Origin of the sequence: Rhodococcus sp. 852002-51564_SCH6189132-a (assembly GCF_001665495.1) — a bacterium.
GTDB classification, from domain to species: Bacteria; Actinomycetota; Actinomycetes; order Mycobacteriales; family Mycobacteriaceae; genus Rhodococcus; species Rhodococcus pyridinivorans.
In genome coordinates, this window is sequence record NZ_LZMJ01000059.1 from 1 (window position 1) to 57,671 (window position 57,671).

Annotated in this window: 50 protein-coding genes and 1 pseudogene; 13 read left to right on the top strand and 38 right to left on the bottom strand. The window is 69.2% G+C overall.

What is annotated here, in order from left to right; all coding sequences use genetic code 11:
* Nucleotides 1–262: pseudogene (locus A5767_RS14035) on the top strand (SRPBCC family protein); the annotation flags it as partial.
* Between the two features lie 2 nt (nucleotides 263–264).
* Here the strand turns inward: A5767_RS14035 and A5767_RS14040 are convergent.
* From A5767_RS14040 to A5767_RS14055, 4 genes are all read right to left on the bottom strand, one after another.
* Complete coding sequence (locus A5767_RS14040; RefSeq protein ID WP_006551251.1) at nucleotides 265–768, bottom strand: flavodoxin family protein; 504 nt, start codon at nucleotides 766–768, stop codon at nucleotides 265–267.
* Nucleotides 769–832: 64 nt separating this feature from the next.
* Nucleotides 833–1,312 carry a hypothetical protein gene (locus tag A5767_RS14045; protein ID WP_064852531.1) on the bottom strand — a complete coding sequence of 160 codons (480 nt, stop codon included), beginning with the start codon at nucleotides 1,310–1,312 and terminating at the stop codon, nucleotides 833–835.
* Nucleotides 1,309–2,064: a 4-hydroxy-tetrahydrodipicolinate reductase gene (dapB, locus tag A5767_RS14050; protein WP_170318494.1), complete on the bottom strand. Its 756-nt coding sequence runs from the start codon at nucleotides 2,062–2,064 to the stop codon at nucleotides 1,309–1,311. Before dapB ends, A5767_RS14045 begins: the two co-directional genes overlap by 4 nt.
* 85 nt (nucleotides 2,065–2,149) lie before the next feature.
* Nucleotides 2,150–2,752, bottom strand: coding sequence for a TetR/AcrR family transcriptional regulator (locus A5767_RS14055; protein ID WP_019289157.1), 603 nt, complete (start codon nucleotides 2,750–2,752; stop codon nucleotides 2,150–2,152).
* Nucleotides 2,753–2,775: 23 nt separating this feature from the next.
* On the opposite strand from A5767_RS14055, the gene zapE reads away from it, so the two are divergent.
* A complete protein-coding gene (zapE, locus tag A5767_RS14060; protein ID WP_024100669.1) occupies nucleotides 2,776–3,855 on the top strand; it encodes a cell division protein ZapE in 1,080 nt (359 codons plus the stop codon).
* On the opposite strand, the gene A5767_RS14065 is transcribed toward zapE, so the two are convergent.
* The 9 genes from A5767_RS14065 to A5767_RS14105 all read right to left on the bottom strand — a co-directional run bounded on the left by A5767_RS14065 (nucleotide 3,804) and on the right by A5767_RS14105 (nucleotide 17,938).
* Nucleotides 3,804–5,141 carry a M16 family metallopeptidase gene (locus tag A5767_RS14065; RefSeq protein ID WP_064852532.1) on the bottom strand — a complete coding sequence of 446 codons (1,338 nt, stop codon included), beginning with the start codon at nucleotides 5,139–5,141 and terminating at the stop codon, nucleotides 3,804–3,806. The genes zapE and A5767_RS14065 overlap by 52 nt on opposite strands.
* A gap of 84 nt (nucleotides 5,142–5,225) precedes the next feature.
* Nucleotides 5,226–5,957 (bottom strand): respiratory nitrate reductase subunit gamma, encoded by a 732-nt coding sequence (gene narI, locus A5767_RS14070; RefSeq protein WP_064060418.1) that lies wholly within the window; start codon nucleotides 5,955–5,957, stop codon nucleotides 5,226–5,228.
* The gene (gene narJ, locus A5767_RS14075; protein ID WP_064852533.1) at nucleotides 5,954–6,619 is read right to left on the bottom strand and encodes a nitrate reductase molybdenum cofactor assembly chaperone; all 666 of its coding nucleotides are present in this window, start codon (nucleotides 6,617–6,619) and stop codon (nucleotides 5,954–5,956) included. Before narJ ends, narI begins: the two co-directional genes overlap by 4 nt.
* The gene (gene narH / locus A5767_RS14080; protein ID WP_064060416.1) at nucleotides 6,616–8,286 is read right to left on the bottom strand and encodes a nitrate reductase subunit beta; all 1,671 of its coding nucleotides are present in this window, start codon (nucleotides 8,284–8,286) and stop codon (nucleotides 6,616–6,618) included. Before narH ends, narJ begins: the two co-directional genes overlap by 4 nt.
* A 25-nt stretch (nucleotides 8,287–8,311) precedes the next feature.
* The gene (locus tag A5767_RS14085; protein ID WP_064852534.1) at nucleotides 8,312–12,007 is read right to left on the bottom strand and encodes a nitrate reductase subunit alpha; all 3,696 of its coding nucleotides are present in this window, start codon (nucleotides 12,005–12,007) and stop codon (nucleotides 8,312–8,314) included.
* The gene (locus A5767_RS14090) at nucleotides 12,004–13,239 is read right to left on the bottom strand and encodes a nitrate/nitrite transporter (RefSeq protein ID WP_064852535.1); all 1,236 of its coding nucleotides are present in this window, start codon (nucleotides 13,237–13,239) and stop codon (nucleotides 12,004–12,006) included. Before A5767_RS14090 ends, A5767_RS14085 begins: the two co-directional genes overlap by 4 nt.
* Before the next feature lie 204 nt (nucleotides 13,240–13,443).
* Complete coding sequence (locus tag A5767_RS14095; RefSeq protein ID WP_006551262.1) at nucleotides 13,444–15,729, bottom strand: polyribonucleotide nucleotidyltransferase; 2,286 nt, start codon at nucleotides 15,727–15,729, stop codon at nucleotides 13,444–13,446.
* A 324-nt stretch (nucleotides 15,730–16,053) separates the two neighbouring features.
* Nucleotides 16,054–16,323, bottom strand: a complete 270-nt coding sequence (gene rpsO / locus A5767_RS14100; protein WP_006551263.1) for a 30S ribosomal protein S15 — start codon at nucleotides 16,321–16,323, stop codon at nucleotides 16,054–16,056.
* Between the two features lie 646 nt (nucleotides 16,324–16,969).
* Complete coding sequence (locus A5767_RS14105; RefSeq protein ID WP_006551264.1) at nucleotides 16,970–17,938, bottom strand: bifunctional riboflavin kinase/FAD synthetase; 969 nt, start codon at nucleotides 17,936–17,938, stop codon at nucleotides 16,970–16,972.
* A gap of 158 nt (nucleotides 17,939–18,096) precedes the next feature.
* On the opposite strand from A5767_RS14105, the gene A5767_RS14110 reads away from it, so the two are divergent.
* Genes A5767_RS14110 through A5767_RS14125 form a run of 4 tightly spaced genes read left to right on the top strand, consistent with a single transcriptional unit; the run spans nucleotide 18,097 to nucleotide 21,381 of the window.
* Nucleotides 18,097–18,984, top strand: coding sequence for a metal ABC transporter substrate-binding protein (locus A5767_RS14110; protein WP_006551265.1), 888 nt, complete (start codon nucleotides 18,097–18,099; stop codon nucleotides 18,982–18,984).
* Nucleotides 18,981–19,778, top strand: coding sequence for a metal ABC transporter ATP-binding protein (locus A5767_RS14115; RefSeq protein ID WP_006551266.1), 798 nt, complete (start codon nucleotides 18,981–18,983; stop codon nucleotides 19,776–19,778). Before A5767_RS14110 ends, A5767_RS14115 begins: the two co-directional genes overlap by 4 nt.
* Nucleotides 19,775–20,668 (top strand): metal ABC transporter permease, encoded by an 894-nt coding sequence (locus A5767_RS14120; protein ID WP_064852536.1) that lies wholly within the window; start codon nucleotides 19,775–19,777, stop codon nucleotides 20,666–20,668. Before A5767_RS14115 ends, A5767_RS14120 begins: the two co-directional genes overlap by 4 nt.
* 20 nt (nucleotides 20,669–20,688) lie before the next feature.
* A complete protein-coding gene (locus tag A5767_RS14125; RefSeq protein WP_006551268.1) occupies nucleotides 20,689–21,381 on the top strand; it encodes a metal-dependent transcriptional regulator in 693 nt (230 codons plus the stop codon).
* A 31-nt stretch (nucleotides 21,382–21,412) separates the two neighbouring features.
* On the opposite strand, the gene truB is transcribed toward A5767_RS14125, so the two are convergent.
* The 11 genes from truB to rimP all read right to left on the bottom strand — a co-directional run bounded on the left by truB (nucleotide 21,413) and on the right by rimP (nucleotide 32,448).
* On the bottom strand, nucleotides 21,413–22,336 hold the full coding sequence (truB, locus tag A5767_RS14130) for a tRNA pseudouridine(55) synthase TruB (protein WP_064852537.1): 924 nt from the start codon (nucleotides 22,334–22,336) through the stop codon (nucleotides 21,413–21,415).
* Nucleotides 22,336–22,998, bottom strand: a complete 663-nt coding sequence (npt, locus tag A5767_RS14135) for a 4'-phosphopantetheinyl transferase Npt (RefSeq protein ID WP_024100661.1) — start codon at nucleotides 22,996–22,998, stop codon at nucleotides 22,336–22,338. The genes truB and npt overlap by 1 nt, the downstream gene beginning before the upstream one ends.
* 41 nt (nucleotides 22,999–23,039) lie before the next feature.
* On the bottom strand, nucleotides 23,040–23,978 hold the full coding sequence (locus tag A5767_RS14140) for a metallophosphoesterase family protein (RefSeq protein WP_064852538.1): 939 nt from the start codon (nucleotides 23,976–23,978) through the stop codon (nucleotides 23,040–23,042).
* A 3-nt stretch (nucleotides 23,979–23,981) separates the two neighbouring features.
* Nucleotides 23,982–25,298, bottom strand: coding sequence for an MATE family efflux transporter (locus A5767_RS14145; protein WP_064852547.1), 1,317 nt, complete (start codon nucleotides 25,296–25,298; stop codon nucleotides 23,982–23,984).
* A 125-nt stretch (nucleotides 25,299–25,423) separates the two neighbouring features.
* Nucleotides 25,424–26,431 carry a DHH family phosphoesterase gene (locus A5767_RS14150; protein WP_052227384.1) on the bottom strand — a complete coding sequence of 336 codons (1,008 nt, stop codon included), beginning with the start codon at nucleotides 26,429–26,431 and terminating at the stop codon, nucleotides 25,424–25,426.
* 28 nt (nucleotides 26,432–26,459) lie between these two features.
* A complete protein-coding gene (rbfA, locus tag A5767_RS14155) occupies nucleotides 26,460–26,918 on the bottom strand; it encodes a 30S ribosome-binding factor RbfA (RefSeq protein WP_006551274.1) in 459 nt (152 codons plus the stop codon).
* A gap of 53 nt (nucleotides 26,919–26,971) precedes the next feature.
* Nucleotides 26,972–27,262: a DUF503 domain-containing protein gene (locus A5767_RS14160; protein WP_006551275.1), complete on the bottom strand. Its 291-nt coding sequence runs from the start codon at nucleotides 27,260–27,262 to the stop codon at nucleotides 26,972–26,974.
* A 124-nt stretch (nucleotides 27,263–27,386) separates the two neighbouring features.
* Nucleotides 27,387–30,278, bottom strand: coding sequence for a translation initiation factor IF-2 (gene infB, locus A5767_RS14165; protein ID WP_442978762.1), 2,892 nt, complete (start codon nucleotides 30,276–30,278; stop codon nucleotides 27,387–27,389).
* A gap of 192 nt (nucleotides 30,279–30,470) precedes the next feature.
* Nucleotides 30,471–30,779, bottom strand: a complete 309-nt coding sequence (locus A5767_RS22670; RefSeq protein WP_082937703.1) for a YlxR family protein — start codon at nucleotides 30,777–30,779, stop codon at nucleotides 30,471–30,473.
* A 44-nt stretch (nucleotides 30,780–30,823) separates the two neighbouring features.
* Nucleotides 30,824–31,852, bottom strand: a complete 1,029-nt coding sequence (gene nusA, locus A5767_RS14170) for a transcription termination factor NusA (RefSeq protein WP_006554228.1) — start codon at nucleotides 31,850–31,852, stop codon at nucleotides 30,824–30,826.
* Complete coding sequence (rimP, locus tag A5767_RS14175; protein ID WP_033096519.1) at nucleotides 31,849–32,448, bottom strand: ribosome maturation factor RimP; 600 nt, start codon at nucleotides 32,446–32,448, stop codon at nucleotides 31,849–31,851. Before rimP ends, nusA begins: the two co-directional genes overlap by 4 nt.
* Nucleotides 32,449–32,598: 150 nt before the next feature.
* On the opposite strand from rimP, the gene A5767_RS14180 reads away from it, so the two are divergent.
* Nucleotides 32,599–33,096 carry a hypothetical protein gene (locus tag A5767_RS14180; RefSeq protein ID WP_006554230.1) on the top strand — a complete coding sequence of 166 codons (498 nt, stop codon included), beginning with the start codon at nucleotides 32,599–32,601 and terminating at the stop codon, nucleotides 33,094–33,096.
* Complete coding sequence (locus A5767_RS14185) at nucleotides 33,093–33,536, top strand: ferritin-like domain-containing protein (protein WP_006554231.1); 444 nt, start codon at nucleotides 33,093–33,095, stop codon at nucleotides 33,534–33,536. Before A5767_RS14180 ends, A5767_RS14185 begins: the two co-directional genes overlap by 4 nt.
* Before the next feature lie 38 nt (nucleotides 33,537–33,574).
* Here A5767_RS14185 and A5767_RS14190 read toward each other — a convergent pair whose 3' ends face one another.
* Together A5767_RS14190 and A5767_RS14195 are read right to left on the bottom strand one after the other, a co-directional pair.
* Entirely contained in the window at nucleotides 33,575–34,234 is a 660-nt protein-coding gene (locus A5767_RS14190) for an O-methyltransferase (RefSeq protein WP_064852540.1), read from the bottom strand.
* A 119-nt stretch (nucleotides 34,235–34,353) separates the two neighbouring features.
* Entirely contained in the window at nucleotides 34,354–36,087 is a 1,734-nt protein-coding gene (locus tag A5767_RS14195) for a proline--tRNA ligase (RefSeq protein ID WP_024100656.1), read from the bottom strand.
* Nucleotides 36,088–36,140: 53 nt separating this feature from the next.
* Between A5767_RS14195 and yaaA the strand changes: the two genes are divergently transcribed.
* The gene (yaaA, locus tag A5767_RS14200; RefSeq protein WP_064852541.1) at nucleotides 36,141–36,884 is read left to right on the top strand and encodes a peroxide stress protein YaaA; all 744 of its coding nucleotides are present in this window, start codon (nucleotides 36,141–36,143) and stop codon (nucleotides 36,882–36,884) included.
* Here yaaA and A5767_RS14205 read toward each other — a convergent pair.
* The 4 genes from A5767_RS14205 to mqo form a co-directional block, all read right to left on the bottom strand.
* Nucleotides 36,877–37,959, bottom strand: a complete 1,083-nt coding sequence (locus A5767_RS14205; RefSeq protein WP_064852548.1) for an FUSC family protein — start codon at nucleotides 37,957–37,959, stop codon at nucleotides 36,877–36,879. The two genes, yaaA and A5767_RS14205, sit on opposite strands and share 8 nt — an antisense overlap.
* Before the next feature lie 91 nt (nucleotides 37,960–38,050).
* Nucleotides 38,051–39,472: an MFS transporter gene (locus A5767_RS14210; RefSeq protein WP_228045118.1), complete on the bottom strand. Its 1,422-nt coding sequence runs from the start codon at nucleotides 39,470–39,472 to the stop codon at nucleotides 38,051–38,053.
* Nucleotides 39,473–39,531: 59 nt separating this feature from the next.
* On the bottom strand, nucleotides 39,532–40,794 hold the full coding sequence (gene cobA / locus A5767_RS14215) for a uroporphyrinogen-III C-methyltransferase (RefSeq protein WP_006554239.1): 1,263 nt from the start codon (nucleotides 40,792–40,794) through the stop codon (nucleotides 39,532–39,534).
* 96 nt (nucleotides 40,795–40,890) lie between these two features.
* Nucleotides 40,891–42,417: a malate dehydrogenase (quinone) gene (mqo, locus tag A5767_RS14220; RefSeq protein ID WP_024100652.1), complete on the bottom strand. Its 1,527-nt coding sequence runs from the start codon at nucleotides 42,415–42,417 to the stop codon at nucleotides 40,891–40,893.
* Nucleotides 42,418–42,604: 187 nt separating this feature from the next.
* Here mqo and A5767_RS14225 point away from each other — a divergent pair, with 187 nt between their 5' ends.
* On the top strand, nucleotides 42,605–43,675 hold the full coding sequence (locus tag A5767_RS14225) for an alpha/beta hydrolase (protein ID WP_064061050.1): 1,071 nt from the start codon (nucleotides 42,605–42,607) through the stop codon (nucleotides 43,673–43,675).
* The gene (mtr, locus tag A5767_RS14230) at nucleotides 43,672–45,045 is read left to right on the top strand and encodes a mycothione reductase (RefSeq protein WP_064852542.1); all 1,374 of its coding nucleotides are present in this window, start codon (nucleotides 43,672–43,674) and stop codon (nucleotides 45,043–45,045) included. Before A5767_RS14225 ends, mtr begins: the two co-directional genes overlap by 4 nt.
* Nucleotides 45,046–45,120: 75 nt before the next feature.
* On the opposite strand, the gene A5767_RS14235 is transcribed toward mtr, so the two are convergent.
* From A5767_RS14235 to A5767_RS14245, 3 genes are all read right to left on the bottom strand, one after another.
* Entirely contained in the window at nucleotides 45,121–45,687 is a 567-nt protein-coding gene (locus tag A5767_RS14235) for an alpha/beta fold hydrolase (protein ID WP_064852543.1), read from the bottom strand.
* 489 nt (nucleotides 45,688–46,176) lie between these two features.
* Entirely contained in the window at nucleotides 46,177–47,034 is an 858-nt protein-coding gene (gene map, locus A5767_RS14240) for a type I methionyl aminopeptidase (RefSeq protein WP_006554247.1), read from the bottom strand.
* A gap of 65 nt (nucleotides 47,035–47,099) precedes the next feature.
* Entirely contained in the window at nucleotides 47,100–48,743 is a 1,644-nt protein-coding gene (locus A5767_RS14245) for an AMP-binding protein (protein WP_006554248.1), read from the bottom strand.
* A 108-nt stretch (nucleotides 48,744–48,851) separates the two neighbouring features.
* On the opposite strand from A5767_RS14245, the gene A5767_RS14250 reads away from it, so the two are divergent.
* Nucleotides 48,852–49,715, top strand: a complete 864-nt coding sequence (locus A5767_RS14250; protein ID WP_006554249.1) for a LuxR C-terminal-related transcriptional regulator — start codon at nucleotides 48,852–48,854, stop codon at nucleotides 49,713–49,715.
* 49 nt (nucleotides 49,716–49,764) lie between these two features.
* On the top strand, nucleotides 49,765–51,120 hold the full coding sequence (locus A5767_RS14255; RefSeq protein WP_019289129.1) for an APC family permease: 1,356 nt from the start codon (nucleotides 49,765–49,767) through the stop codon (nucleotides 51,118–51,120).
* A 2-nt stretch (nucleotides 51,121–51,122) separates the two neighbouring features.
* Here the strand turns inward: A5767_RS14255 and A5767_RS14260 are convergent, their stop codons facing one another.
* The 5 genes from A5767_RS14260 to dxr form a co-directional block, all read right to left on the bottom strand.
* Complete coding sequence (locus tag A5767_RS14260) at nucleotides 51,123–52,964, bottom strand: penicillin-binding transpeptidase domain-containing protein (RefSeq protein WP_197483248.1); 1,842 nt, start codon at nucleotides 52,962–52,964, stop codon at nucleotides 51,123–51,125.
* Between the two features lie 32 nt (nucleotides 52,965–52,996).
* The gene (locus A5767_RS14265) at nucleotides 52,997–53,833 is read right to left on the bottom strand and encodes a GNAT family N-acetyltransferase (protein WP_064852544.1); all 837 of its coding nucleotides are present in this window, start codon (nucleotides 53,831–53,833) and stop codon (nucleotides 52,997–52,999) included.
* Between the two features lie 114 nt (nucleotides 53,834–53,947).
* On the bottom strand, nucleotides 53,948–55,102 hold the full coding sequence (gene ispG / locus A5767_RS14270; RefSeq protein ID WP_006554253.1) for a flavodoxin-dependent (E)-4-hydroxy-3-methylbut-2-enyl-diphosphate synthase: 1,155 nt from the start codon (nucleotides 55,100–55,102) through the stop codon (nucleotides 53,948–53,950).
* 45 nt (nucleotides 55,103–55,147) lie between these two features.
* Nucleotides 55,148–56,365, bottom strand: coding sequence for a M50 family metallopeptidase (locus A5767_RS14275; protein ID WP_024100644.1), 1,218 nt, complete (start codon nucleotides 56,363–56,365; stop codon nucleotides 55,148–55,150).
* 15 nt (nucleotides 56,366–56,380) lie between these two features.
* Complete coding sequence (dxr, locus tag A5767_RS14280) at nucleotides 56,381–57,532, bottom strand: 1-deoxy-D-xylulose-5-phosphate reductoisomerase (protein WP_064852545.1); 1,152 nt, start codon at nucleotides 57,530–57,532, stop codon at nucleotides 56,381–56,383.
* Nucleotides 57,533–57,671: the final 139 nt, after the last annotated feature.

Consider the following 57,671-nt stretch of genomic DNA (forward strand, 5'->3'; position numbering starts at 1 on the left):
CATCACCGACGAGCAGGTCGTCGAGTACTCCTGGAACGGCGACGGGTCGATGTCGTGGACCCTGGTGGAGAGCAGCCAGCAGCGCCAGCAGGACGGCGCCTACACCCTCACCGCCAAGGGATCCGGCACGACGGCCGAGTTCTCACTGACCATCGATCCGAAGGTCCCCATCCCCGGATTCCTCGTGCGGCGCGCCGAGAAGATGGCCCTCGAAACCGCCGGAAAGGGCCTCAAGTCGTTCACGGAGAAGAACTTCCGCTGACGTCAGATGTCACCGGCCGCGGTCGCCGCGACGATGGCGCCGAGCTCGTAGCACTGCTCGCGTACCTTCGCGTCGACCGGTCCGGTGATCTCGAGATCGGCAGCAGCCTGCACGAGACCCAACCCGGTGGTCAAGCGCCGAACCGACGCCACAGCGCCGGCGGTGTCGTTGTTCCCGTGCACCCACAGACCGTAGGGACGGCCGGCCACGGCATCGAGACACGGGTAGTAGACCGTGTCGAAGAAGTGCTTGAGCGCACCCGACATGTAACCGAAATTGGCTGTCGTGCCGAACAGGAAGCCGTCGGCGGCCAGCACATCGGGCACCGTGGCGCCCAGCGCGGGGACCACCCGGACGGTGACACCCGTGATCTCCGGGTCCCGCGCTCCCTCCAGGACGGCTTCGAGGATCTCGCGAGTCGGCGGCGAGGGGGTGTGATGCACCACCAGCACTGTGCGGGATCCGTCCTCGCGCCCTGCCTCGCCCGACCCTGCCCGGTCTTCCACAGCCTCGTCCGTCACATCAGCAGGCTGCTGCACCATCTCGAGGTTGTCAAAGCCGCTCGCCGGTTCAGGAACCGGCGTGGCCGTCCCGTTCGAGCTTCTCGAGCGCAACGGCTCGGCGCATCGTCTCCCGCGCACGACTGCGGTCGCCCGCATAGTCGTAGGCGCGTGCGAGCCGGTAGGAGTTGCGCCAGTTGTCGGGGTCGGCTTCCCATTCCTGCTTCACGGTCGCGAACAGTTCGTCGGCGGCGTCCCGCTCGATCCGGCCCGACGGCATGCGAGGCAGATCGTCGATGTCGAGTTCGAGGCCTTCGTCGTGGATCCGCCGCGCGAGGTGCTGATGCTGCAGCCCTGCGCGGAGGGTCGCGTAGACGATCCAGGCTCCCACGATCGGGAGAATGAGGATGCCGATCCCGAGACCGATCGCCGCGACCTCACCGGACCGGGCCAGTTCCAGGCCGGTGGAGCCGAGCAGAACGAAGTAGAACCCCAGCGCCACCACGATGAACGCAATGGGGACGAGGACCTTGAGCGAGCCGGTTCTCACAGGTCGAGGAGGGGATCGATTCCGACGGTCAGACCCGGTCGCTTACCGATCTCCCGCACACCGAGCAGCACGCCGGGAGCGAAGGAGGAACGGTCGATCGAGTCGTGCCGAATGGTGAGGGTCTCGCCCTGGGTGCCGAGCAGCACCTCCTGGTGAGCGACGAGGCCGGCGAGACGCACGGAGTGCACGCGGACACCGTCGACGTCACCGCCGCGCGCACCGTCGAGTTCGGTGGTGGTGGCGTCCGGGCTCGGAGCCACACCGGCCTCGGCGCGGGCCTGCGCGATCAGACGGGCGGTGCGGTAGGCGGTGCCGGACGGGGCGTCGGCCTTGTTCGGATGGTGCAGCTCGATCACCTCGACGGAATCGAAGAACCGGGCGGCGGCCTGAGCGAAGCGCATCGACAGCACGGCACCGATCGCGAAGTTCGGCGCGATGAGCACGCCCACCTCGGGGCGGTCGGCGAGCCAGCTCCGCACCCGGTCGAGGCGCTCGTCGTCGAAGCCGGTGGTTCCGACCACGGCGTGGATGCCGTTCTCGACGAGGAAGTGCAGGTTGTCCATGACGACGTCGGGGTGGGTGAAGTCGACGACCACCTGGGTCTGCGAGTTCACGAAGGCGTCGAGGCTGTCGCCCTTGTCGACGGTGGCGACGAGCTCGAGATCGGACGCGGCGTCGACGGCGGCGCAGATCGCCTGGCCGACCTTGCCGGCAGCACCGAGTACACCCACCCGAACCTTTGTTGCATCCACTTGCGTCGTCACGCCCTTTCGTTGCCGTCTCCCCCGGAAATCCTACGCAACCACCCGTAGACGTCCCGAGCGGGTCGAACGCCACCTACTGCTGCGCGCAGAGCGCGTCGAGCCACAGAGCGACCGCCGAACGGATCTCGTCGACGCACGCCGTGTCCGAATCCGAGGATGTATGGGCACGAGCGCCGTGGGTGCGGTCGAACAGAACTCCTTCGAGCACGGTCACCAGATCGCGCCCCGCGGTCTCGGGGTCCGGCGCACCGAGCTCCCGCACGAGATCGGTGGCCGCGGAGATCGAGAACATGCAGGCCGCGAGCGCCTCGGCAGCCTCCGGTTCGAGGCGCGCGTCGGGCGCGAGCGCGTAGCGAGCCAGCACATCGGTGCGACGCACAGTGAGCAGGCGTTCGAGATAGCGCGCGATCAGGTCGGCAGGAGGGCTCGGGTCGCCGGTCGTGTCGTCGAACAGCGCGGCGAAATCCGCGCGCGACCGTTCGGCGAGGCGGGTGATCGCAGCCGAGACGAGCGCGTGGCGGGTGCGGAAGTAGTAGGAGGTCGATCCCTTCGGCAGGCCGAGGTGCACGTCGACGCCCGTGTGCGTCACCGCGTGGTTGCCACCGCGCGCGGCGAGTTCGAGGGCGGCATCGCTGATGGCCGTGCGCCGGGAGGGACGTTCGGGTGAAGTCGTCACTCTACGATGATAGAGTAACGGCCGTGAGGTTGCGCCGACGCAGAAACCGCATGTCGCCGAACACCGCCTCGTCGAACCCCGTCCCCCGCACGGTCTTCGAGGACGCCTCGCGCAGCCGGGGGTTCGTGCTCGATCCCGCGCAACACGACGCTGTCGAACAGCTGTGTCATCCCGAGCGCCCGAACGTCTACCTGTGGGGCCCACCCGGACGCGGCAAGAGCTGGCTCGCCGACGTGTACTTCTCGGCCTATCCCGGACGGAACAAGCTGCGCGTCCACTTCCACGAGTTCTTCCGCGACCTGCACGTCGAGCTGCGACGGCACCGCTTCGATCTCGACGCCGCACTCGATCACCTGATCGGCCGCGCCGAACTCGTGTGCTTCGACGAATTCCACGTCCACGATCCGGCGGACGGCACGTTCGTCGCCCGGCTGTTCCCCGCACTGCTCGCTCGCCGCACGCGTCTCGTCCTGACCTCGAACTATCCTCCACGCGACCTGCTCCCCAACCCGCTCTTCCACGACGGCTTCGTCCCGACGATCGAGCTCGTCGAGCGGAGCGCGACCATCGTCGCTCTGGACGGTCCGCGCGACCACCGGCTCGGCTCCGACCATGCGAAGGGATTCGCATCGGGGATCTGGGCCGTCTCCCCGTCCGATCCGCAGCTACGACGGCTCGGTCTCGAGCGGCCGGCACCGGTTGAACATCGGGTTCTGCGCCCGGCGGGGCGTCCACTCCGCGCCCTACGGGCCGAGAAGGACTGTCTCTGGTTCGATTTCCGCGATCTCTGCGGGCATCCCACGGCTCCGGCCGACTATCTGGCGCTCGCGGCGGACCACTTGTTCTGGGTCGTCGACAAGATCCCGGATCTGACGACCGTGGGTCGCGAACCCGCGCAGCGGTTCGCCAATCTCGTGGATGTGCTCCACGACCGCGACGTGCGGGTCGTGTTCGTCTCGGAGGTCGCGGCGTCGGAACTCGCTGCCGCGGTGGGACCCGTCGCGCACGACATCGGACGCCTCCGGAGCCGACTGGCTCAGCTGAGGACGATTCAGGACACGAGCGCGCGCACCGACGCCGGAAGATCACGCGTGCGCCGGTAGGGGCCGGCGACGGCGACCGCGAACGGCCGGTGCAGCAGGTCGGCTGCCACGCTGCGCACCTCCTCGGTGGACACCGACGAGATGCGTTCGAGGGTCTCAGTGATGCCCCAGTGCTGCCCGTAGCTCAGTTCGCTGCGGCCGATCCGGTGCATGCGCGCCCCGGTGTCCTCGAGTCCGAGCACGAGACCGCCGCGCAGCGACCCCTTTGCGCGAGCGCATTCCGCGTCGGTGATGCCGTGTTCGGCCACGTCGGTGAGCACCTCACGGACCACCGCGGCGACCTCACCGAGATTGTCGGGCTGGCAGCCCGCGTACACGGAGAAGGCGCCGGTGTCGGCGAAGGTGTCGGTGCCGGAGTACACCGAGTAGGCCAGGCCCCGCTTCTCGCGCACCTCCTGGAACAGGCGCGAACTCAGCCCACCGCCGATGGCTGCGTTGAGCACCGACAGCGCCCAGCGACGCCCGTCGTGCCGACCGAAGGACCGCACGCCGAGCGTCAGGTGCGCCTGCTCGTTGTCGCGCTCGACGATGCTCATCGTCGGCGCAGTGCGCAGTTCGAGCCGTCCGTCGCGGCAGGGCGCAGGGGTGGCCGCGTCGTCCAGGTGACCGGCGAAGGCGCGGCGGACCAGTTCGACGGTGTGCGCGTGGTCGACGTTGCCGGCGACCGCGACGACCATCCGCGGCGGGGTGTAGCGGCGCACATGGAACGAGTGCAGCTGGGTCCGGGTCATGGACTCGATCGACTCGACGGATCCGATGATCGGCCGGCCGATGGGGTGATCGCCGTACAGCGCGGTGAGCAGCGAGTCGCCGAGCAGATCCTCCGGATCGTCGTCGCGCATCGCGATCTCCTCGAGCACCACCTGACGCTCGACGTCGACGTCCGCGCTCAGGCACCGGCCGCGCAGGACGACGTCTGCGACGACGTCGACGGCGATCGGCAGGTCGTCGTCGAGCACGTGCGCGTAGAAGCAGGTGTGTTCCTTGCTGGTGAACGCGTTGAGCTCTCCCCCGATCCCGTCCATCGTCTCGGCGATGTCGAGAGCGGTACGCGTCGGGGTCGCCTTGAACAGCAGGTGCTCGAGGAAGTGGGCGGCGCCTGCGACCGACGGTTGTTCGTCGCGGGATCCGACACCGACCCACACGCCGACGGCCGCCGAGCGCACTCCCGGGACGTGCTCGGTGACGACCCGCACTCCCCCGGGAAGGACCGAGCGGCGGACGCCGGTGGCCGCGACGGGTGCGGGGGTCGAAGCGTCGTTCTTCACGTGGGAACTGGAAGCCATGGGGATCTTCGGTGGTCCTGACAAGGTCGGAGGGCGCGGAACATTTCACAGTACACCGGGACTGTCCCCCACCATCGGTCGCGCTCACCACCCCCGTCGTTGCGGTTGCGAACCCACGAGCCGGCCGGGACGTGCCTCCTCGCGGCTGCGGTAGACGATGTACGGCCGGAACAGGTATCCGACGGGGGCACTGAAGGCGTGGACTAGGCGGGTGAACGGCCATATCGCGAAGAGCACGAGGCCGATCAGCGCGTGCAGCTGGAAGCTGAACGGCGCCTCCACCATCAGGTCGCCGCGGGGTTGCAGGACCCAGATCGACCGGAACCACGGCGAGACGGTCTCCCGGTAGTTGTGTTCCTCGCCCACGACACCCGACCCCATCAGCGTGGTGGCGAGACCCGCCACGATCGCGGCGACGAGCACGACATACATGACCTTGTCGTTGAGAGTGGTGGCGCTGAAGACGGGACCGCTGGTGCGACGGCGATACACGAGCAGGGAGATGCCGACGAGCGTCGAGACACCCGCGATCGTGCCGAGCGTGATGGCCTGCACATGATAGGCGTGCTGACTCAATCCCACGGCGTCGGTCCACGACTGCGGGATCACCAGGCCGATGACGTGGCCGACGATCACGACCAGGATCCCGAAGTGGAACATGGGGCTCGCGATGCGCAGCAACCGCGCCTCGTACAGCTGGGACGAACGGGTGGTCCATCCGAACTTGTCGTATCGGTACCGCCACCAGGTCCCCACCGCGACGATCGCGAGCGTCACGTACGGCACCACGTCCCAGAAGATCTCTCCTGCACTCATGATTCCGGAACTCCTCGCCGGGGCGGCACCGTCAGGGTGAAGGGCTGCAGACCGATCGACTCTCGGGGCGGTCCCGCCTGCGCGAGGCGCCGGGCCCGTTCCTCGTCCCGGTCGGTGACCGGCGGGAGCGTCGCGCACACGGCTGCGACGACCTGCGCGTACGGCGAGCCGGCCTCGTGCAGGGAGGTGTGCAGCACGTCGAGGGCCACCCGATACCGGGTGAGGAGTTCCTCGCCCGCGGCGGGATCCACGGTGGCCGCGAATTCGAGGACGACCGGCAGATGGTCGGGTGATTCGTGGGCGGGCGGCTCGACGCCCGAGGCGCGGTAGGCACTCGCGAAGGCGTGCATCTCGGCGCCGCGATTCCGGGTGTCGCCCGCGGTCCAGTAGGTCAGGTACATCGTCGAGCGTCGCCGCAGGTCGAAGGTCTCGACGTACCGCTGGGCCAGGACGAGCAGATCCGGTTCGTCCAGTGCGCGGATCGCCGTCCCCAGCATGTCCTGCTCGGGACCGGTGATGTGGTCGACGAGCTGCCCGGCGACGTCCAGCCGTCCGGCGTGTCCGGCGTCGGGATAGGCGAGCAGCAGCGACGCGGCCTGACGGACGAGGCGACGGTGCAGGGCGCGATCGACGCCGGCGCGCCGTGGACGCAGCAGTCTCATTGCTTCTCCCCCCTCGTGTCGTGACCGCCCGGGAACATGCCCGTCGGTACGCCCTTGCCGTCCCAGTTCAGGAGGTTCACCCGCGACGGGTTCGACGCGTTCGCCGCCATCCCCTCACTGGTCTGCCGCTGTGCGAGGGCGTGGAAGGTCTCGACCGCCACCGGGACCGGGACGCCGCTGGCCTCCCCGAACGGACCCGACTCGTACATGCCGGGGCCACCTTCGTAGGACAGCGCGCAGTCCGTCGCCGACTCCTCGAGCCGATGTCCTTCGGCCGCGTAGGCGGTCGGGATGACGTACCGCTCGTCGTACTTGGCGAGCGCGAGGAGCCGGTACATCTCGTAGATCCGTTCCTCGGTCATGCCGACGGCCTCGGGGATCTCGGGGCGGGTCTCGCGGCCGAGATTGATGTCGCGCATGTAGGAGCGCATCGCGGCGAGTCGTCGCAACACCGCCTCGACCGTCGCGGTGTCCCCGGCGGTGAACAGTTCCGCGAGGTACGCGATGGGGATGCGCAGGGCGTCGAGGGCGCCGAACAGGTTGCCGATGTCCTCGCCGTCGTGTCCCTCCCGGCTGACGGCGTCGACGACCGGTGACAGCGGTGGCACGTACCAGACCATCGGCATCGTCCGGTATTCCGGATGCAGCGGCAACGCGACCCGGTACGTGCTGATCAGGTCGTAGACCGGGGACCGTTGCGCGGCCTCGATCCACTCGTCGGAGATGCCCTCGGCGCGGGCGCCGGCGATCACCTCGGGGTCACGGGGGTCGAGCAGCAGGCCGCGTTGCGCCTCGTACAGGTCGGTGTCGTTCTCCACCGATGCCGCCTCCAGGACCCGATCGACGTCGTAGAGGACCAGACCGATGTACCGGAGCCTGCCCACGCATGTCTCCGAACACACGGTCGGCAGCCCCACCTCGACCCGCGGGTAGCAGAAGGTGCACTTCTCGGCCTTCCCGGTCTTGTGGTTGAAGTACACCTTCTTGTACGGGCATCCGGACACGCACATCCGCCAGCCGCGGCACCGGTCCTGGTCGACGAGGACGATGCCGTCCTCCGACCGCTTGTACATCGCGCCGGACGGACACGACGCCACACACGACGGGTTGAGGCAGTGCTCGCAGATCCGCGGCAGGTAGAACATGAAGGTCTGCTCGAACTCGAGCTTGATCCGGTCGCCGACCTTCTTCAGGATCGGGTCGTCGGGCACGATCGCCGGTGAGCCACCGAGGTTGTCGTCCCAGTTCGCCGACCATTCCACCTTCATCGGTTCACCGGAGATGAGGCTGCGCGGCGAGGCCACCGGGACGTGGTCGCCGAGCGGGGCGTTCGTCAGGTTGTCGTAGTCGTAGGTCCACGGTTCGTAGTAGTCGTGGATCGACGGCATCTTCGGGTTCGAGAAGATGCGGGCGAGTTTCGCGAGGCGTCCACCGTCGCGGAGACGCAGCCGTCCCTTGGTATCCCGGACCCAGCCACCGCGCCAGCGTTCCTGGTCCTCGTAGGTGCGCGGATAGCCCTGGCCCGGGCGGGTTTCGACGTTGTTGAACCACACGTACTCGGTGCCCGACCGGTTGGTCCACGCCTGTTTGCAGGTCACCGAGCAGGTGTGGCATCCAATGCACTTGTCGAGGTTCATCACCATCGCGAGTTGTGCCATGACCTTCACGATCGCCTCACTTCCTGCTCACACATCAGTAGACGACCTCCTGGGATCGGCGACGCACGATCGTCACCTCGTCGCGCTGGTTGCCCGTCGGGCCGAGATAGTTGAACGCGTAGGCCGTCTGCGCGTATCCACCGGCCAGGTGGCTCGGCTTGATGAGGATGCGGGTCAGCGAATTGTGGATGCCGCCGCGGCGTCCGGTGGTCTCGCTGCGCGGGACATCGATGACGCGGTCCTGGGCGTGGTAGACGAACACCACCCCTTCGGGCATCCGGTGCGAGACGATCGCCCGGCACACCACGACACCGTTGCGGTTGACGGCCTCGACCCAGTCGTTGTCGCTCACCGAGATCTTTGCGGCGTCGGCCGGCGACATCCACATCGTCGGCCCACCCCGGGACAGCGACAGCATGAACAGGTTGTCCTGATATTCCGAGTGGATCGACCACTTCGAGTGCGGGGTCAGGTATCTCACCGTCAGACCGACACCGTCGCCGGAGCCGACCGCCTGCTCGCCGAACAACCGCGACATGTCGAGTGGGGGCCGGTAGACCGGGAGCTGCTCCCCGAGCTCTTCGAGCCAGTCGTGGTCGACGTAGAAGTGCATCCGGCCCGTCAACGTGTGGAACGGTTTCAGCTCCTCGATGTTCATCGTGAACGGCGCGTACCGGCGACCTCCCGTTTCGCTCCCCGACCATTCCGGGCTCGTGATGACCGGTACGGGACGGGCCTGGGTGTCGGCGTAGGTGATCCGCCGTTCCTCGCTGCCCTCCGCGAGGTGCACGAGTCGCCGTCCGGTGCGTTTCTCCAGTTCACGGAAACCCTCGACGGCGAGCCTGCCGTTGGACGTGCCCGACAGCGCGAGGATCGTGTCGGCCATGCGTTCGGCGGTGGTGATCGCCGGACGTCCCTGTCCGGCACCGGAATCCATCACGCCGAATCTCTGTGCCAGTTCGGCGACCTCACGGTCCGGCCGGGTCACGACGCCCTTGGTGTTCAACCCGAGGGACTCGACGAGCGGACCGAGCGTCGCCCACTTCTCCGCGATCGCACCGTAGTCCCGTTCGACGACGGTGAGCGGACCCATCGTCCTCCCCGGAACCGGCACCTCGCCGGTCGAGCGCCAGTCCCGCTCGGTGCCGGACGGATACGCCATCGCTGCGGGCGTGTCGTGCTGCAGTGTCCCCATCACGATGTCGGTGCGGGTTCCCAGGTGGGTCCGGGCGAGGGTGCTGAAGGTCTGTGCGATGGCGCCGAAAGCGTCGTAGTCCGAACGGGTTTCCCAGGGCGGATCGACCGCTGCGGTGAACGCGTGGATGTAGGGGTGCATGTCGGTGCTCGACAGGTCGCCCTTCTCGTACCAGGTCGCGGCGGGCAGGACGATGTCGGAGAACAACGTTGTCGAGGTCATGCGGAAGTCGATCGACATGAGCAGGTCGAGTTTTCCTTCGGGCAGGTCGTCGGGCCACGCCACCTCACCGGGCCGCAGGCCGGGGGCCGTCGGCTCGGCCTGCACGTTGGAATCGGTGCCGAGCAGGTGCCGCAGGAAATACTCGTTGCCCTTGCTGGACGAGCCGAGCAGGTTCGACCGCCACACGCTGAGCACGCGCGGCCAGTTCCGCGGGTCGTCGGGGTCGGTCACCGACAGTTTCAGTTCACCCGAGGCGAGTTGCTGCGCGACGTGCTGCGGGATCTCCCGTCCCGCCGCCCGTGCCTGTTCGGCAATCTCGTGGGTGTTGCGGTCGAACTGGGGATAGAAGGGTGTCCAGCCCATGGCGACCGCGGACGCCATGACGTCCATCGTGTGCTTGTCGCGGAAACGACCTCGTCCCAGCGGACTGGCCAGCGCGTCGGCACGGTAACCGTCGTAGCGCCACTGGTCGGTGTGCACGTACCAGTAGGAGGTGCCGGCCATCTGGCGAGGTGGGCGAGACCAGTCCGTCCCCATCGCCATGGCCGCCCATCCCGTGACGGGACGGCACTTCTCCTGGCCGACGTAGTGCGCCCACCCGCCTCCGTTGCGTCCCATGCAGCCGGTGAGCATGAGCAGCGCAAGTACGGCGCGATAGGTCGCGTCGCCGTGGAACCACTGGCAGATGCCGGCCCCCATGATGATCATCGAACGCCCGCCCGACTCCTCGGCGTTGCGTGCGAACTCCGTCGCGATCCGGATCGCCTGGGCCGCGGGCACCCCGGTGAGGGCCTCCTGCCAGGCCGGGGTGTACGGCGAGCCCGGGTCGTCGTACCCGCTCGGCCACTGCCCGGGCAGGTCGAGCTCCGGACGGTTCACCCCGTACTGCGCGAGCATCAGGTCGAAGACGGTGCACACGAGGTGGTCCCCGATCCGACGGACCGGCACGCCCCGTTCGATGCTTTCACCGTGCCCGTCGACGGTGTCGAAGCTCGGCAGGTACACCGCCGCGGTCTCGCCCGCTCCCCCGCCGCGGGGCGCGACCGTCAATGTCGGGACGAGGTCGCCGAGTTCGAGATTCCACTTTCCGATGCCGTCGTCGCCGTAGCGGAAGCCGAGGGAGCCCGGGGGTACGACGACGGTGTCGGTCGCACCGTCGACGAAGACCGGTTTGAAGGCCGCGTTCTCGACGCTGTGCCCGAGATCGGCGGCGGTGAGGTTCTTGCCCGGCACGAGCCTTCCGTCGCGTTCCTCGACCCGCACGAGGAAGGGCAGGTCGGTGTACCGGCGCACGTAGTCGACGAAGAACGGCACGCGCTGCCGCACATAGAACTCGGTGAGGAGCACGTGGCCCATCGCCATCGCCAGGGCACCGTCGGTACCGGCCGCGCACGCCATCCACTCGTCGGCGAACTTGGTGTTGTCGGCGTAGTCCGGACTCACCGAGACGACCTTGGTGCCGCGGTAGCGGACCTCCGTCATCCAGTGCGCGTCCGGGGTGCGGGTGACGGGCACGTTCGAACCCCACATCATCAGGTAGGAGGCGTCCCACCAGTCCCCGGACTCGGGTACGTCGGTCTGATCGCCGAAGACCTGCGGCGACGCCACCGGTAGGTCGGCGTACCAGTCGTAGAACGACGTCATCACGCCGCCGAGCAGTTCGACGAACCGGGATCCGGCGGCGAAGGAGACCATCGACATGGCGGGGATCGGCGAGAAGCCGGCCACCCGGTCGGGTCCGTACTCCTTGATGGTGTGGACGTGCGCGGCGGCGATCATCTCGGTGGCCTCGGCCCACGTGACGCGCACCAGTCCGCCCTTGCCGCGGGCACGCTGGTAGCGGCGGCGCCGTTCGGGATCGTTCTGGACGTCGGCCCAGGCGAGCACCGGATCGCCGAGTCGCTGCCGCGCCTCCCGGTACATCTCGACGAGCAGCCCGCGCGCGTACGGATAGCGCACGCGCGTCGGCGAGTAGGTGTACCAGGAGAAGGCCGCGCCGCGCGGGCATCCACGCGGTTCGTACTCAGGACGGTCGGGACCGACTGTCGGATAGTCGGTTTCCTGGGTCTCCCAGGTGATGATGCCGTCCTTGACGTAGATCTTCCACGAGCACGAGCCGGTGCAGTTCACCCCGTGGGTCGAGCGGACGACCTTGTCGTGGCTCCAGCGGTCCCGGTAGAAGATGTCGCCCTCGCGGCCACCGCGCCGCGTGACCGTGCGTGTGTCGTCGGACTGCTCGCCGGAGGTGAAGAACCGTCCGCTGCGCACGAGCAGTTCCTCGATCCGGTTCCCGACTCCGGCGGTGTCCGTCACGGCTTCTCCTCACGTACGTCGCGGGTTCCGGATCGTGCGACAGGGGGCGGTTCATGGGCGTGCAGCCGAAATGCGGTGTAGAACAGGCACACCAGTGCCGTCGCCGCGAGCAGGAGCAGACCGACGGTGTAGTCGTTGCCTTCGGCGTCGTAGGTCGCGCCCATCACCAGTGGCGGGAAGTAGCCGCCGAGCCCACCGGCAGCGGCGACGATGCCGGTGACACTGCCCACTGTGTGCGCCGGGGCGCGGCGCGCCACCCACGCGAAGACACCGCCGGTGCCGATGCCGAGGAAGATCGCCATTGTGATGAACGTCAGCGCCGACCACAGGTCGGGCGGGGGCTGGAAGGTCGCGATCACCGCCATCACGGCGGTGCCGGTGAACGAGGCCAGGACCACGTATTTCGGCGGCACCCGGTCCGACAGCGCTCCGCCCACGGGCCGGGCGAGGACGGCGGCGAGCGCGAAACCCGCCGTGCGCGTACCGGCGTCGACGGCGGAGAAGCCGTAGATCGTCTTGATGTAGGTGGGCAGATAGTTGCTGAACGCCACGAATCCGCCGAACACGACCGCGTACAGGAACGACATCTCCCAGGTCACACCGAGTTTCGCCGCGGCTGTCAGTTTGGGCAGCACCGGGTCGGTGTTGGGACGGAAATCGGGAGCATTGCGCATCACCAGGATGCACACCACGGCGGTCACGGCGAGGGCGGCCGCCACGACGATGTGGGTGGGCACCAGCCCGAACCAGTTCACGAAACGCGGGGTGAAGAAGGCCGACAGGGCCGTGCCCACCATGCCCGCCCCGAACACGCCGGTCGCGAAGCCGCGGCGGGCGGGTTCGTACCAGTTGTTGGCGAACGGGATCCCGACCGCGAAGATCGTGCCGGCGATGCCGAGGAAGAACCCGCAGACCAGGAGCAGCGGATAGGAGCCGGCCTCGGCGGCGAATCCGACCGCGACGACGGGAACGATCGACGACAGCGAGACGGCGATGAACATCGCCCGTCCGCCGTACCGGTCCGTCATCGCCCCGACCGCGATGCGGCCGAGGGAGCCCACGAGGATCGGCGTGGCCACCAACATCGACGCTTCCGTGCTGCTGAGCGACATGTCGGTGGCGTAGGTCGTCGACAGCGGCCCGATCATGTTCCAGGCCCAGAAGTTGATGGCGGACACCCAGGTTGCCAGAGCCAGATTCGCTCCGCGCAACCACCCGAGATCCGCCTGCATGCCCGTTCTCACATACTCAGGGAACCATTCCCGGGCGCGGTCCGGACCCGGTTCGGCGGAACCTCACCCGGATGACATCCGGCCGTTGCACCCCGGTAACCATGGTCTGCCGGAAACGCCGCACCCGTGGTGCCCGCCCGGATGTCGGGCGCCACGGGTGCGGGGCTCACGCGCCCACCGGGAACCGGCAGGCGGGTGGGGTGATCAGGACTCGGCGTTCTCGCCGGTCGCAGCAGCCTCGGCCGACTCGTCCTCGACGGGGACGAGGCTGATCTTGCCGCGGTTGTCGATGTCGGCGATCTCGACGCGGATCTTCGAACCGACGTTCACGACGTCCTCGACCTTGGCGATGCGCTTGCCGTTGCCGAGCTTGCTGATGTGCACCAGGCCGTCGCGGCCGGGGAGCAGGGAGACGAACGCTCCGAACGCCGTGGTCTTGACCACGGTGCCGAGGAAGCGCTCGCCGACCTTCGGCAGCTGCGGGTTGGCGATGGCGTTGATCTTGTCGATCGCGGCCTGCGCGGACGGGCCGTCCGCTGCACCGACGTAGACGGTGCCGTCATCTTCGATGGAGATGTTGGCGCCGGTCTCCTCGGTGATCGAGTTGATCATCTTGCCCTTGGGGCCGATGACCTCACCGATCTTGTCCATCGGGACCTTGATGGTGGTGATTCGCGGAGCGAACTCGCTCATCTCGTCGGGCGTGTCGATGGCCTCGGCCATGACCTCGAGGATCGTGGCGCGGGCATCGTGGGCCTGCGAGAGCGCACCGGCGAGGACCTGCGACGGGATACCGTCGAGCTTGGTGTCGAGCTGCAGGGCGGTCACGAAGTCCTTCGTGCCGGCGACCTTGAAGTCCATGTCGCCGAACGCGTCCTCCGCACCGAGGATGTCGGTGAGGGCGACGTAGCGGGTCTCGCGGGTACCGTCCTCGAGCTCGATCTCGTCGGAGACCAGGCCCATCGCGATGCCCGCGACGGGGGCCTTCAGCGGCACACCGGCGTTGAGCATCGACAGGGTCGAGGCGCACACCGAACCCATCGAGGTCGAGCCGTTGGAGCTCAGGGCCTCGGATACCTGACGGATCGCGTAGGGGAACTCCTCCTGGCTCGGCAGAACCGGGATGAGCGCGCGCTCTGCGAGGGCACCGTGGCCGATCTCGCGACGCTTCGGGGAGCCCACACGACCGGTCTCACCGGTGGAGTACGGCGGGAAGTTGTAGTGGTGCATGTAGCGCTTGCTGGTCTCGGGGCCGAGCGAGTCGACCTGCTGCGCCATCTTCACCATGTCGAGCGTGGTGACACCCATGATCTGGGTCTCGCCACGCTCGAACAGCGCCGAACCGTGAGCGCGCGGCACCACGGCGACCTCGGCCGAGAGCGCACGGATGTCGGTGACACCGCGGCCGTCGATGCGAAACTGGTCGCGCAGGATGCGCTGGCGCACGAGCTTCTTGGTGAGCGAGCGGAAGGCTGCGCCGATCTCCTTCTCGCGACCCTCGAAGTTCGGGGCGACCTGCTCGAGCACCTCGACCTTGATCTCGTCGGTGCGATCGTCGCGCTCCTGCTTGCCGGCGATAGTGAGCGCCTCGGCGAGCTTCTCCCCCGCGGCGGCCTCGACCGCGGCGTAGACGTCGTCCTGGTAGGCCGGGAACAGCGGGAAGTCGCCGGTCGGCTTGGCCGAGGCGGCGGCGAGCTGCTGCTGTGCGATGCACAGGCGCGCGATGAACGGCTTGGCGGCCTCGAGGCCCTCGGCGACGATCGTCTCGGTCGGTGCCTGCGCACCACCGTCGACGAGCGCGATGACGTTCTCGGTCGCCTCGGCCTCGACCATCATGATCGCGACGTCCGCGGTGTCGGGGTTGTCTCCCCCACCGACGATGCGACCGGCGACGACCATGTCGAAGACGGCGTTCTCGAGCTGCTCGACGGTCGGGAACGCGACCCACTGGCCCGACTTGTTGTCGTCGGAGACGATGAGCGCGACACGCACGCCACCGACCGGGCCGGAGAACGGCAGGCCGGCGAGCTGGGTGGAGGCCGACGCGGCGTTGATCGCGACGACGTCGTAGAGGTCGTTCGGGTTCAGGCTCAGAACCGTGACGACGACCTGGATCTCGTTGCGCAGACCGTCGACGAAGGACGGGCGCAGCGGCCGGTCGATCAGACGGCAGGTCAGGATCGCGTCGGTGGAGGGGCGTCCCTCCCGACGGAAGAACGAGCCGGGGATGCGACCCGCGGCGTACATGCGCTCCTCGACGTCCACCGTCAACGGGAAGAAGTCGAACTGGTCCTTGGGCTGCTTCGAGGCGCTGGTGGCCGAAAGCAGCATGGTCTCGTCGTCGAGATAGGCGACGACCGAACCGGCGGCCTGGCGTGCGAGGCGGCCGGTCTCGAAACGGATGGTGCGGGTGCCGTAGGCACCGTTGTCGAGCGTTGCGGTGGTCTCGTAGACCCCTTCGTCGATCTCGACTGCGGTAGTGCTTGTCATCTGTATGTCTTCTCTTCCCTCTTCGTCTTCGCCGTACCCGCGCGGGCGCCGCGACCCCCGTGGCCACGGCTGCGCACCGACTCACGGAGGCGGTCGTCGATCGAAACCCTCCGGCGGATTCGGGATACGACACCCGACGGGACCGGAAGGTCACTACCGAGGACCGACACCGTCGGTGCATACGGATCATCACCATTGGAGGCGATGGAAGTCGCCGGCCGAACCGGCACAAACACCGACAGCCAACGAGGCCCAGTGTAGTGGGTACCCCGTCGGCTGCCGGAAAAGATCAGCGAATGCAGATCAGGTCGTGTCCTGTCCGCGTCAGCGACGCAGACCCAGACGCTGGATGAGCGAGCGGTAACGCTCGACGTCGACCTTCTCGACGTACTTCAGCAGGCGGCGACGACGACCGACCAGCAGCAGCAGGCCGCGGCGGGAGTGGTGGTCGTGCTTGTGCTGCTTGAGGTGCTCGGTGAGGTCCACGATGCGCTTGGTGAGCAGTGCCACCTGCGCCTCGGGGGAGCCGGTGTCGGTCTCGTGGAGGCCGTACTCGCCGAGGATCTGCTTCTTCTGTTCGGTGGTCAGAGCCACTGGGTCACTCCTGTACAACTGACGTCCGCGTGACGGTAGACGGACCGGAGTCCGCCCGGTACGGCCACCGCGAACCGCAGCGCGCACCGACGGTCCAGCCTATCAGAGCCGACTTCTGCCGCCGAACCACGATCGGGTTCAGCGCCGGCCGGCACCCGCGCGGCCCACCGCGGCCGACACCTCGGCGAAAACCTGGTCGAGCAACTCGACGTACCGGTCGATGTCGCGGTCGGGACGGAGGTCGTCCCGTGCCGGGGCCAGGACGGTGACCGCCGAGCGCCACGGGTACCGCCGCGTACTCCGAGGGCAGATCCTCCCCGCGCTCGCGGTAGTAGCGCTCGATCGCGAGCGACACCGTCGTCGACGGCGAGGTCGGCCTTCACCCAGTAGGGATAGTCCAGTGAGCCCGGCGCGTCGGCGATCCGACGTGCCAGAGCACTGACCAGGTGCATGCGGGAGGCGAAGAACGACAGAATCGACTCGCGGTCCGGGGTGCGCCCCCGGTCCTCGGAGAAGACGGCGGACAAGACCTTTTTCGTACCGAACTCGCAGTTGCGTTCGTTCGGACGACACCGGACGGTCGACGGACACCCACGTCACTCGAGAGTCGGTGTCACTCGGAAGTCGGTGTCACTCGAAGTCGGTGTCACTGGGGAGTCTTCGTGAGAACCTCTCGCGCCCGTTCGGCGTCGCGGTGCATCGCGGAGATCAACGCTTCCACGGAATCGAACTTCTCCATGCCCCGCAGCCGCTCGACGAAGTCGACCGCCACGTGCTGGCCGTAGAGATCGGCCTTCTCGTCGAGGACGAACGCCTCCACCGTGCGCTTGCGTCCGGAGAAGGTCGGATTGGTGCCCACCGACACGGCTGCGAGGTAGCGCTGACCAGCTGTGAGTCCCTCGACGGGAGAACCGGAGTCGAGCACCGTGAACCAGGCCGCGTACACGCCGTCGGCGGGGATCGCCGCGTAGATCGGCGGTGCGACGTTGGCGGTCGGGAATCCGAGTCCGCGACCGCGACCGTCGCCGTGCACGACCACGCCTTCGACCCGGTGCGGGCGACCGAGTGCGTCCGCGGCCGCAACGACGTCCCCGGCGTCGACGCACGAACGAATGTAGGTCGACGAGAACGTCACGGCGTGCTCGGCGACCAGCGTGAGCCCCTGCACCGCGAACCCGAAACGCTCACCGATCGAGCGCAGCATGTCGACGGTGCCGGCCGCCTTCTTTCCGAAGGTGAAGTTCTCCCCCACGACCACCTCGGCCACGTGCAGTCGCTCGACGAGGATCTCGTGGGCGTACCGCTCCGGCGAGAGCTTCATGAATTCCGGGGTGAACGGCATGACGCAGAAAACGTCGATACCGAGTTCCTCGGCGAGCTCGGCGCGTCGCGCGAGGGTGGTCAGCTGCGCCGGGTGGCTGCCCGGGCGGACCACTTCCATGGGGTGGGGATCGAAGGTCATGAGCACGGCGGCCACACCGCGTGCCCGCGCGGCCTCGACGGCACGCGCTATGAGCTGCTGATGGCCGCGGTGTACGCCGTCGAACACGCCGATCGTGAGTACACACCGACCCCAGTCCGCAGGAATTTCGTCCAGACCTCGCCATCTCTGCACATCGGCAGCCTACGGCCCGTGAGCGGGTCGGGCACGCCCGGATGGCTCCCGGAGCGCCCCACATGACGGTGACGGCTCGGCGAATGCATAATTTCGGTGTGCCGAACTTTTCGTCGAGAGCCCACAGAACACGGTCCGTATCCTCCCGTGCCGGTCGCATGATCGCCACCTTCGCGGCCACGGCCTGCGCCGCCGCCCTCGCGGCATGTTCGACCACCGGTTCCGCCGACGATCGGCCCCTGGTCCTGACCACCTTCACCGTCCTCGCCGACATGGCGCGCAACGTCGGCGGCGACCACGTGCGGGTCGAGTCCATCACCAAGCCCGGCGCCGAGGTCCACGGCTACGAGCCCACGCCGGGCGACCTGCGGTTCGCGACCGAGGCCGACCTCGTCCTCGACAACGGACTCGGTCTCGAGCGGTGGTTCGAACAGTTCGTCGCCGATGTCGACGCCGAGCACGTGGTCGTGAGCGAGGGTGTGGACCCACTGCCGATCGGTGAGGGCGCGACGACGGGTCCCTACAACCCCCACGCCTGGATGTCCCCGCTCGCCGCCCGCGTCTACGTCGACAACATCGCCGCGGCACTGGCCGACCTCGCCCCCGAGCACGCGGACGACTTCGCGGCCCGCGCCGAGGCCTACAAGGCCGAACTCGACGGTCTCCACACCGAACTCGTCACCGCCCTCGACAGCGTGCCCGCCGACCGGCGCGCACTCGTCACCTGTGAGGGCGCGTTCAGCTATCTCGCGCGCGACGCCGGGCTGCAGGAGGCCTATCTGTGGCCGGTGAACTCCGACCAGCAGGGCACCCCGCAGCAGATCGCCCGGACCGTCGATTTCGTGCGCACCAACGAGGTTCCGGCGGTGTTCTGCGAATCGACCGTCTCGGACAAGGCGCAACGGCAGGTCGCGGCCGATACCGGAACGGAATTCGGCGGAATCCTCTACGTCGATTCGCTCTCCGAGGCGGACGGTCCCGTCCCCACCTACCTCGATCTGCTCCGACACGACATCGACGTCATCACGACGGGACTGAGGCCATGACTTCGACACTCGACACACCGGCACTGTTCGTCGACGACGTGACGGTGCGCTACGACACCGTCCTGGCCCTGCAGAACGTCACCCTGAAACTCGCACCCGGCCGCGTCTGCGGACTCGTGGGAACCAACGGCTCGGGTAAGTCGACGCTGTTCAAGACGATCATGGGTCTCGTACGACCCACCTCGGGTCGCGTCACCATCGGCGGGACGACCACCGCCGTGGCGCGTCGCCGCACGCAGGTCGCCTACGTGCCGCAGTCCGAGGCCGTCGACTGGAACTTCCCGATCGGCGTGCGCGACGTCGTCATGACGGGCCGCTACGGCCACCAGGGCTTCCTGCGCCGCCCGCGCCCCGCCGACCACGAGGCCGTCGACGCCGCGCTCGAACGCGTGGGCATGACCGCGTTGTCCGGCCGGCAGATCGGGCAGCTCTCGGGCGGCCAGCGCAAGCGTGTCTTCGTGGCACGGGCGATCGCGCAGGGCTCGCCGCTGCTGCTGCTCGACGAGCCGTTCGCGGGGGTCGACACCACCACCGAGCACGCGCTGACCGGCGTCATCCGCGAACTGGCGGCGAGCGGCCACGCGATCCTCGTCGCCACCCACGATCTTGCAGGTCTGGCGCAACTGTGCGACGAGGCGGTACTGCTGCAGCGGCGCGTGCTCGTGCACGGCTCCCCCGAGGAGGTCCTCCTCCCGGAAAACCTCGCCCGCGCCTTCGGCGCTCCCCCACCTGCGAACGGTGGACGAGCCGAGGACGTCGCACGGGAGACATACGCACAGGAGGCCGGACGATGATCGACGTGCTGATCGAACCCCTGCAGTACGGCTTCATGCAGCGCGCGCTGCTCGTCGCGGTCGCCGCGACGATCGTGTGCGCGCTGCTCAGCTGCTGGCTCGTGCTCATCGGCTGGTCGCTGATGGGCGACGCGGTCTCGCACGCCGTGCTGCCCGGTGTCGTCCTCGCCTATCTGATGGGGGTGCCGTTCGCGCTCGGAGCCCTCGTCTTCGCCGGCATCGCCGTCGCGTTGATCTGGCTCGTCCGCGGCACGAGCCGCGTCAAGGAGGACGCCACCATCGGCATCGTCTTCACGACGCTGTTCGCCCTGGGCGTGGTGCTGATCTCGAAGAACCCGAGCCAGATCGACCTGCACCACGTGCTGTTCGGAAACCTGCTCGGGCTCGCGACGGGCGACGTCTGGCAGGTGTCGATCCTGGCGGCCGTCGTGCTGGCCGTCCTCGTCGCGAAGCGCCGCGATCTGACGCTGTTCGCCTTCGACCGCGTCCAGGCGCACACCCTCGGCCTGTCCCCCGCCGCGCTGTCGGCGTTGCTGTTGTCGCTGCTCGCGGTGACGATCGTCAGCGCGCTGCAGGCGGTCGGCGTGATCCTCGTCGTCGCGATGCTCATCATCCCCGGCGCGACCGCCTATCTGCTCACCGACCGGATGGCCCGGATGCTGGTGATCGCACCGGTACTCGCAGTGATCGCCTCGGTGGTCGGTGTGTACACGAGCTACTACACCGACGCCGCGACCGGCGGCGTGGTGGTGCTCGCCCAGGCCGTGGTCTTCACCCTCGCGTACCTGTTCGCTCCGCGTCAGGGTGTCGTCACCCGGCTCGTGATGCGTCGCCGCGCGCCGGAGGGCGAAAGGACCAGCGAGCCGACGGAGAGCGTGATTCCCGGGTGACGGTTACCTAAGCTGGACGCGTGCCTGAGAGTAACGAGACCACCGCGACCGAGCTGCTGTCCTCGGTCGCACAGGACTATCTCAAGATCATGTGGACGGTCCAGGAGTGGTCCGGGGAGAAGATCTCCACCAAGCTGCTCGCCGAGAAGCTGGGCGTGTCGGCGTCCACGGTGTCCGAAGCGGTACGCCGCCTCGCGGACCAGGGACTCGTCGACCACGAGCGCTACGGCGCGATCTCCCTCACCGACGAGGGCCGGCAGGCCGCCGTGGCGATGGTCCGGCGCCACCGCCTCATCGAGACCTTCCTGGTCCGCGAGCTCGGCTACGGGTGGGACGAAGTGCACGACGAGGCCGAGATCCTCGAGCACGCCGTCTCCGAACGGATGGTCGCAGCGATCGACACCAAACTCGGTCATCCCGAACGCGACCCGCACGGCGACCCGATCCCGGCACCCGACGGCACGATCCCGTCACCACCCGCCCGCGCCCTGAGCGAGTTCAACGACGGCGACCACGGCCGCGTGGCCCGCATCTCCGACTCCGACCCCGCGATGCTGCGCTACTTCGACGAGGTCGGGATCGCCCTCGACACCGACATCACCGTGCTCGAACGTCGCGACTTCGCCGGAACCATCTCGGTCCGGTTGGGCCGGACCGAGGGCCGCACGATCGATCTCGGTCACCCGGCGGCGGAAGCGATCTGGCTCGTCTGAGCCGGCTGCGATCCGGACCGTCCGAGCCCGCTCACATGTTGGAGGGACGCACCACGAACACCGCCGCAGCCCGCTTGCCCCTCTCCTGCAGCAGCGCCGCGGCCCGACCCTGCGCATCCACGGCGCCGTAGACGCCGTGGATCCCGACGGGCTCGAGCCAGCGGCCGTTCGCGAGCAGCCCCACCTCCTCGTCGCTGATGGTGCGGCACTCGAAGGCCGTGCGCACGGCCGCGTCGATGTCGAGGCTCGGCGTCGGGTCGTCGGCGAGCTGTTCGAGCGTGCGGGCATGTTCGAGGCCGAACGGGCCGACCTTCGTGCGACGCAGCGCCGTGAGATGACCGCCCACTCCGAGGGCCGCGCCGAGATCGCGTGCGAGCGCCCGAATGTAGGTGCCGGACGAGCAGTCCACGTCGACGTCGACGTCCACGAAGCCGCTCCCGGGCACATCGCGGCGGGCGAGGACGTCGAACCGCGAGACCGTGACCGGCCGGGCCTTCAACTCGACCGCCTCCCCCTCGCGCATGCGGGCGTAGGCGCGCTTGCCGTCGATCTTGATGGCGCTGACGCTGGCGGGCACCTGCTCGATGTCGCCTGTCAGCGCGGCCACGCCCTCGCCGATCTGCTCGTCGGTCACGTGCGTCGCATCGGTGGTCGCGACGGTCTCGCCTTCCGCGTCGTCCGTGACGGTGCTCTGCCCGAGACGGATCGTCGCGGTGTACGACTTGGTCGTCAGTGCGAGCAGCCCGAGCAGCTTGGTGGCGCGCTCGACGCCGAGGACGAGCACGCCCGTCGCCATGGGGTCGAGAGTGCCCGCGTGCCCGACCTTGCGGGTGCCGAGCAGTCGGCGGCAGCGCGCCACCACGTCGTGGCTCGTCATGCCGGCGGGCTTGTCGACGACGAGCAGGCCTGCGCGGGCGAGTGCCGGATGTTCCTGCGGGGGTGCGGCGTCGTTCATCAGCGCACCGTGATCGCGGTGAGGACGAGACCGTCGGCGATGAGCCACCGTCCGTCGAAGCCCGTCAGCGGCTGCCCGTCGAGGGTGTCGCCGGGGACGAGCAGTCGCGAGTGGAAGGTGCCGGTGACCACGTCCGAGGTGGTGTCGCGCTCGAAGGTGATGTGGGCGTCCTCGAAGCCCAGCCACCTCTTCGTCAGCGGGAACCACGCCTTGTAGGTGGCCTCCTTGGCGCAGAACAGCAGACGGTCCCAGTGCAGGTCGTCGCCGGCCGAGGCGAGCCACTCGCGTTCGGGTTCGAGGCTCACCGCGGGCAGCACCCCGTCGGGGAGCACGTCGTGCGGTTCGGCGTCGATGCCGAGCGATCGGATCTGCAGCGAATAGCCCAGCACGGCACCGCGATAGCCGTCGCAGTGGGTGAGGCTGCCGACGACGCCGCGAGGCCAGACGGGATCGCCCATCTCTCCGCGCAGTACCGGCGCGGGGTCGACGCCGAGGGTGCGCATGGCCTGGCGGGCGCAATGACGGGCACCGGCGAACTCGCGGCGCCGCTTCTCCACGGCCCGCGCCACGAGCGGCTCCTCCTGGGGATGCGGCCGCAGTCCCGGTGGGTCCTCGAACAACTCGGCTGCAGCGATGCCGTCCGGCACGATGCGCCCGATCAGCGCGCCGCGCGTGTCCGTCTTCTGCCCGGTGTCCGGTTCGGTCACCGCAACTCCTTCTCTCGTTGAGCCCGCATCTTCTCGGCCTCGGCTTCCATCTCGGGGGTCACGGTGAAATGACCGCCCCACTTGTTCAGGCTGCCCGGCGGATACTCCGGGACGGGGAGGATCTGCCGCAGGGGCTGCTCCGGCATGCCGCGTCGCTGCCATTCGCGCGGGTAGCCGACCGAGACCTCCTCGAAGCGCACCCCGTCGTAGTAGGTGGTCCGCGGGATATGCAGGTGGCCGTACACGCTGCACAGCGCCCGGTAGCGCAGGTGCCAGTCGGCCGTCTCGGTGGTACCGCACCACAGGGCGAACTCGGGGTAGAACAGCATCCGCGTGGGTTCGCGCACCAGCGGGAAGTGGTTGATCAGCACGGTGGGCAGGGCGGGGTCGAGCGAGTCGAGACGGGCGCGGGTCTGATCCACGCGTACCCGGCACCAGGTGTCGCGCGTGATGTACGGATCCGGCTTCAGCAGGAACTCGTCGGTCGCGACGACGTTGCGTTCGCGCGCGAGCGCGAGCCCGTCCGCCTTCGTCGTGGTGCCCTCCGGCAGGAACGAGTAGTCGTAGAGCAGGAACATCGGCACGAGCACCACCGGCCCGTCCTCGCCCTCCCAGATCGGATACGGATCCTCGGGGGTGAGCACGTCGAGTTCGCGGCACATCGTGACGAGATAGTCGTAGCGCGCGACCCCGAACATCTGCACGGGGTCCTTGGCGGTCGTCCACAGTTCGTGGTTGCCGGGCACCCAGATCACCTTCGCGAACCGGCTGCGGAGCAGCGACAGCGCCCACCGGATGTCGTCGGTCTTCTCCGACACGTCGCCCGCGACGATCAACCAGTCGTCGGGCGACTCCGGATACAGGTCCTCGGTGACCGGCCGGTTGCCCCGATGGCCCACATGGATGTCGCTGATCGCCCACAGCTTCGCTGCCACGCACTAACCTCCCGACTCGTCCTGGATGCGCACCTGCCGGTCCGCGCCCGTCACCGCCCATCGTCCCGAGAGCGTGCGCCACACGACGGCGATCATCCGGAACACGATGAACACCGTAAGCCCCGTCCAGATACCCGCCAGACCCCAGTCGTACGCGAGCGACAACCAGATCAACGGCAGGAAGCCGAACAGCGCCGAGGCCAGCGTCGCGGTGCGCAGGAAGGCGGCGTCCCCCGCACCGAGGAGAACACCGTCGAGTGCGAAGACGATTCCCGCGAGCGGCATGATCGCGACGAAGAACCACCACGCGACGCCGATCTGGTCGAGCACCTCGGTATCGGTGGTGAACAGATCAGGAATCACATCCTTCCCCGCCACGAAGACCACCGCGAGGACGACGGCGAAGACCACCGACCACGCCGACAACCGCCACGCCAGGCGAGTCGCGCCCCGGCGGTCGGCCGCACCGAGCGCGGCGCCGACGAGGGCCTGCGCAGCGATCGCCAGCGAGTCCAGGGTGAGGGTCACGAAGGTCCACAGTTGCAGCACGACCTGATGACCGGCCACCGCGGCCGCACCGAAACGCGACGCCACCGCCGCCGCGGACAGGAAGCAGGCCTGGAATGCGAGGCTGCGCGCGATCAGGTCACGTCCGAGCCGCAACTGTGTCCCGATCACGGCGGGTCGCGGTCGCAGCGGAACCCCGGACCGCAGCAGCGCCACGACGAACAGGACGGCCGTCACGGACTGCCCGATCACGTTGGCGATGGCGGAACCGACGAGTTCCCACCGGGGAGCGCCCAGCAGTCCGTGGACCAGTACCGGGCACAGCACCGCCGACAGGGCGAGGCCGGCGATGACGAATCGCAGCGGCCGCATCGTGTCCTGGACGCCGCGCATCCAACCGTTCCCGGCCAGGCCGACGAGGATCGGGGGAGCCCCGAACAGCGCGACGCGCAGCCACGAGACGGCGGCGTCGGCGATCTCGGCATCGCCGGCGAGCAGCCGCGCGACGGGAGCGGCCAGCGCCTGGCCGACGAGCAGGATCGCAAGTCCGACGATCATCGCGAGCCAGGTCGCCTGCACGCCCTCGCCGACAGCGTCGTCGTGCCGGTCCGCACCGTGGAAACGCGCCGCGCGCGCGGTGGTGCCGTACGACAGGAAGGTGAGCTGGGTGCTCACCTGCGCGAGGATCAACCCGCCGATCGCGAGACCGGCCAGGGGCAGCGCCCCCAGCCGGCCGACGACGGCGATGTCGAACAGCAGGTAGAGCGGTTCGGCCGCGAGCACCCCGAGGGCGGGAAGGACGAGCCCGAGGATCCGCCGTCCGGTGACGTCGGAAGCGCGTGAGCCGCCGGGCGTCTCAGAGGCGCGTGAGCCGCCGGGCGTCTCAGAGGCGCGTGAGCCGCCGGGCGTCTCAGAGGCGGGCGACCCGCCGGACGCAGTCAACCGAGCACGCCGCGCAGGGCGGCGACGATCCGATCGGTGTCGCCGTGGGCGGTGTACCCCGCCGCCAGGCGGTGTCCTCCGCCGCCGAGTGCGGTGGCGACGGCGGACACGTCCACTGAGGTCTTCGCGCGCAGCGAGACGGTCCACTCCTCGGGAGCGACCTCCTTGAACACCGCGGCGACCTCGGCCTCGGCGGTGGTGCGCACGATGTCGATGACGCTCTCGACCTCCTCCGGACCGAGATGCGCGGAGTCGGCGCGCCGGACGAAGGCGTAGACCAGTCCCCTGCCCTGAGCAGCGTCGCGTTCGAGTGTGGCGGTGGCCAGCACCGACGACAGCATCGGCAACCACCCGAAGGGATGGGTGTCGAGCAGGGCCCGCGTGATCGACGTGCCGTCGATACCGGTGGCGAGCAGGCGCTCGGCAAGTCCGTGGGCCTGCGGGCGACCCCAGCGGAACGATCCGGTGTCGGTCACCAGTCCCGCGTACAGGCAGTGCGCGAGTGCGGCGTCGATCTCGACACCCCACACGTCGAAGAGGTCGGCGAGCACCATCGCGGTGGCCTCGGACTCCGGGTCGACGAGGTTGTGGGTGCCGAACCGCGTGTTGGACAGGTGGTGGTCGATCACCAGGACGTTCGGAGCGGTCTTCAGACGGTCGCGCAGGACACCGAGACGGCCCGCGGTACCGCAGTCGACGGTCACCACGAGATCGGCCTCACGGCGTACCTCCGCGACCGGCGTGACCAGGTGTGCGCCCGGCAGCGACCGCATCGAGTCCGGCATGTTCGCGGGCGAACCGAACGCGACCTGCACGGTGACACCGCGTCGCTCGAGCGCCAGCCCGAGGGCCAGCCCGCTGCCGAGGGTGTCGGCGTCGGGGTTGATGTGGCACAGCACCGTCACGGTGGCCGCCGCGTCGAGCAGTGCGGCGGCACCGTGCAGGTCGACGGATCCTGCCGGGCCGGACGGGACGCCGGCATCGTCCCGGTGCGACGGGACCACCGGAGGAGTCGGGTCGGGCACCGGTGCGTTATTCGTCGTCGTCACCGGCGTCGCGCTCACGGGATTCCTTGTAGGGATCGGCATCGCCGGCCGGAACGGCGCCCTCACGGGCGCGTGCGACCTCGTCGTCGGCCGCGCGAGCGCGCGCGAGGAGTTCCTCCATGTGCCGTGCCGTGTCGGGCACGGTGTCGGTGACGAACGTCAGCGTCGGGGTGAACCGCACACCGGTGCCGGCGCCGACCTTCGAGCGGAGCACGCCCTTGGCCTTCTCGAGGCCGGCAGCAGCCGCCTCGTGATCGGGTTCGGTGTTCAGATCCGCGCCCCGGACCGTGTAGTAGACGGTGGCGTCGTGCAGATCCGCGGTGACCTTCGCGTCGGTGATCGTCACGAACTCGAGGCGCGGATCCTTGATCTCGAGGTCGATGGCGGTGGCCACGATGGTGGCAATGCGCTTCGCGAGTCGGCGAGCCCGTGCTGGATCGGCCATGTCGTTCGTTCCCTTCTGTAGCCGCCGGCAGGCGGCCTGTCGTGCGGCCGGGATCAGTCCTCGGGCCCGTACAGCCTGCGTCTGACCGACAGCAGGTCGAGTTCGGGCCGCTGGGCGACCAGCCGCTCACACTTGTCCAGTATCTCTCCGACGTGCGCGAGGTCGGGGGCGACGACCGCCACACCCACCTGCGCCCGGCGGTACAGATCGTGTTCCCCGGTTTCGGCGGCGGACACCCCGAGCCGGCGCAGTTCTGCGACCACCGGACGGATCGCCGATCTCTTCTGCTTGAGCGAATGCACGTCGCCGAGCAGCAGGTCGAGTTCGAGCGCTCCCAGATACATTCGCTTCTCTCCTCGAGGACACTCCGGTCGGCCGTCCGGTCGGCTCCGTGCCGGCCGGGTCGGGCGTCCCGACACACCCGTGGCGGCGAACGACGAATCGTTCACCGCCACGGGTGCGGGTGGATCAGTCGCGCGGCTTCTCGCGCAACTCGTACGCCTCGATCACGTCGCCGACCTTGATGTCGGAGTAGGTGATCGTCAAACCGCACTCGAAGCCCTCGCGGACCTCGGTGACGTCGTCCTTCTCGCGGCGCAGCGACGAGATGGTGACCGTCTCGGCCACGACGTTGTTGTCGCGGATGAGGCGGGCCTTCGCGTTGCGCTTGACGATGCCGGACTGCACGAGGCAACCCGCGATATTGCCGATCTTCGACGACTTGAAGATCGCGCGGATCTCGGCGCGGCCGAGCTCGACCTCCTCGTAGATCGGCTTGAGCATGCCCTTGAGGGCCTTCTCCACCTCGTCGATCGCCTGGTAGATGACCGAGTAGTAGCGGATGTCGACACCTTCGCGGTTCGCGAGCTCGGTGGCCTTGCCCTCGGCGCGGACGTTGAAGCCGATGATCACGGCGTTCGACGCGGCAGCGAGGTTGACGTTGGTCTCGGTGACGCCACCGACACCGCGGTCGATGACCCGCAGGCGCACCTCGTCGTCGATCTCGATACCCATGAGCGCCTCTTCGAGGGCCTCGACGGTACCCGAGTTGTCGCCCTTGAGGATGAGGTTGAGCTCGTTGTGCTCCTTGAGCGCGGCATCGAGATCCTCGAGGCTGATGCGCTTGCGGCTACGTGCTGCGAGCGCGTTGCGCTTGCGGGCATTACGCCGGTCGGCGATCTGACGCGCGATGCGGTCCTCTTCGACGACGACGAGGTTGTCCCCGGCGCCGGGCACCGACGTGAAGCCGACGACCTGGACCGGACGCGAAGGCAGTGCCTCGAGCACGTCCTCGCCGTGCTCGTCGACCATGCGGCGCACGCGGCCGTAGGCGTCGCCGGCGACGATCGAGTCGCCGACCCGCAGGGTGCCGCGCTGGATGAGCACCGTGGCCACCGGACCGCGACCGCGGTCGAGGTGCGCCTCGATGGCGACGCCCTGCGCCTCCATGTCCGGGTTGGCCCGCAGATCGAGCGCTGCGTCGGCGGTGAGCAGCACCGCTTCGAGCAGCTGGTCGATGTTGAGGTTCTGCTTCGCGGAGATGTCGACGAACATGGTGTCGCCGCCGTACTCCTCCGCCACCAGCCCGTACTCGGTGAGCTGCTGACGGATCTTCTGAGGGTTCGCACCCTCCTTGTCGATCTTGTTCACCGCGACCACGATCGGGACATCGGCGGCCTGTGCGTGGTTGATCGCCTCCACCGTCTGCGGCATGACGCCGTCGTCGGCTGCGACCACGAGGATCGCGATGTCCGTCGCCTTCGCGCCGCGGGCACGCATCGCGGTGAACGCCTCGTGACCCGGGGTGTCGATGAAGGTGATCAGGCGATCTTCACCGTTGAGGTGCGTCATCACCTGGTAGGCACCGATGTGCTGGGTGATGCCACCGGCCTCACCCTCGCCGACGTTCTCCTTCCGGATCGTGTCGAGCAGGCGGGTCTTGCCGTGGTCGACGTGACCCATGACGGTGACCACCGGCGGACGCTGCTGGAGGTCTTCCTCGCCGCCCTCGTCCTCGCCGTACTGGATGTCGAACGACTCGAGCAGCTCGCGGTCCTCATCCTCGGGCGAGACGACCTGCACGACGTAGTTCATCTCCGAGCCGAGCAGCTCGAGGATGTCGTCGTTCACCGACTGAGTGGCCGTGACCATCTCACCGAGGTTGAACAGCGCCTGCACCAGGGCCGACGGGTTCGCGTCGATCTTCTCGGCGAAGTCGGACAGCGATGCGCCGCGAGCGAGACGGATGGTCTCGCCGTTGCCACGCGGCAACCGCACGCCGCCGACCGACGGCGCCTGCATCGAATCGTATTCCTGCCGCTTCTGCCGCTTCGACTTACGACCACGACGCGGAGCGCCACCGGGACGACCGAACGCGCCGGCTGCACCGCCGCGACCGCGTCCACCGCCACCGCCACCGGGGCGACCGCGGAAACCACCGGGAGCACCTGCACCTGCAGGTGCGCCGCCACCGGCGCCGCCACCGCGGTAGCCGCCGCCGCCACCACCGGGACGTCCACCGGGAGCTCCGCCCGGACGACCCGGACGACCGGATGCGGCCGGACGCGCAGCACGCTGCGGCATCGCACCCGGGTTGGGACGCGGGGGCATCGAACCCGGGGACGGACGGGGACCGCCCTGTCCGGGCGCGGGGCGGGGGCCGCCCTGTCCGGGAGCCGGACGCGGACCGGCCTGGCCGGGTCCGGGACGCGGGCCACCGGGGCCTGCTGCGGGACGTCCCTGTCCGGGCGTGGGGCGGGGGCCGCCCTGTCCGGGGGTAGGACGCGGTCCGCCCGGGCCGGGGCGCGGGGCACCCGGACGCGGAGCGGGACGCTCGGCCGGAGCCGAGGAGTACGGGTTGTTACCGACGCGCGGGGTCTTCGGACCCGGACGCGGACCGGCCGGCTTGGGGCCGGGCTTGGCCGCGGGAGCCTGCGGCGTCGCGCTGGGAGCCTGAGCAGCCGGGGACTGCGGTGCCGTCTGGGCAGCGGGGGCCTGCGGCGCGGGAGCCGCGGGCTCCTCCGGCGCCGGAGCGGGCTTGGGAGCAGCCGGCTTCGGTGCGCCGGGCTTCGGACGCGCGGTCTCGGCCGCGGGGGCCGGGCTCGCAGGGGTGGGCCGGGGACCCGGCCGGGGGGCACCGGGCTTCGGTGCGGGGTTGGGTGCAGCCTTCGCGGCTGCATCGCCTTCGGTCTTACCGAACGATTCGCGCAGTCGACGCGCGACCGGCGGTTCGACGGTCGACGACGCGGACTTGACGAACTCGCCCTGTTCCTTCAGGCGTGCGAGTAGTTCCTTGCTGGTGACACCGAGTTCTTTCGCCAACTCGTGCACGCGGGCCTTGCCTGCCACTGCTCTCCTCACTGATGAGGTCGAGCGGCCGACTGCCCGCACGACCTCGGGTTATCTCCGATGGACGTTCATCGCTGGTGCTTCACGGTGTGCTCATGAGTGTTCGTGCCTGTTCTTCTCAGAGTGCGATGTCACTGTTGGTATTCCTCGTCGTCGTTCCCACGATCGTCGTACCCGGCCGAGGCCGACTCGATGCGTCCGTGATCACTGTGCCGTGGACCCGACCAGCTGATCCAGCGCTGTGGTGTCCGGATACCCGGTCACGCGCAGTGCCCTGCCGAATGCTCGACGCCGAACCGCCAGGCCCAGACATTCCGGGTTGGGATGCAACCAAGCACCTCGCCCGGGAAGCCTGCGTCGGGGATCGGGAATCACGGCGAAACCTGACGGTTCCTTCTCGCGCGCCACCATCCGGAGCAGTTCGGCAGTCAGCGTTCGCTGCCGACATCCGACACAGGTCCGCACCGTAGTGGCGCGTTCCCCGCCGGTCGAGGACAGGTCATGCTGAACCATCGACCACTGTACCGCTGATTTGCCCGGAATCCCGCATCCCACTCCTACGCGCCTGTCGAGCCGCCGCGCGAATCGTCGTTCCCGGCCGGTGCCGCGTCGCTGCGGATGTCGATCCGCCAGCCGGTCAGCCGGGCCGCGAGCCGGGCGTTCTGCCCTTCCTTGCCGATCGCGAGGGACAACTGGAAGTCGGGAACGACCACCCGGGCGGCGCGCGCGTCGGGGTCGACGACCGTGACCGACACCACCTTCGACGGCGACAGTGCGTTGCCCACGAACTTCGCGGGGTCCTCGTCGTAGTCGATGATGTCGATCTTCTCCTCGCCGAGTTCGCGCATCACGTTGCGCACCCGCTGCCCCATCGGGCCGATGCACGCACCCTTGGCGTTGAGGCCGGGGACGGTCGAGTGCACGGCGATCTTCGAGCGGTGCCCGGCCTCGCGGGCGACGGCGACGATCTCCACCGACTCGTCGGCGATCTCCGGGACCTCGAGGGCGAACAACTTGCGCACCAGATTGGGATGTGTCCGCGACAGGGTGATCTGCGGGCCGCGCTGTCCGCGGGAGACGCCCACGACGTAGCACTTGATGCGGTCGCCGTGCTCGTAGGACTCCCCCGGCACCTGCTCGGCCGGCGGGATCAGTCCCTCGGCGTTGTTCGTCTCGCCGCCGATCTTCACGACGACCATGCCGCGGGCGTTGGCACGCGAGTCGCGCTGCACGACGCCGCTGACGATCTCACCCTCGTGGGTCGCGAACTCACCGAAGCGCTGTTCGTGCTCGGCGTCGCGGATGCGCTGCATGATGACCTGACGCGCGGTGGTCGCCGCGATCCGGCCGAAGTCCTCGGGAGTGTCGTCCCACTCGGCGATCAGGTTGCCGTCGGCGTCGCGCTCCTCGGCGAGGACCTGGATGGCGCCGGTCTTCGTGTCGACCACGACCCGCGCGTGCGGCTGGTGTCCGTCGACGTGCCTGTACGCCGTGAGCAGGGCCGTCTCGAGCGTCGCGATCAGCTCGTCGAACGGGATGTTCTTCTCCGCCTCGAGCATGCGCAGGGCGGCGATCTCGATATTCACTTGTCCACCTTCGTTTCGTTCGTCTCGTCGTGGTCGTCGCTGCCCGTCTCGTCCTCGGGCCCTTCGGCCAGCTCCCCGGCCGCGACCCGGCCGTCCGGAACCCCGCCCGCGAGCTCGAGTTCCCTCGGTGGCGGCGGGGAGAACTCCACCTCGACCACCGCTCTGCGCACCGCCGAGAGCGGGACCGAACGCACGACCGGCCCGGACCGATCGGGCAGGACGAGCCTGATCTCGTCGCCGACGAGCTCGCCGATGCGTGCGACGAGGGTCTCGTCGGCCAGTTCCACCTTCGTCTTGCGACCCTGAGCGCGCCGCCAGTGGCGGGGCTCGGTCAGGGGCCGGCCGATCCCGGGGCTGGTGACCTCCAGGACGTAGGGCGACTCGCCGAAGTCCGAGACTCCGTCGAAGGCCTCGGAGACGATCCTGCTCAGGCGGGCCGCCTCGTCGAGACCGAGACCTGCGTCGCTGTCGACGAGGAGGCGCACCGTACTGTGCTTTCCGGCGGCCGTGACCACCACGTCCTCGAGGTCGTATCCCTCTCTGGCGAGCAGATCGGAGACGAGCTCGACGATCCTCTCCGGGGGCGGCACAGGCATGGCGGGCGGGCTCCTCGTTCAGTTGTGGTCGCAGCGGACAGCGGGCCGGAACGGATGCGTACCGGCAGACATCAAGCCTAACCCGCGTCTCCTGCTGCTGTGACCAGGGCGGCGTCCTTCGTCGGACGACGCGACTGGCAGGATGGTCCGGTGCCGATGCCACTCGACCGTCCCACCGTCTCCCGACGAACCCTCCTGCGATGGTCGTCGGTCGCCGTCGGTGGATTCGGAATCACGACGATCACCGCGTGCGGCGCCTCCGACGAGGATGCCGCCGAACCGGATCCGCTGGCGGGTCAGGCGACCCGCGCCCGCACCGACGCAGCGATCGCGACCGCGCTGGTCGCGCGGGCGCCGGAGCTGTCCGCGCCGCTCACCACGATCGCGGCCGAGCGGACCTCCCACGCCGACGCGCTCGAGGCCGAGATCGCCCGGATGGAGGGCGCCACCACGAGTTTCACTCCCCCGTCGACCACCGTGACCACTCCCACCGGTGAGCTGCCGACCGTCGAGGCGCTCCGTGAGCGGTTGAACCGGTCGCAGCGCGAAGCCGCCGACCTCGCACGCACGCTCTCGGGTTACCGCGCGGGTCTGCTCGCCTCGATCAGCGCGTCCTGCGCCGTGCAGACGGCGGTGATGTTGCCGTGAGCTCACCCGAACTCGGTTCCGAACAGCAGGCCCTCGTCGACGCCCTCGAGGCCGAACACGCGGCGGTCTTCGGATACGGCGTGGTCGCGGCCTTCGCGGATCCCGCCCGCGCGAACGCCGTGGCGGAGGACACCGCAGCGCACCGCGCACGCCGTGATGCAACGATCGAGGCGTTGCGCGCCGCGAGCGTCGAGCCGCCGGTCGCGGCACCCGGTTACACCGTGCCGTTCCCGGTGATCGACGCCGCGTCCGCCGCGCAGCTCGCCGAACAGATAGAGAGCGACACCGCGGTCGCGTGGCGGTCCGTCGTCGAACGGGCACGCAGCGAGGCCACCCGGGCCACGGCCGTGGACGCACTCACCGAGGCGGCCCTGCGGGCGGCGCGGTGGCGGCAGAGCCGCGGAGTCGTGCCGTCGGTGGCCTTCCCCGGTCAACCCTGATCCGGTCGGCCTCGATCCGGTCGACTCCGAAGCACGGGTCACCCGGTCACGACCGCCAGCGCGAAGCCGTCCCAGCCCTTCGATCCGACGGTCTGCAACGCCGTCGCGTCGAGGCGCGGTTCGCGGGCGAGCAGTTCGAGCACGTCCCGCGACGCGCGGACCCGTTCGTCGTCGCTGCCCTGATCGACGATGGCCCCTGCTCGCACCACGTTGTCGACGACGATGACGGTGCCGGGTCGCGACAGCCCGAGCGCCGCGCGCACGTAGTTGCTGTTGTTCTCCTTGTCGGCGTCGATGAACACCAGGTCGAAGGGATCCCCGTCGACCAGGCCCGGCAGCGAGTCCAGGGCGGGGCCGACCCGGATGTCCACACGGTCACCGACGCCGGCGCGGTCGAGATTGGCGCGGGCCACCTCGGCGTGCTTGCGCTCGTATTCGAGGGTGACCACCCGGCCGGACTCCCCGACGGCCCGGGCGAGCCAGATGGTCGAGTATCCGCCGAGGGTGCCGATCTCCAGGACCCGGCGGGCACCCCGGATCCGTGCGAGCAGGTGCAGGAACTTGCCCTGCGGCGCGGACACGTCGATGGGCGGCAGTTCCGCTGCGGCGTTCGCCTCGAGCGCGGAGCTCAGCGCAGGATCGTCGCCGATCAGCACGTCGGTGAGGTAGTTGTCGGTCGCACTCCAGTTGTCGGCCATGCACCTCATTGTGGTTCGGCGCGCAGCGCACCACGGCGACTTCTGCCACATACGCCGGTGCCCCCGCGACGGCAGGTCGCAGGGACACCGGGTTCCGCCTGTATCGGCGAATAAGAGCGTCAGCGGTTGACGATGCGCTGGACGACCTCACCGATCGGCAGTTCGTCGGCCTCGCCGGAGAAACGGTCGCGGACCTCGACCTTGCCGTCGGCGAAGCCGCGGCCGACCACGACGACGAGCGGCATGCCGAGCAGCTCCGAGTCCTTGAACTTCACGCCGGGCGACGCCTTGCGGTCGTCGAGGAGCACCTCGAGGCCGGCGTTCGAGAGTTCCTCGGCGAGGTTCTCGGCGCCTTCGCGGGCCTGCTCGTCCTTGTTGGCGATGACCAGGTGCACATCGAACGGTGCGATCTCCGACGGCCAGCGCAGGCCCTTCTCGTCGTGCTGCTGTTCGGCGACCACCGCGACGAGGCGTGACACGCCGACGCCGTAGGAGCCCATCGTGGGGCGGACGGGCTTGCCGTTCTCGCCGAGGACGTCCACCGCGAAGGCATCGGTGTACTTGCGGCCGAGCTGGAAGACGTGGCCGATCTCGATGCCGCGGGCGGAGAGGAGCGGGCCGGCTCCGTCGGGCGACGGATCGCCGTCGCGCACCTCGGCGGCCTCGATCGTGCCGTCCGGGGTGAAGTCGCGACCTGCGACCAGCCCGAAGACGTGCTTGCCCTGCTCGTCGGCGCCGGTGATCCAGCTGGTGCCGTCGACCACGCGGGGGTCGACGAGGTAGCGGACACCGTTGGCGAGCAGCGCCTTCGGGCCGATGTAGCCCTTGACGAGGAAGGGATTGGCCTCGAAGTCGGCGTCGGTGAGCAACTCGACCTCGGCGGGTTCGAGCGAGGCCTCGAGGCGCTTGTCGTCGACCTCGCGGTCGCCGGGGATGCCGATGCCGAGCAGCTCCCACTCGCCACCGGGCTGCCGGACCTTGACCATGACGTTCTTGAGCGTCTCGGCCGCGGTGACCTCCCGGCCGAGGACCTCCGACGCCGCCGCGACGAGCGAGGCGATCGTCGGGGTGCCGGGGGTATCGTGCACGACCGCCTCGGGCTGTCCGTCGATCGGCAGCGGTTCCGGCGCGAGCGTCTTCACCGCTTCGACGTTCGCCGCGTAGCCGGATTGGAGGCACCGCACGTAGGTGTCCTCACCCGCAGGCGAGTCGGCCAGGAACTCCTCGGAGGCGCTGCCACCCATCGCACCGGAGGTGGCCGAGACGATCACGTACTTCACGCCGAGACGCGCGAAGATGCGCTCGTAGGCGTCGCGGTGAGCCTTGTACGAGTCGGCCAGGCCCTCGTCGGTGAGGTCGAAGCTGTAGGAGTCCTTCATGACGAACTCGCGACCGCGGAGGATGCCGGCGCGGGGGCGCTCCTCGTCGCGGTACTTCGTCTGGATCTGGTAGAGCGTGACCGGGAAGTCCTTGTAGGAGTTGTACTCGCCCTTGACGGTGAGCGCGAAGAGCTCCTCGTGGGTGGGTCCGAGGAGGTAGTCGCCGCCCTTGCGGTCCTTCAGCCGGAACAGGCTGTCGCCGTATTCCGTCCACCGGTTGGTGGCCTCGTAGGGTTCGCGCGGCAGCAGCGCGGGCAGAGCGATCTCCTGCGCTCCGATGGAGTTCATCTCCTCGCGCACCACCCGCTCGATCTGCCGCAGCACCCGCAGCCCCAGAGGCAGCCACGAGTACACACCTGGCGCGATTCGTCGCACGTATCCGGCTCGGACCAGCAGCTTGTGGCTCGCGACCTCGGCGTCGGCCGGGTCGTCTCGGAGGGTGCGGAGGAACAGGTGCGACATGCGGGTGATCACGACCGTGCAGCCTACCGTGGCCACCTTCCGCGACGTCGGTACGGTTACCGGTTGTGCTGGTGCTTCTCCCCCCTTCCGAAACCAAGTCCGACGGCGGCGACTGCGGACCGCTCGATCTCGCCGACCTGTCGATGCCGCAGTTGACGGAGACGCGGGAGATGCTCGTGCAGGCCCTCGTCGACCTCTCCGCCGACCCCGAGGAGTCGAGCCGCGCACTCGGGCTGGGTACAAAGGGCGCCGACGAGATCGAACGCAACGCGAAGTTGTGGGTCTCCCCCACCCGCCCGGCGCTGGAGCGGTACACCGGCGTGCTGTACGACGCGCTCGACGCGGGAGCCTTCACGAAGGCGCAGCGCGACAAGGCCTATCGACGCCTGGGCATCGGGTCGGCGCTGTTCGGCGCGGTCCGGGCTGCGGATCCGATCCCCGCCTACCGCCTCTCCGGAGGGTCGAAACTGCCCGGCTTCGGCACCGTGAAGTCCGTGTGGCGGAACGAGCTCACCGACGCGCTGGTGGCCGAGGCCGGCGGCGACCTCGTGGTCGATCTCCGCTCCGGGGTCTACCAGCAGCTCGGTCCCGTGCTGGGTGCGGTGACCGCAACCGTGCTCACCGAGCAGCCCGACGGCACCCGCAAGGTCGTCAGCCACTTCAACAAGCACCACAAGGGCCTGCTGGCCCGCGCGCTGGTCCTCACCCGCGCGGAGCCGAGCGATATCGGAGCGCTCGCCCGCGTCGCGACGAAGGCGGGACTGAGGGTCGAGGTGGAGTCGCCGACCGAGTTGGTCGTGCTCACCTGACCTCGAGTCCCATCGCCGCGACGATCCGGCGAGCCGTGTGCAGGACGGCGCCGAGTCGCGCGGTCAGGACCAGGTCGTCCGATTCGGTGGCGAACCGTTCGAGGTCGGTGAGATTGCTGCGGCACGTCCCGTCGGGGTCGACCTCCCGGCCCGCCCCCACGGCATCGACCATCTCGGCGAGGGCGTCGAGCATCGCTGCGATCCCCGTCCGCAGGCGGCGACGGTCGGCTTCGGCGACGTCGTCGCCGAGTACGGGGTCCAGAGCGTGCGCGAGTTCCTCGACAGCGCTGGACACCGACGAGAGGTCGTCGAGGGTCCGGTCCCAGCGACGTGCCCATTCCCCGGCCCGTGCAGCGGCGGGGCGTGGATTCATCCGGGCACTCTCGTGCGCCCACCGTGATTCCTCGAAGGCGCGCTGCACGAGGCTGTCGACGCCCCGCGCGCGCTGCACCCAGTCCCGCACCCCCGACGATCCCTCACGGCATCCGGACGCCATGTCCCGCAGCAGGTCGCGCAGCTCACCGGTGAGTTCGCGGGCCTCCTTGCCCGCCGAGTACACCGGTGGGAAGACCAGCGCCGTCACGGCCACGCCGATCGCCGCGCCGATCGCCGTCTCCGCGAGTCGTTCACCGAGCAGGATCGGGCTGTCCGAGGCGCCCGTCGCGATCACCAGCAGCGCGGTGATCGCCACCCAGATGCCACTGGCCCCGAACCGTCGCCAGCGACCCGCGAAGTAGCCGATCGCCACGGCGATGCCGATCGCAACGGTCGTCGACTCCACGAGCCGCGTCACCACGACCGCGACCAGCAGACCCGCAACCACCGCCCCGACCTGCACCACCGCCTGCTGGAGCGAGCGCACGAGTGTCGCCTCGACGAGGAAGACCGCGACGTAGGGCGCGAGGAAGGCCTGCTGGAAGTGGAAGACCTCGGTCACGACGAGCCACGCGACGACCGCGGCGAGCGTGGACCGGAACGCCTGGAGGGCGACGTACCGCTCGTGTCCGGCCTCGCGCACCGCGCGGACCATCCACGATCCGACGAATCTGCCCCGTTCGAGAACACCGACCTGCATGAGTGTCGGGTACCCGGGGTCGTGCGTGGCAGGCGTGAGCAAACTCATCCGCCGCAGCGATCGCTCGTCCGCCACGGTGACGGTCCGACGGTCAGGAGGTCTGCGCGGCCTTCTCGGCCTCCTGCGCCTGCGCGACCTCTTCGGGAGTGAAGCGGATGAACAGCGCCGCGACACCGGCGATCACCGCGCAGACCGCGCAGCCGACGAGCGCGAACATGTATCCCTCGCCCTGGGCGACGAGCTGGGCGTCGGTCATGTCGGCGACGGCTCCGGAGACACCACCGAGCGACATCGTCCGCGAGGTGGCCATCGCACCGATCACCCCGAGGCCGACCGGACCTCCGAGAGTCTGGGCGACCTGCGCGATCGCCGAGAGCGGTCCGATCTCGTGCGGTCCCACCCCGGAGATCGCGCACAGCGGCAGCGGGACCACGGCCAGGCCGACCCCGAAGCCGACAACGAGCACCAGCACGAACAGGGTCGGGAAGTAGCGGACGCTGCCGTCCATGGTCGAGCCGTAGAGCAGGCTGACAGTCATGATCGCCGAGCCGGTGACCACGAGCCAGCGCGGTTCGATCCGCGCGACCAGCTTCGACGACACCGCGGCGGCACCGCCGAGACCGAAGGCGAACGGCACGAAGGCCAGACCCGCGGCGAGCGGGCTGTAGCCGAGGATGTCCTGCACGAACAGGGCGACGAAGGCCGCGAGGCTGAACATCACGGCGCCCGCGAAGAAGATCGCCACGAAGGTCGCGACGCGGTCCTTGTTGCGGAACAGCACGAACGGCAGCAGCGGGTTCTCCGCCCGCCGCTCGACGAGCAGGAACACTCCGAGCAGCACGAAGCCGGCGACGATCGCGCCGATGACCGAGGGGCTCGACCAACCGACTTCGGGACCCTCCGTGAGACCGAAGACCAGGCCGGTGCATCCGAGTGTCGCGAGGATCGCGCCCGGCACGTCGAGCGCGAGGCGTTCGGAGGCGGTCTCACGCAGCGCGATCGCGGCGAGCACGACGATGAGGACGCCGATAGGGACGTTGATGAGGAAGATCCAGCGCCACGAAAGCTGGGTGAGCGCACCCCCGAGGATCAGTCCGGCGATGGACCCGACACCGGTCATGGCCGCGAAGACCGCGATGGCGCGGTTGCGTGCCGGACCTGCGGCGAAGGTCGTCGCGACGAGCGCGAGGGCGGTCGGGGACGCGACCGCGGCGCCGACGCCCTGCAGGGCGCGGGCGCCGATGAGCATCGCCTCGCCGGTCGCCAGACCGCACAGCAGGGACGCCAGGGTGAACAGGCCGACTCCGCCCATGAACGTGCGTTTGCGTCCGTAGCTGTCGCCGAGACGGCCGCCGAGGAGCATCAACCCGCCGAAGGCGAGGGCGTAGGAGGTGAGGACCCAGTTGCGACCCGCATCCGACAGTCCCAGATCACTCTGCAGCGGCGCGAGCGCGAGGTTCGCGACCGTTCCGTCGAGCACGACCATCAACTGGAGGCCGCTGAGGACCAGCATGGCCAGAGCGACCGCGCGGGTGGCCGACGGATGCGAAGTGGCTGACACGTGATCCAACGTTACCCACCGTCCGAGTCGGAGCCGGTCCGCGGATCGAGTCCGAATCCAGCCACCGGCCCGATCACGACGATCGCGGGCGGGCGCACGGCCTCGTCCCGGACACGCTGAGCGACGGTCGACAGATCGGCACGCACCACACGTTGGCTGCTCAGCGTGCCCTCCTGCACGACGACCACGGGGGTGTCGGTGGGACGTCCGCCGGCGATCAGGGCGTCGGCGAACTGCTCGATGCGTTCGACGGCCATGAGCAGGACCAGGGTGCCGCGCAGCTTGGCGAGCGCGTCCCAGTCGGTGAGCGAGTCGGGATGTCCGGGCGCGACGTGGCCGCTGGCCACGACGAATTCGTGGGTGACCCCACGGTGGGTGACGGGGATCCCGGCCGCGGACGGCACGGAGATCGCGCTGGTGATGCCGGGGACGACGGTCACCGGGATGCCGGCCGCGGTGCAGGCCTCGAGCTCCTCGTAACCGCGACCGAAGACGTACGGGTCGCCGCCCTTGAGTCGGACGACGAACTTGCCGGCCTTTGCGCGGTCGATGAGGGTCTCGTTGATGACCTGCTGGGCCATGGCCCGTCCGTACGGGAGCTTCGCCGCGTCGATCACCTCGACGTGCGAGTCGAGTTCCGCGAGCAGTTCCTGCGGGGCGAGATGGTCGGCGACGACCACGTCGGCTCGGGTGAGGAGGCGTCGACCGCGCACGGTGATCAGGTCGGGATCGCCCGGTCCTCCGCCCACTAGGGCGACGCCGACCGGCTTCGGCGCGGTCTCGGCGAACTCGGCGACGGCCGCTCCGGCGAGGGCGTCACGGATCGAGGTGCGCACGGCGGCGGACCGGCGGTGGTCGCCACCGGCGAGGACGCCGACGGTCAGACCCTCGTAGCGGGCCGTGGCGGGGGTGACGGCACTGCCGTGACGGGCGTTGTCCGCGCGGACGCAGAAGATCCTGTTGCGTTCGGCTTCGGCGACGACCGCTGCGTTGGTCTCGGGTTCGTCGGTGCAGGCCATGGCGTACCACGCGCCGTCGAGGTCGCCGTCGCGGTAGTCGCGCAGGTCGAGGGAGATGCGGCCCTTCGTCGCCATGCTCTCGACCACGGGGGTCGCGGCCCGGGCGACCACGTGGACGTCGGCGCCGGACGCGACGAGCAGACCGAGACGCCGCTGCGCGACGCTGCCTCCTCCGACGATCACGACGCGGCGTCCACGGAGATCGAGTCCGACCAGGTAACTGGTCTCGTCCTCAGCGGCAGCGGACACGGGCATCTCCCCATCTCTCGTGTCGGGGCGAATCCGATCGGACCCACCTTCGGGACACCTGTGGCCCGGGCATCGCCCCGGGCCACAGGTGCAGTGATCGGATCAGACCGCGGCGGCCTCTGCGGGTGCCTCGGCCACGGTGTCGGAGACGACGTCGAGCTGCAGCGACTTCGTGCTGTGGTCCCATACCTGGCGGAACAGGTCGGGGTTGTCGGACAGCTTCAGACCGAGCGACGGGACCATTTCGCGGAGCTTGGACTGCCAGCCCGCCCACTGCTGCGGGAAGCAGCGCTCGAGGACGTCGAGCATGGCCGGAACGGCCGTCGAGGCACCCGGCGACGCACCGAGCAGACCGGCGATCGAACCGTCACCCGCGTTGACCACGGCGGTACCGAACTCGAGGACACCGCCCGCACCCTTGCGGCGGATGACCTGCACACGCTGGCCGGCGACGATGAGCTCCCAGTCCTCGAGGCGCGCCTCGGGCACGAACTCGGCGAGGGTGCCGATGCGGTCGGCGGGCGACTGCATGAGCTCACCGACGAGGTACTTGACCAGGCCGAGCTCGGTGACGCCGACGCCGAGCATCGACATCAGGTTGCCGGGCTTGACGGACTTGGGCAGGTCCATGATGCCGCCCTGTTTGAGGAACTTGGGCGACCAGCCGGCGTAGGGACCGAAGAGCAGACCCTGCTTGCCGCCGATGACGCGGGTGTCGAGGTGCGGCACCGACATCGGAGGGGCACCGACCGCGGCCTTGCCGTAGACCTTGGCGCTGTGCTGCGCGATGACCTCGGGATTGGTGCAGCGCAGGAAGGCACCGGAGACGGGGAAGCCACCGAAGCCCTTGATCTCCTTGATGCCCGACTTCTGCAGCAGGTGCAGCGCGCCGCCGCCGGCGCCGACGAAGACGAACTTCGCCTGGACCTTGCGCGACTCGCCGGTGCGGCGGTTGCGGACCTTCACGATCCAGCTGCCATCGGACTGCTTGGACACGTCGGTGACGTCGTGGCCGAAGAAGACGGTGCCGCCGGAGGCCGCGACGTGGTTGATGAGCTGCTTGGTGAGGGCACCGAAGTCGATGTCGGTGCCGGTCTGCGTCCAATTCAGGGCAACCGGGTCGGAGAAGTCGCGGCCCTTGCCCATGAGCGGCAGACGCTCGGTGAAGACCTCGGGGCTCTCGGTGTACTCCATGCCCTCGAAGAGGGGATGGCCGGCAAGGGCGTCGTAGCGGGCACGCAGGTACTTCACGTTCTCGGCGCCGTGTACGAAGCTGACGTGCGGAACCGGATTGATGAAGTTCTTGGGGTCGGACAGAATGCCGTTGTCGACGGCGTACGCCCAGAACTGGCGCGAGACCTGGAACTGCTCGTTGACGTTGACGGCCTTCGCGATGTCGACCGAACCGTCCGGCTTCTCAGGAGTGTAGTTGAGCTCACACAGCGCGGAGTGGCCCGTACCGGCGTTGTTCCAGGGGTCGCTGCTCTCGGCGGCCGCGGCGTCGAGGCGCTCGAACGCGGTGATCGACCAGTCGGGCTGCACCTGACGCAACAACGCACCGAGGGTTGCGCTCATGATGCCCGCGCCCACGAGCACTACATCGGTTTTCGCTACTACGTTCTCTGACACTGGGAAATCGACTTCCTTGTCTGGTTCGCACGCGCCGCCGAAGTACGGAGGTACCGTCTCGCGTGGGTGTCCCGTCAACGCGGCGCGCGAATGCGACCGACAGGTTACCCGCGCGTGGTCCGGCGTTTCATTTCACCTCATTGTGTACCCATGAGCGGTGGTCGGCGAACACACCTAGGGTGTGATAGTGACTACTTGGCGTCCTGACGTCCTCGGAGACGGCTACGAACAGCTCGAACTGCCGCTGGGCACCGACCCCGACGGCGAAGGCGAGATCTCGGCGACCCTGGTGCGCTACCAGCCTCCGTCTACCGATCTCCCCGACCGGGCGGTGCTCTACGTCCACGGCTTCACCGATTACTTCTTCCAGCAGCACCTCGCCGAGCACTTCGCGGCGCGCGGTTACCGCTTCTTCGCGCTGGACCTGCGCAAGTGCGGTCGTTCGCGGGCACCCGGGCACACCCCTCACTTCGTCACCGATCTCTCCCACTACGACGCCGAACTCGACGAGGCGCTGCGCGTGGTGCGCGAGGAGGTCGGTGGCGGTGTGCTGCTGGCGGCCCACTCGACGGGCGGGCTCGTCCTGCCGTTGTGGCTCGACCGTCTCCGTCGCCGGCCCGGCGGGGTTGCCGCGGCGGGCATCGTGGGTCTCGTCCTGAACAGTCCGTGGTTCGACCTGCAGGGACCGTCCTACCTGCGCAATGTCGGCACGGCGGCCGTCGACATCGTCGGCCGCCTCCGCCCGCGCGCGCTCATACCGCTGCCGAAGACCGAGGCCTACGGCCGCAGCCTGCAGTGCGACGGCTGGCGCTACGACCTCGACTGGAAGCCGTTGACCGGGTTCCCCGTCCGCTTCGGCTGGTTACGTGCCGTGCGGCGGGGCCAGGCCGTCCTGCACCGCGGGCTCGACATCGGGGTGCCGTCGCTGATCCTGCGGTCCGGTGCCTCGCGCTTCGCTCCGCGGTACGACGCGAGCGTCGACACCGTCGACGCGGTCCTCGACGTCCGCCAGATAGCCCGATGGGCGGGATGCCTCGGCAACCGCACGACGATCGTGCCGATCGACGGTGCCCGTCACGACGTGTTCCTGTCCACACCCGGTCCCCTGGCGGAGGCCTTCCGGGAATTGGACTTGTGGCTGGAATGGTTGGACGGAGCGGACGAGGCGGACACCTCCGGTTCCCGAACCGAGGCCGACGACTCCGACGACTCCGCCACCGTTTCCGTACTGCACCGACTCACGGGAGAGCACGCGTGACCCACTACGACCTCGCGATCATCGGCACAGGATCGGGGAATTCGATCCTCGACGAGCGGTACGACGGGAAGCGCGTCGCTCTCCTCGAAGAAGGCACCTTCGGGGGCACCTGCCTCAACGTGGGCTGCATCCCCACGAAGATGTACGTCTACGCCGCGGAGGTCGCCCACACGGTCCGCACCGCGGCGAAGTACGGCGTCGACGCGTCGATCGACGGAGTGCGGTGGAACGACATCGTCGACCGGGTCTTCGGTCGCATCGATCCCATCGCTGCGGGCGGCGAGCGCTACCGCCGCGAGGACTGCGCGAACGTCACCGTCTACGACGGTCACGCGCGGTTCGTCGGCGAGCGCCGCATCGACACCGGAACCGGTGAGGTGATCACCGCGGACCAGGTGGTCGTCGCGGCCGGTTCGCGGCCCGCGATCCCGCAGGAGGTACTCGATTCCGGTGTGAGATATCACACGAGCGACGGCATCATGCGGTTGCCTAAACTGCCCGAGTCCCTCGTAATCCTCGGGACGGGTTTCATCGCGATGGAGTTCGCCCACGTCTTCTCGGCGCTCGGCACGCGGGTGTCGGTGATCGCGCGGACCGACCGTCTACTGCGGCACCTCGACGCCGACGTCTCCGAGCGGTTCACGGCGCTCGCCGCGGCCAAGTGGGACGTCCACCTCGCCAATCCGGCCCGGGCGTTCCGTCCGGTCGGCGACGGCGTGGAGGTCGAACTCGCCGACGGCACCGTCGTGAGCGGCGACGCCCTGCTCGTCGCGACAGGTCGGCAGCCCAACGGTGACCTGCTCGACGCCGCGGCGGCCGGCATCGAACTCGATGCGAAGGGCCGGATCGTGGTCGACGAGTTCCAGCGCACGTCCGCGGCGGGTGTGTTCGCCCTCGGCGACGTGTCGTCGCCCTACCAGCTCAAGCACGTGGCCAACCACGAGGCGCGGGTCGTCCAGCACAACCTGTTGCACGACGCGTGGAGCGGCAACACCACGGGTCTGCAGCGGACGGACCACCGCTACGTCCCCTCCGCGGTGTTCACCGATCCGCAGATCGCGTCGGTCGGTCTCACCGAGGCCGAGGCCCGGGAGGTGGGATTCGACATCTCCGTCAAGATCCAGGACTACGGCAACGTCGCCTACGGCTGGGCCATGGAGGACACCGAAGGTTTCTGCAAGCTGATCGCCGATCGGTCGACGGGTCTGCTGCTCGGCGCCCACATCATCGGGGCCCAGGCGTCGACGGTCATCCAGCCCCTCATCCAGGCCATGTCGTTCGGTCTGCCCGCGCGGGAGATGGCGACCGGGCAGTACTGGATCCACCCCGCGCTGCCCGAACTCGTCGAGAACGCCCTGCTGGGTCTCTGAACTTCGGGGTCTCCGAGCACCTTCACCAGCGCCGTGGGGCCTGCTGCCCTCTCCGGGCCGCTGGCCACACGCGTCTCACCAGCTTCCGGTGCGCAGCGCGATCGCGGACGCGAAGTCGGTGGGCGCCTCGGCGGGCACGTTGGCGACCCCGGCGAGTTCGACCACCCGGAACTCTCCCGTCACGTAGCGCATCGATGCGTCCGCTTCGGGTCGACGCGAGGCATCGCCCACGACGATCGTGGTGGGCACCTCCGCGGGCGGCGCCGACGCGTCGCGCACCGTGCCGTCACGATCCGCGACCGCGGGATGGCCGCGGTCGGCGACCACCAGGCTCGCGAAGCGTCCGAAGCGTCCTGCGGCGACGGCCCAGGCCAGCTCGGCTCCCGCGCCGCTGCCCGCCAGATGAACCCAGGGCAGGGCGAGGGCGTCCAGTAGGGCGAACACGTCGGCGGGCGCGAGTCCGTCGATCTTCTCGACCACGATCGTCCGCAGGTCGGACGTGTGCAGCCGCTCGCACACGACGTCGTACACACCTGCGTCCTCCCCCACGTCGGGGAAGAGAAGCACCGTGTAACGACTTTCGGGGCCGCCGATCCGAACCTGCACGTCCCCACCGGGCGTGGTCACCGTCCTCGATTCCATGGGCAAACGCTACATGGCCGCAGTCCGTGCTCCGCCTCTTGCCGTATCGACGACGGGCTGGGGAGTGGACATGCGGAGGTTCGGGATCCTGCGTTTCGTCACCGACAGTTCCGTGGTGCAGTTCCTGGGCTTCTTCGCCACCATGCTCCTGATCGTTGCGCTGTCGATGCTCGTCGGGGCAATCCAGCACCGTTGGCGCGCAACGGGTCTGCTGACGGCCGCCGCGTCCGTCGTCGTGATCGGCGGTCTCGCCGCGACCCTCGTCACGTGGACCCGGTCGTGGTCGTCGCTGTGGTCGTGGATCGTCGACGCGTCGCCGACGACGACCCTGGTGGTGCTCCCCCCTGCTGGTGGCCGCGGTGTGCGTGGGCGCGACCTGACAGGTCGCCCGCAACGCGGCACCCCAGGCCGGCCGCCTTCCGGAACAGGTTCGGCCCCCCCCCCTTGCGGGGGGGGGGCCGAACTCCGTGCTCGCTCAGCGAGCGGAGGTCACGGCAGGGTGAGGATCTCGGCGCCGGTGTCGGTGACGACGATGGTGTGCTCGAACTGCGCGGTCCACTTGCGGTCCTTGGTGACGACCGTCCAGCCGTCGTCCCAGATCTCGTAGTCGGGCGTACCGAGGTTGATCATCGGTTCGATGGTGAACACCATGCCGGGCTCGATGATCGTGTCGATGTCGGGCCGGTCGTAGTGCAGGATCACCAGGCCGTTGTGGAAGGTCTCGCCGATACCATGGCCGGTGAAGTCGCGGACGACGCCGTAGCCGAAGCGGTTGGCGTAGGACTCGATGACCCGGCCGATGACGTTGAGGGCCCGGCCCGGCTTGACCGCCTTGATGCCGCGCATCGTGGCCTCGCGGGTGCGATCGACGAGCAGGCGGACGTCCTCGGAGACGTCGCCGGCCAGGAAGGTGGCGTTGGTGTCGCCGTGGACGCCGTCGATGTAGGCGGTGACGTCGATGTTGACGATGTCGCCGTCCTCGACGACGGTCGAGTCGGGGATGCCATGGCAGATGACCTCGTTGAGCGAGGTGCAGCACGACTTGGTGAAGCCGCGGTAGCCGAGGGTCGACGGGTAGGCGCCGTGGTCGCACATGTACTCGTGCGCGACGCGGTCGATCTCGTCGGTGGTCACGCCCGGCGCGACAACCTTACCGGCCTCGACGAGGGCCTGTGCGGCGATCTTCGACGCGAGTCGCATCTTCTCGATCGTCTCGGGTGTCTGCACCCACGGCTCGTTGCCTTCCTTCGCCGTGGGCTTCCACACGTACTCCGGCCGTTCGATCGATGCGGGCACCTCCCGGACGGGAGTCGGAGTGCCGGGGACGAGCGGAGCGCGGGTAGCCATGACTTCCAGATTAGCCGCCGCGCCCCGCTCCCCCGTCATCCACCGATCGGGCCGTCGTGCGCCGATCAGCCCACAGCGCCCGCCTGGCGCAGCTTGAAGCGCTGGACCTTGCCGCTCGGCGTCTTGGGCAGGTGCGGCACGAAGTGCACCGCGCGCGGGTAGGCGTGGGCGGCGTACTTCTGCTTCACGAGCTTCTGCAGCTCCGCCTCGACCGCGTCGTCGCCCTCGACACCCTCCCGCAGCACCACGAACGCCTCGAGGACCTCCCCCCGCAGTTCGTCCGGCAGACCCACCACGGCGGCCTCGATCACGTCGGGGTGCATCACGAGCACCGACTCGACGTCGAACGGGCCGATGCGGTAACCGGCCATGATGATCACGTCGTCGTCGCGGGACGAGAAGAAGAAGAAGCCGTTCTCGTCGACCTTGCCGGCGTCGCCGGTCAGGTACCAGCGGCCGTCCTCGCTGAACCGGTCGGCGGTCTTCTCGGGTGCGTCGACGTAGCCGGTGAACCACACGAGCGGGCTCGCGTGCACGTCGATCGCGACGCGTCCGACCTCACCGGGCTCGGCGATCTCGTCGCTGTCCTCGCGCAGCACCGCGCAGCTCCAGCCCGGCAGCGGCTTGCCCATCGAACGCGCCGGGGTGTCCTCGCGCAGCTCGTCCGCCCACGCGTCGACGACGAACATGCCGTGTTCGGTCTGTCCGTACTGGTCGCGCACCACGACACCGAGGGTCTCCTTCGACCACTCGAGGACGTCCGGGGTCAGCGGCTCACCGGCCGAGGAGGCACGACGCAGCCGCACCGGCGGGTGCTCGGCGGTGTCGGCCTTGAGGCTGCGGTAGACCGTCGGGGCCGCCGCGAAGTTGGTCACCCCGAAGGTGTCGAGGATCTGCCAGGTGAGCGCGGGCGAGAAACCGGCGTGCAGCAGGAGGCTGCGCCGACCGGCCGCGAGCGGTCCGAGTAGCGCGTAGTAGAGCCCGTACGCCCATCCCGGATCGGCCGCGTTCCAGAAGACGTCGTCCTTGCGCACGTCGAGGCCGAACTCCAGGTAGGCGTGGAAGGACGCCAGCGCCTTCACCGGGACGGGAACACCCTTGGGAGTGCCGGTCGTGCCGGAGGTGAACAGCTGGACCAGGCGCCCCTCGGCGCCGACGGCGACGGCCTCGCCACGCGGGTCGTCGGCCGACTGCGCGGCGACCAGCTCGCCGAAGTCGCGGGCCCCACGCCCGGACGCGTCGGCGTCTCCCTCACCGGCCACGACGACCTGCCACGGCACCTCGGCGGGATGATCCGATCCGGCGGCGAGCTTGCCGGCCTGATCACGATCGGCCACGACCACCTTGGTGCCGCTCGCGTCGAGCCGGAAGGCGATCGCCGGCGGGGCGAAGGCGGTGAAGAGCGGCACGTGCACGGCGCCGCGACGCCAGATACCGAGAACCGCGACCACCAGGTCTGCCGACTTGCCCATGAGCGTCGCGACGTGGTCGCCGGGTTCGACACCGAGATCCGCCAGCGCCGCGGCGAAGCGGATCGACCGTTCGCGGAGCTCACCGTAGGTGAGATCGGTGGAGCTCAGGTCCGCGTCGACGACGGTGAACGCCACCGCGTCGGCGGGATGGTCGTCGCACAGCAGTCGGGCTGCGCAGGCGTCTGCCGTGTCGTACCGCTCGAGCAGTGTCCGCACGCGGCTCGCTGTGTCGCCCATTGTGGTCCTTTCGTCCGTACCGGCCAGGGTGTTCCTGATCTGTGGAGCACACCCGTTCGACGTCTATGATTCGAGTCACACCATGTTCCCCGATACCCCCGGAAAGGGGTGGCGTTCGTGTCGTCCTCCTCGTCGGCGCTGCTGCGTCCCCGTGACGGTGATGCCCTGCGCGGTGAACTCCGCCGCACCGCGGCGCAGGCACAGTTGCCGGTGGTCTTCGCCGGCGAGGTCCAGCAGGGATCGCTGCAGCTCAGCGAATTCTTCGGCACCCGCACCAACAGCCTGGCGGGGGTCGTGGTGCCTCCGCGGGCCGGTCTCGGCGGTCGCGTCCTCGCGGAGTCGCGGGTGGTGACGGTGTCGGACTACGGTCGCTCTGCGTCGATCACGCACCACTTCGACCGTCCCGTTCTGTACGAGGGATTGCGGTCCATCCTCGCCGTGCCGGTACTCGTCGAGGGCAAGGCCCGCGCGGTGTTGTACGGCGCCGCGCGCGAGTGCGCGCCGGTCGGTGATCGGGCGGTGACGGCGTTCGCGCAGGCGGCCGCACGTCTCGCGCACGAGATCGAGGTGCGCGACGAGGTCGATCGGCGACTTGCGATGCTCGAGCGGTCGTCCGGCGACCGCGATCCCGTCGCGACCGCGCAGGTCCGCGAGGTCCACGCCGAGCTGCGGGTGCTCGCGCAGGGCACGACCGATCCGGCGCTGCAGGAGAAGCTCCGCTCGTTGTCCGACCGTCTCGCCGGGGTGCTCGACGGAACGGAACCGGAACCGACGGACGTCGTGCTGTCCCCGCGCGAGACCGACGTGCTGTCCCATGTGGCGCTGGGGTGCAGCAACGCCGAGATCGCCCAGCGCCTGTCGGTCGGTGCCGAGACGGTCAAGAGCTACCTGCGCAGCGCCATGAGCAAGCTCGACGTCCATTCCCGCCACGAGGCCGTCGTCGCCGCGCGAAAATCGGGTCTGCTGCCCTGATATCCGGCCGGTCCCCCATCGGCGGACAGGGTGCGGAAGGGGGCCTGCGGTGGCCGAGACGACCGACTCACCCCAGCTCGTCCGCGTCCTCGGACCGGGTCTGCTCCTGCTGTTCGTCATCGGCGACATCCTGGGCACCGGCATCTATGCCCTCACCGGGGAGGTCGCGAACGAGGTCGGCGGCGTGGTGTGGCTGCCGTTCCTCGTCGCGTTCGCCGTCGCGACGGTGACCGCGTTCAGCTATCTGGAGCTGGTCACGAAGTATCCGCGGGCGGCCGGAGCGGCGCTCTACACGCACAAGGCGTTCGGCGTGCATTTCCTGACCTTCCTGGTGGCCTTCGCCGTGATGTCCTCGGGCATCACCTCTGCCGCCACTGCTGCGCGGGCGTTCGCCGCGAACTTCGCCGAGGCCTTCGGCCTCGACCTGGCCGGCACGGCCGGGATCACCGTGATCGCGCTGGTCTTCGTCCTCGTCCTGGCGGTGATCAACTTCCGCGGGGTCGGCGAGAGCGTGAAGACCAACGTGGTGCTCACGATGGTCGAGTTGGGCGGCCTGCTCATCATCGTCGCGATCGGCATGTGGGCGTTGGGTTTCGGCGGCGGGGACTTCTCGCGTGTGGTCGAGATCGATCCCGGCGACCGGTCCGTCTTCTCCGCGGTGGTCGCAGGGACGGCCCTGGCCTTCTTCGCGATGGTGGGGTTCGAGGATTCGGTGAACATGGCCGAGGAGTGCAAGGAGCCCACCCGGATCTTCCCCCGGATGCTGCTGCTCGGCCTGGGTCTCGCCGCGTTGGTGTACGTGCTCGTTTCGATCACCGCGATCGCGCTCGTCGCGCCCGAGGAGCTCGGGGCGGGCGAGACGCCCTTGCTGCGGGTGGTCGAGGTCGGCGCGCCGGCGTTCCCGGTCGGGATCTTCGCCTTCGTCACGATGTTCGCGGTGGCCAACACCGCGCTGATCAACATGCTGATGGCGAGCCGGCTGGTCTACGGCATCGCCCGCGAGGACGTCCTGCCCGCCGTCCTGGGGCGGGTGCACCCCACGCGCCGCACGCCCTATGTCGCGATCGCGTTCACGACGCTGCTCGCGGTCGGTCTCGTCGTCTTCGTCGGCGGGGTGCCCGAACTCGGAGGGACGACGGCGCTGCTCCTGCTGGGGGTGTTCGCGATCGTCAACGTCGCCGCCCTGGTCCTGCGCCGGGACCACGTGGAGCACCGGCACTTCCGCGCGCCGACGATCCTTCCGGTGCTCGGGGCGGCCAGTTGCCTGTTCCTCGTCCTGCCGTGGGTCGACCGGCCCGTGACCCAGTACCGGACGGCCGGGGTGCTGCTCGGGATCGGTGTGGTGCTGTGGCTGGTGACGCGACTCGCGGGCCGGCGCGACGGTCGGCCCGCGAGTACGACCTGAGCTCAGGCTCCCTCGTCGTATTCCGGCGGCAGGGCGGCGAACATGTCGCGGGTGACCGCGACCGCGTTGTCGGAGCTGCCGCCGCGCACGACGAGCGTCGCGAACGCCAGATCACCGCGGTAACCGACGAACCACGAGTGCGACCCGCCCTCGACCTCGGCCTCGCCGGTCTTGCCGTAGACGTCGCCCTGGTCCCGGATGCGGTCGGCGGTACCGCTCGTGATCACCAGGCGCATCATCTCGCGCAGACCCTCCACCATCTCCGGCGTCACCGGCGGCGGCGAACCGCTCACAACGGTCTCGCGACCCGCGATGAGATAGGGCACCGGGGTACGGCCGGCGGCGACCGTCGCCGCGGTGAGCGCCATCCCGAACGGGCTCACGACCACCTTGCCCTGGCCGAAGCCGTCCTCGGTCCGTTCGACGAGATCCTCCGCGGGCGGAACCGATCCGGTGAAGGTCGGCATCCCGACCACCTCGTAGTCCACACCGATACCGAACTGCGAAGCGGCGACGGTCAGCGCGTCCGGGGCCATCTCGGAGGCGAGCTTGGCGAAGGAGGTGTTGCAGGATCGGGCGAAAGCGGTAGCGAGAGAGACCGTCCCGAGCTCGAACTCGTTGTAGTTCGGCACGCTGCGCTCACCGATCGTGATGCGGCCCGGGCACGGCACCATCGTGTTCGGGGTCGCGCTCCCCTCGGCGATCGCCGCACCCGAGGTGACGATCTTGAACGTCGAGCCCGGCGGGTACTGGCCGGCCAGCGCGACCGGGCCGTCCCGGTCGGCGGCCTTGTTCTGGGCCACCGCCAGCACCGCACCCGTGGACGCCTCGATCACGACCGTCATCGCCTGCTCGGTGCGGGCATCGACGGCCGCCTGGGCCGCGAGCTGGAGGGGACGGTCGAGACTGACCGAGAACGACGGCACCGGTTGCGGCGGCGTCTCGGTGAGCACCCCGGTGTCCACGCCGTACTGGTTCACCACGACGACGCTCCACCCGGCCGTGCCGTCGACCTCGTCGATGACGGTCTTCTTGATCTGACCCACGAGATCCGGCGCGAAGTTGCGATCGGTCGCGACGAGGTCGGCCTGCTCGGTCACCACGACACCGTCGATCCCGGCGAGACGTGGGGCGACGCGCTCGTAGTCGTCCTCGCGCAGTCGCATCACCGAGCGCGGCCCGGAGGAGGCCGTCACCGATTCCGCGATCGCCTGCGCCGTGAGCGAGGAATCGAACTCCGACAACGTCGACGCGAGCTGTCGTGCGGCGCCGGCGACGTCGGTGGTCTGCGCGGCGTCGAAGGCGATGCCGTAAACCGTGCCGGGGACGAGGATGTCGCTGCCTGCGTGCTCGTTGACCCGGGCACGCGGCGCCGGGCTGCTGCGGAGCTGCATGGTCTGCCGTTCGCCGAGCTGCGGGTGCAGCGCGGACTTCGCCCACCGCACGATCCAGTCGTTCCCGCTGCGCCCCATGTTGAGCTCACCGGTGTACTGCCATACCCGTTCCTTCGGCAGGTGCCACTCGTAGTTGTAGCCCACGGTCGCGGAGTCGCCGCTGATCCGGGTGGATGTCGTTGTGGCGATGAGGGATTCGGCTTGAAGCCCGTCCAGGACCTCCTGCATCGCGACGGCCGCGTCGTCGGGGCGGTCGGTGCGATCCGCCGCCGACGCGACGTCCTGCGCGGCGAACGAGTCGAGAAACGCCTGGGCGGCGGCCTCCGGCCCGGCCGGCCGCGGCGTGCACGCGACGGCCAGGCCGAGGAGCACGACGGCCGCCGACCACACAGCGCCGATCCGGAGTGCGCGTGCGTACGGGGATGCCGGGGTGGAACTTCGAGGTCTCATCGCCCGTCATCGTAGGCAGAGCCGACGGGAAATCAGTCGAGCAGCACCGTGGAGAACGTCGCGACCTGACGGAAACCCGCGCGGGCGTAGGCTCCACGAGCCGGGGCGTTGAAGCTGTTGACGTAGAGGCTGGGCAGGCGACCACTGCGAGCGACCGCGCAGGCCACGGCGGCCGTGCCGATCGTGCCGAGGCCCGAGCCACGATGCGCGGGATCGACCCAGACGCCCTGGATCTGGCCCACCGTGGACGACTGCAAACCCACCTCCGCCTTGAACACGACCTGTCCGTCCTCGAACCGCGCCCAGGCGCGTCCCGCCGCGATCAGGCTCGCGACGCGGCGCCGGTAACCCGCACCGCCGTCGCCGGTTCGCGGATCGATGCCGACCTCCTCGATGAACATCGAGATCGCGGCGGGCAGATACACATCCAGTTCGTCGGTCCGCACGGGCCGGACCAGCGGGTCGGGGTCCACGAGCGGTTCGCGGTCGAGGACGAGGAGGGGTTGTTCGGCGCGCACCTCGCGGGGAGCGCCCCACGTGGATTCGAGCCGCTCCCACATGGGCAGCGCGTACTCGGCGCGACCGACGATGGACGAACACAACCGCGGCCCGCGACTCGCGCGCTCGGCGAACGCCTGGATGTCGTCCGGACTGCCCAGCAGCGGAATGAGGTTCGCGCCGGAGAAACACAGCGAGGTCTCGGGGCCTCCGCGGCTCCACATCTCGCCGCCGACGGCACGCCCGTCGAGTCCGTACTCCTCGACGCGGCCGGCCACCATGCACGCGGCCACGGGGTCGCGGGAGAGCACCCGGAGCACCGCGGCGGTGTCACGTCCGCCCAACGACCGGACGCCCAGAAGCTTGAGCACTCGCTCACCACCCGTCGAGAAGCCGATACGAGATCAGAGTGCCATGCCGGACGGCGGCGTGGAAACCTGAGTCCTCGAAAGTGAGAGAACGCCGTCCCGTGCGCCCCACCCGTATCAGCCGACCGACACCACGGGGCCGCCGCCCGAGTCGTTGCCGTCCATCTCGTCGGCGATGCGCATCGCTTCCTCGATGAGGGTCTCGACGATCTGCGCCTCGGGCACGGTCTTGATGACCTTGCCCTTGACGAAGATCTGGCCCTTGCCGTTTCCGGAGGCCACACCGAGGTCCGCCTCACGAGCCTCACCGGGTCCGTTCACGACGCAACCCATCACCGCGACCCGCAGCGGCACCTCCATGCCCTCGAGTCCGGCGGTGACCTCGTTGGCGAGGGAGTAGACGTCCACCTGGGCACGCCCGCAGGACGGGCACGAGACGATCTCGAGTTTGCGGGGACGCAGGTTCAGCGACTGCAGGATCTGCGTGCCGACCTTGATCTCCTCGGCGGGCGGCGCCGACAGGGACACGCGGATGGTGTCGCCGATGCCCTCGCTCAGCAGCGCACCGAAGGCGACGGCCGACTTGATGGTGCCCTGGAAGGCGGGGCCGGCCTCGGTCACACCGAGGTGCAGCGGGTAGTCGCACTGCGCGGCGAGCTGCCGGTAGGCCTCGACCATCACGACGGGGTCGTTGTGCTTGACGGAGATCTTGATGTCGCCGAAGCCGTGTTCCTCGAACAGGCTCGCCTCCCACAACGCCGACTCGACGAGCGCTTCCGGGGTGGCCTTGCCGTACTTGGCCATCAGGCGGGGATCGAGCGAACCGGCGTTGACGCCGATGCGGATGGGGATTCCCGCATCGCCGGCCGCCTTCGCGACCTCTTTGACACGACCGTCGAATTCCTTGATGTTGCCGGGATTGACGCGCACGGCCGCGCAACCGGCGTCGATCGCGGCGAAGATGTACCGCGGCTGGAAGTGGATGTCGGCGATTACCGGGATCTTGCTCTTCTTCGCGATGATCGGGAGTGCGTCGGCGTCCTCCTGACGCGGGCACGCGACACGCACGATGTCGCAGCCGGACGCCGTGAGCTCCGCGATCTGCTGGAGGGTGGCGTTCACGTCGTGCGTCTTCGTGGTGGTCATCGACTGCACGGACACCGGATGATCGCTGCCGACGCCGACATTTCCGACCATGAGCTGGCGGGTCTTGCGTCGGGGTGCGAGGACCGCAGGAATTTCGGGCATGCCCAATCCGACGGGGCTGGTCACAGTTCGCCTTCTTTCGTCGCTACTCGGCAAGTCTACCGGCGCAGATCAGAACAGCTTGATGGGGTTGACGATGTCTGCTGTAAGGGTGAGCACCATGTAGGCGCCACCGATGACCACCGCCACATAGGTCAGCGGCAGCAGTTTCATGTAGTCCACGGGAGGGCCGACCGGCAGTCCGCGCAGGCCGCGCAGCCAGTTGCGGGCCTTCTCGTAGATCGCGACGGCCATGTGCCCACCGTCGAGCGGCAGCAGCGGGAGGAGGTTGAACGCACCGAGGAAGAAGTTCAGCTGAGCGAGCAACAACACGAACGACTCCCAGATGCCGCGCTCGGCGAACTGGCCGCCGATGACACTGGCGCCCACGACACTGACCGGGGTGTCGACCGCGCGCTCTCCCCCGGTGACGGCCGTCCACAGGTCGGCGACCTTACTCGGCAGGCTCACGAGGGCCTCGGCCGTGCGGACCGCCAGGTAACCGGTGAAGTCGAAGGTCGCGGGGATCGCCGAGAGCGGCGTGTACTCGATGATGCCCGGCTCTCCCCCGACCCCGATCGCACCGACGGTGCGGGAGACGGGTTCGGCGTCGAGCGACTCGCTCTCGTAGACCCAGCGCTGGACCTGCTGGACCGTGACGGGCACGGTGAGGGTCTCGTCACCACGCTCGACGGTGAACGGTACGGTGCCCGACAGGGGCTGCGTGGCCCGGACGAGGTCGCCGAAGGTCTCGACGGACTGCCCGTCCACGGCGACGATCACATCGCCGGGTTCGATGCCGGCCTGCTCGGCCGGGCCGGGACCCGAGCAGTCGGCCGGGGTGTAGTCGGGCGGCCCGTCCTGGGTCGGCGCGGCACAGCCGACGGTGCCGACCACCGCGCGGTTGTCGGTGTTGGGCAGTCCCGCGCTGGCAGCGAGGCCGTAGATGAGCACGATGCCGAGCAGGAAGTTCATCGCGATGCCACCCGACATCACGACGAGACGCTTCCACGTCTTCTGCTTGTACATCGCGCGCTCGACCTCGTCGGGCGCGAGTTCGTCCAGGGCCGTCATGCCGGCGATGTCGCAGAACCCGCCGGCCGGAACCGCTTTGAGACCGTATTCGGTCTCCCCGCGGCGGAAGGCGAACACACGGGGACCGAACCCGATGTAATAGCGCCGGACCTTCATGCCCAGCTTCTGCGCCGTCCACATGTGGCCGGCCTCGTGCAGGGCGATGGAGACGGCGATGCCGAGGGCGAACACCACCACGCCCAGTACGAACATCATGAGTGGCCGATCCTCCTATACGAGTGTGCGCGCCCGGTCGCGGGCCCAGCCGTCGGCGGCGAGCACGTCGTCCACGGTACTGGGTTCGGCGGACCACTCGTGTGCGTCGTTCAGCACGGCCTCGACCGTCCGAACGATCCGCGGGAACGACAGCGTCCCCGCGAGGAAGGCCTCGGCGGCGACCTCGTTGGCCGCGTTGTAGACGGCGGTGAGGCATCCGCCGCCCACGCCCGCTTGGCGCGCGAGCCGCACGGCGGGGAAGACGTCGTCGTCGAGGGGTTCGAACTCCCAGGTGGACGCGGTCGAGAAGTCGAGTGCCGGGGCGGCGTGCGGGACGCGGTGCGGCCAGCCGAGGGCCAGCGCGATCGGCAGCTTCATCGACGGCGGCGATGCCTGGGCAAGGGTCGATCCGTCGACGAAGGTGACCATCGAGTGCACGATCGACTGCGGGTGCACCGTCACGTCGATCCGGTCGTAGTCCACACCGAAGAGCAGGTGGGTCTCGATGAGTTCGAGTCCCTTGTTGACGAGGGTCGCCGAGTTGAGGGTGTTCATCGGCCCCATCGACCAGGTGGGGTGGGCGCCGGCCTGTTCGGGCGTCACCGATTCGAGGCGATCGGCGGTCCAGCCGCGGAACGGACCGCCCGAGGCGGTGAGCACGAGACGCGCCACCTCGTCGCCGGTGCCGCCGCGCAGGCACTGCGCGAGCGCGGAGTGCTCCGAGTCGACGGGCACGATCTGGCCCGGCCCCGCCGCCTTCGTGACGAGCGACCCGCCCGCGACCAGCGACTCCTTGTTCGCCAATGCGAGTCGCGCGCCGGTGCCGAGCGCCGCGAGGGTCGGTTCGAGACCGAGGGAGCCGACGAGGGCGTTGAGCACGACGTCGGCCTCGACTTCGCGTACGAGTTCGGTGACGGCGGTCGGGCCGCTCCGGACCGGCAGGTCGAGACGTGCGGCAGCGTCAGGGTCGGCCACGGCGACCTCGCGGACGCCGGTCGCGCGGATCTGTTCGGCGAGCAGGTCCGTCTTGCCTCCGCCCGCGGCGAGACCGACGACTTCGAAGTCGTCGGGATTGGCGGCGATCACGTCGAGTGCCTGGGTACCGATGGAACCGGTACTGCCCAGCAGGAGCACCCGGGTGCGGGAAGAAGATCGAGTCTCGGCCACGCGAGCATTGTTCCCCACGCACCTGAACGGTTCCTGAACCGCCCGGCTTCCACCCATCGGAACGCACCGCACGCATGCCCCGCTTCGTACGACGCGGGGTCGTATGTCACGATAAGCAGCAACAGCAGCATCTGGTGAG

What these genes read in the sequence shown, in the direction of transcription:
- A5767_RS14065 (WP_064852532.1), bottom strand. Translation starts at nt 5,141, where the DNA reads ATGGCTTCCAGTTCCCACGTGAAGAACGACGCTTCGACCCCCGCACCC.
- narI (WP_064060418.1), bottom strand. Translation starts at nt 5,957, where the DNA reads ATGAGTGCAGGAGAGATCTTCTGGGACGTGGTGCCGTACGTGACGCTC.
- narJ (WP_064852533.1), bottom strand. Translation starts at nt 6,619, where the DNA reads ATGAGACTGCTGCGTCCACGGCGCGCCGGCGTCGATCGCGCCCTGCAC.
- A5767_RS14090 (WP_064852535.1), bottom strand. Translation starts at nt 13,239, where the DNA reads ATGCAGGCGGATCTCGGGTGGTTGCGCGGAGCGAATCTGGCTCTGGCA.
- A5767_RS14095 (WP_006551262.1), bottom strand. Translation starts at nt 15,729, where the DNA reads ATGACAAGCACTACCGCAGTCGAGATCGACGAAGGGGTCTACGAGACC.
- A5767_RS14110 (WP_006551265.1), top strand. Translation starts at nt 18,097, where the DNA reads ATGATCGCCACCTTCGCGGCCACGGCCTGCGCCGCCGCCCTCGCGGCA.
- A5767_RS14115 (WP_006551266.1), top strand. Translation starts at nt 18,981, where the DNA reads ATGACTTCGACACTCGACACACCGGCACTGTTCGTCGACGACGTGACG.
- A5767_RS14120 (WP_064852536.1), top strand. Translation starts at nt 19,775, where the DNA reads ATGATCGACGTGCTGATCGAACCCCTGCAGTACGGCTTCATGCAGCGC.
- truB (WP_064852537.1), bottom strand. Translation starts at nt 22,336, where the DNA reads ATGAACGACGCCGCACCCCCGCAGGAACATCCGGCACTCGCCCGCGCA.
- rbfA (WP_006551274.1), bottom strand. Translation starts at nt 26,918, where the DNA reads ATGGCCGATCCAGCACGGGCTCGCCGACTCGCGAAGCGCATTGCCACC.
- A5767_RS14160 (WP_006551275.1), bottom strand. Translation starts at nt 27,262, where the DNA reads ATGTATCTGGGAGCGCTCGAACTCGACCTGCTGCTCGGCGACGTGCAT.
- A5767_RS22670 (WP_082937703.1), bottom strand. Translation starts at nt 30,779, where the DNA reads ATGGTTCAGCATGACCTGTCCTCGACCGGCGGGGAACGCGCCACTACG.
- rimP (WP_033096519.1), bottom strand. Translation starts at nt 32,448, where the DNA reads ATGCCTGTGCCGCCCCCGGAGAGGATCGTCGAGCTCGTCTCCGATCTG.
- A5767_RS14190 (WP_064852540.1), bottom strand. Translation starts at nt 34,234, where the DNA reads ATGGCCGACAACTGGAGTGCGACCGACAACTACCTCACCGACGTGCTG.
- A5767_RS14205 (WP_064852548.1), bottom strand. Translation starts at nt 37,959, where the DNA reads ATGCAGGTCGGTGTTCTCGAACGGGGCAGATTCGTCGGATCGTGGATG.
- A5767_RS14210 (WP_228045118.1), bottom strand. Translation starts at nt 39,472, where the DNA reads ATGCTGGTCCTCAGCGGCCTCCAGTTGATGGTCGTGCTCGACGGAACG.
- cobA (WP_006554239.1), bottom strand. Translation starts at nt 40,794, where the DNA reads ATGCCCGTGTCCGCTGCCGCTGAGGACGAGACCAGTTACCTGGTCGGA.
- A5767_RS14235 (WP_064852543.1), bottom strand. Translation starts at nt 45,687, where the DNA reads ATGGAATCGAGGACGGTGACCACGCCCGGTGGGGACGTGCAGGTTCGG.
- map (WP_006554247.1), bottom strand. Translation starts at nt 47,034, where the DNA reads ATGGCTACCCGCGCTCCGCTCGTCCCCGGCACTCCGACTCCCGTCCGG.
- A5767_RS14245 (WP_006554248.1), bottom strand. Translation starts at nt 48,743, where the DNA reads ATGGGCGACACAGCGAGCCGCGTGCGGACACTGCTCGAGCGGTACGAC.
- A5767_RS14260 (WP_197483248.1), bottom strand. Translation starts at nt 52,964, where the DNA reads ATGAGACCTCGAAGTTCCACCCCGGCATCCCCGTACGCACGCGCACTC.
- A5767_RS14275 (WP_024100644.1), bottom strand. Translation starts at nt 56,365, where the DNA reads ATGATGTTCGTACTGGGCGTGGTGGTGTTCGCCCTCGGCATCGCCGTC.